A 57,671-nucleotide genomic window follows, 5' to 3' on the forward strand; every position below is an offset into this window, starting at 1 on the left:
AGTCTTTTAATTCGGTTTTTATATACTCAATGCTCTCATGATCGGGTTCCATATTAAAATCACCTGTTAATATTACAGGGTAATTATTTAAATTTAGTTCATTAATTTTTTTAATTATTAATGTGGCACTATTAGTTCTGGCTTCCGTGCCAACATGATCAAAATGTGTATTAAACACCCAAAACGTCTTTCCAGAATTTTTATCTTCTAATAAAACATAAGTACATACTCTATTACAAACAGCATCCCAACCCATACTTACTTTATCTGGAGTTTGGGATAACCAAAATGTTCCTGAATTGATAACGTTAAATTTATCTGATTTGTAGAAAATTGCAGAAAATTCACCTTCATTTTTACCATCATCTCTACCAACACCAACATAGCTATAGTTTATCAATAAACTATCTATAGCTTTCATTTGGTTGGGCATGGCTTCTTGTACACCCATAACATCAGGTTCGTAGAATTTAATTTGGTTGATAAAAAAAGGTTTTCTGTTTTCCCAGCTGTTTTCCCCAACTTTAGGGTAATCTAATTTAATGTTATAAGACATTACAGAAAAATCTTGAGCAAACCCAAGACTTGAAATGGCCAAAACGATGATAATTAAATATTTCACGGTTTTTTATTTTTAAAAGAGTCTCTAGATTGTAAAATACAATAGAAAGACAAGCTTTACAATTACTTTAAAATGAAAAATAAGTCTCTTACATTTGAAGTGGATCATTACACAACACCTGTTGTGCTTATATCTCAAAAATCTAACAGAAGAATAACAATCAAATAAAGAGACTTATTTCATAATGTGTGACTATTGTGGAGATATTTTCATTGCATTTATATAATAAAATTTATTCCCATTAGTATTGGCATCACCTGCAGAAACTTTTAAAGTAATTTTTCCATCAGCATCAGCTTGTACATTAGAAATACAAACAGTATTGGTGGCATTATTTGCAGCATCTAAACTTGCCGTTTGCGTGGTAGCACCAACAAGCGTATAATCTGTATCTCTATTATCACTTACGCCATTTCTTGAACCAAAGAAACAAAACTCATAAGTACCATTAGATTGAAAACCTGTGAACTCTATTATACTTTCTTCTAATGGAGGGTTTGAGCCCCAAGCCAGTGCATGAGAATAATAGTTAGAACGCGACACTTCATCAGACATATTTAAATCTGTTGTTGTAGAACTTGCTCCTGAGGTATTATTTACGCCTCTAAAACGACTTGTTGTAGTAGCAGCAATACCTGTGAAATCTCCATTTGGATACAGAATATTTGCGATACCAACACCTTCTAAGTGGCTTGAATATGCATTCCATCCTACCGGATTGTTTGAGCTAGCAAAATTGATAAATACAGGTTCTGAAATAATACCGTTTCCTCCTGAGGTTTCGTAGTCTGTTAAAACGGTTATTTCATTTGGGTTTAATACGGCTTCATGGGCAGCCTGTTGTGCTAATTCTCTATAATAAAGTGAAATTCCTTCTGCTTCGTAAGAATTACCTATTACAGACTCACCAAATAACATTTCGAACCAGGTACAAGATGCCACGTATTGACCTAAATCATTTAAGTGATATCCATCACGTGTAAAACCGTCACCTAAAAAACTAGTTCTTCCATTTTGTATAGCAGTACCTGCAGGTATGACCATATTTGTAGGCATTAAATTTACAGCTTGGTTGTAAGCCGAAGTAATACCATCAAACATTGTCATTTGGTCATTGTTATAGTTTGCGAATCCAGAATGGGTTGAGTTTTGCGCATAAGCCCAAGTTTTATGTAATATATACTGAGTACATGGATTTGGGTCATAACCTTTTACAGCGTTATACACAGTCGGTAATGGGTTAATATAGGTGTCAAAAAGACCAGAATCATAACTCGCTTGTTGGAAACTAATAAAGTCCCAGTTTTCGTCGTTTACGGCATCAGATATTGAAAAGTTAGATGTCACAGTTCGGGTTCCGTCTAAAGCAATTTTTCTATAGCTATAGCTGTTTGAATTGCTCGTTGCATTTGATGCGTGCGTATCTAAATTAGCAGAACCTATATACATGTTCCCAACGATTACTTGCTTTCCTGCGGCATTAGCGATACCCCAAAAATAAGCTTCTAAGGCATCTTCTGAAAAACTATTTCCTATGGCTAAAACCTTTAGAATTCCATCATTTTCATCATCAATAATTATTTCCACAGAAGATGAAACCTCACCATCATCGGATTCTAAACTCATAGTAACAGTCCCTTCTGAAAGGGTTTGAATATCAACCGCAAATGTTAAAGGATCTACCGAGAACTCTACCATACCAGCTGGTTGTGCTGTCCAAGTATAGCTTCTCGCCGGAAAAATAACACTATTAAATTCTGGCACAATAGTATATTGGCAACTTGTCATTAAGGTTATGCTTTCTGGTATTATAGCTTCTGTTTCAACATTTAAAGTTTGCTGACTTCCTAATGGTGTAATGTCGTCTTCTTTGGTACACGAATTAAGATTGATCAATAAAATTACGCCAATACAAAATCGCGTCAATTTCATTAAATTGTTGGTTGTTAGATTTTTCATAATTATATTTATTTAGTTAATATTTATTTTTAAATCCAAGTTTAAAAACATCGTTATAAATAGAGTTATAAAATGTTTCATGTTTATTTTACAAATATCACATCACTTGGTTTAGAAATTCCGTTTTCATTATAGGCCTCAATGTTAAAATAATATGGTGTATCACGATCTAAACACCTCATAAAATGAGTATTAGTATCGTAAACTTGCCATGATTGGTACAACTTATTTGGTGCAATGCCCCAACGTATATTATAGCCTTGTGCATCTTTTACTGCGTCCCAAGAAAAGGAGGCATCTCTACGATCTTTTTCTCGGGTTATTTTAAAATTCGTTACCTGTTTTGGTGGATCTCCCAAGCCTAGTCCAAACACTCTTATTTCGGACATAGCAAGGTTATTTCCAGGGACTTTAATATTATGGTATCTTACATATTTGGCTTTCACGGGTTGGTCTAATACGATGTAAGCATTTGGCGTATCTTTAAGACTTTTACGGTTATCTACAACTGTTTGCCAAGTATTTCCATCTTCTGAAACCTCTATAGTAAATTGATGTTTTAACCCTTCTACACGTGTGTAAATGCCAGAATTATGATCGTGGAAATTTAATTGAAGCGCATTTATGTTTCCTGTATTTTGCATTTCAATGATTATCCATTGTTTATCGTTATTAGCTTCTGCAACCCAAAAGGTTTTTGGATTTTCATCGGTTAGTACTTTAGATTTAATATTGCCATGTATATCTTTTTCTGTTGGCAATTCTGTGACTTTTACCTCCTCGTCATTAGATGTAAATTTTTCAACTTGTTTTAAGGAAGAAGACACCGTTACGATGCCTTTATAAGACAATAGCATCCATCCGTTATGTTGCCCAGCTTTTGTAGGATGGTTTGGTCCATAGCGTGGATAATCACCATATTCTGTAATAGAGTACATTAGACCATCGTCATCAAAATAGGTAGGAAACATGCACAATCGACGTTCCCATTGCGCATTAGAAGCTAATGCCATGGTGGCAAAATGCCAATATTGACCGTTGGTTTGTTTTACCGTAATTCCATGACCTGCACCATTAGTAAATCCTCCAGGTTTAAAACTCATAGGATTACTTTTCATATATTCATAGGGACCAAGAGGTGAATCGCCAATATACACGCCATCTGCGTAAACATTAAATTGTGTGCCAGGTGCTGCATACTGAAGGTAATATTTTCCGTTGTGCTTGGTCATAGAAGCACCTTCCATATAACCTTCTTTAAGCGTAGGATGAAAGTTGTTTTCGCCAAAACGTTCCCAACCGTGTTCTTCTTCATTTAGATTTATTAATTCTTTTCTGGTACCAGTTTCTAAAAAACGATCATCTTTATTTAGCATTTTTACATGGAGTGGATGCACATTAGAAGAGCCCCAAAATAAATAGCTTTTTCCATCATCATCAATAAATAATTCTGAATCTTGAATATTGTTTGAAATTGAAGCTGTAGGTGTCCACATTCCTTTTTTAGGATCATCTGTATATAAAATACTACCATAGCCTGCAGGATTGCCAGCAAAGTAAACTAAAGAGTCCTTGTAATTAAAAGCTGTTGGTGCATTGCTGCCTTCAAAAAACCATTGTTTAGGTTTAATAAAATCCCAATGTATCAAATCGGTAGAATGCCAATACCCAAATGATCGAGTAACGAACATATAATACGCTCCTTTAAATTCTATAACTGCAGGATCTGCTCCAGAACGGTAAGATTGATTTCTGCTAGAATTGTAAACCATATATGTATAATCTATATCTAATGGATTGATATAGGTTTCAAATCCCTTTTTTAGTGCTGCTTTTTCTTCCGCATTTAAGGACTGATCTATAGTCTGCTTTTTATCGTTGTTACACGAAAAAAGTAGCGTTATAGTAAAAAGAAAAAGTAATTTTTTCATGATTTATAGTTTAATATCTTTATCTGTAATTGGGTCATAAGAGGTTCCTGTATGGCCTCTTAAACGTTCAAATTGCTTATAAGATCCTTTAATTTTTTCGGTTGAAGAATGTTCAAAATCTGTAGGTGTTACCTCGTATTTTTTTTGAAGTTCTGCAAGTTTTGAAATTAATTTTGATTTAATATCTTCATACTTCGGATTATCAATTTGATTATTAATTTCGTTAGGATCTTCCTCTAAATCATACAATTCCCATGTATCAATATCATCATAAAAATGCATCAATTTATACCGTTTGGTCCGAACACCATAATGCTTTTTAACCATATGAAATGCTGGGTAATCATAGTAGTGGTAATACACAGCATCTCTAAAATGATCACCTTTATAGGTGTTTTCTAATAAGGGACGTAAGGATTTACCTTGCATATCTGAGGGAATATCAACTTGAGCATAATCTAGAAAGGTCTCGGCAAAATCGAGGTTTTGGGTTAATGCATCAATTACTGTACCTGCTTTTATAGCATTAGGGTATGTTACCAATAATGGCATTGCTAAGGATTCTTCATACATATAGCGTTTATCAAACCAACCTTTTTCTCCTAAATAAAAGCCTTGATCTGTCGTATATATTACTATTGTGTTTTCTGTTAAGCCATTCGCTTCGAGAAAATCGAGTACTTGGCCAACACCTTCATCTACAGAAGCAATTGTAGCTAAATAGTCTTGTAAGTAGCGTTGTCCTTTGTAGGTAGCGAGTGCCTTACCTTTAAGATTAGCATTATGAAAAGCATCATTTTTTGCCTGATAAGCATTGTCCCATGCTGTACGTTGTTGGGCAGACATACGGTTAAAATCTGTTTTCCAAGGGTTCCATGCTAATTCAGGACGCCCTTTTGCTTTGGTCAATTTTAAATCATGACCTTCATACATATCTTTATATATCGTTTGTTGTTGTGTTTTAGAACCCAACGAGCCTTCATGAGCTGTAAAATAAGTGTCTGGTAATGGAAATACCACATCGTCATATATGTTGGCATGACGTAAAGCAGGCATCCAATTTCTGTGTGGTGCTTTATGTTGTAACATGACCATAAAAGGTTGGTTGCTGTTTTTTACAGATTCTAAATAAGCTAAGCCATCTTGTGTAATAATATCTGTAGCGTATCCATGAATCCGCGTTGTATCTACAACTTTGGTATTTTTATTGACCGAAATAAAATCGGGATTATAGTAATTGCCTTGATCTGTTAGAATATTCCAATAATCAAAGCCTTGTGGCAAACCATGAAGATGCCATTTTCCTATCACAGCAGTTGTATAACCTGCAGCTTGAAGTAATTTTGGAAACGTTTGTTGTTTACCATTAAATTGATCTCCATTCATCCTAAATCCATTAACTTGACTGAATTTTCCGGTAAGGACAACAGCTCGGCTTGGACCACATATAGAATTGGTACAAAAGTTATTTTTAAAAAGTGCACCTTCATTAGCGATTCTATCTATATTTGGTGTAGGCGCAAGTTTACTAATAGGATGACCATAGGCGCTAATGGCTTGTTCGGCATGGTCATCTGCCATAATGAATACGATATTTGGACGTTGTTTAAGTTCGGGTGCTTCTTCTTTCTTCAGATCCGCTTTACAGGATTGAAAAACTAAAAAACAACACAACAACACAACTAAATATCTCATTACTTTTTTGTTTTTATAATTTTAGTTTGAACCAACTCATTGTTGATTATAGCGCAATCAAAAAAATGAAATACTTTATCTAGTTCTTCGTAAGGTATTCTAGATATTTCGTGTCGTGCTTCTTTTACAATATTGAAATAAAACGACGTGTCAAATTCAACTAGTTTTTTGGCGATAACGTTAGAACCGTCTAATATAATATAACCATCTTTTGAAGGGTCACAGTAATGATGAGGTGCATTATCAAAAGGGACTAATTGATCTTTTGTTCCATGATATAAAACCGATGGCACAGCATTTTCTTTGGTAATATAGTTTGCATCAACGACGGCACCTGCGCATGAAAACATTCCTGCAAATTTTACATGCTTATATTTTTCTTTATCCGTTACAAAATAGTCTCTCATAAATACAGCATTGAGACTACCTTCTGCACCAGCACTGCTACCTCCTGCTATAATTTTAGAGGTGTCTATATGGAGTTCTTTAGCGTGTTCTACAATATATTTTGCCGCATCTAAAAAATCTATTGCGGCTTGTTTAAAGGTTTCTAACTTGTCATCTTTAGGACAATCACAGCCAAATCCTGTTGAGGTACCTTTTCTTAATAGACGATACGAAATAGAAATGCCTATATAATTTTGTTCTTTAGCGGCATATTGTACTAAACGTTCATCATCAATAAAATCTCTACTACCTACAGCAAAACCACCACCATGCATCCATAGTAACACGGGAAGTGAATCTGTTTTTTTTATGTTTTTAGGTGTATAAACATCTAATTTTAAAGTGTCTTTTCCTTTTATGGAATAGGTATACGTAGACTTTGTTTGCCCTGTTAGTTGCAGAGACACAAATGCTAATACTAGTATAAATAGCTTTTTCATTTAGTTTAATTTTTCAATTATCATTCCGCTAATTACGGGTTCACCTTCTATTGGCTTTAGCGTAATTGTTAATCCTTTTTCATCTTTTACGAGAATACTTGTCTCTAACGTAATGCCATATTTATCATTATAATGTTGAGACATATCAAAATGTTTTTCAACTAATGTTTCATTTATATAAATATTAAAAATGCGATGTTCGTTGTCCTTAGTATCTTCAATATCATATTTAAGGTTAAAAATAATTTGCTCCTTACGTTTTAATGTTGGCTCAACAAATAAAAGAGTCACTTTATACTTTCCATGAGGTACATCAACTTTATACGTGCCACAATCTGATAAAATGGTTTGAAAAACGCCTTCTAGATGTGAGTTTTTGATGTTATTTGAAATTAATTGTCGTTTACATTTTCCTGAGTTTTTGTCGTAGCCAAATAAGTTTTCTTTGTAAGGTCTGTCTGCTAAAAATGTTAAACCACTAGCGTCGTCATAAAAATTAATATGCGTACCAAGATTAATGGCCAGCGATTCTATTTGATTAGATTTTAAGTTGGTTATTTTCTTTACATTAAAATTAGCAGTGTCCGCAGTATTCTGGGACTCAATTCTTAAAGTTTGCAGTCCTTCGTTTAATGGTATTTTTATTTTTGCCACGCCAGAATTAAAGTTTACCATTTCAACGATTGTGTCATTTAAGAAAACGTTACCTGTTTTTTGATTTGAAAAAATGGTAAATTCATAAGGTGATTTATTAAATAAGGTGAGTTCTTTTTGATAGTTTGCAATATGAAGAATAGGCGTCTCTTGTTGTAAAACAGATTGATACCAATAATATATTTCTTTTGGTTTTCTATTGTATTGTACTAATCCTTTTTGATTTATATGAGGTTGAGATTCACCTCTAAATTCTGAACCAAAATCGGCAAAATTCCAAGCAGTCATTCCTGCAACAAAAGGGCGTTCTTTTACCTGTTCATAATAGCTTTTATGTAATTTTAATTGGTACTCTTCCGAATAATCATAGGTCATTGGTGTTTGTGTTGAAATTCTAACATCTGCGCCAGGACCGTATTCTGAAATCATAATAGAACGATTGGGAAATCGACGATGTTGGTCGTCTAGAAATTTTCCTAAGTCTTCAATTGTATCATAGTACCAACCAAAATAGAGATTCCAACCAATTAACATTGGTATATTGGCAATTTTAGTTTCGTTATAGATTTCATTAAAATGCAATGCCATAACCGTTATATGGTTTGGAGCAAGTTCTCTTGTGAGTGCTTCTAATTTTTCGGTAAGTCTGTAAGTGTCTTTTTTTAATTTTTCGCGATCTTCAGGTGCCATTTTTTTATCAAATTGTAAGCGTAAAAAGATCTCATTCATATAACCAAACATAACCACGGAAGGGTAATTATAATATTGCTTTAGATGCTCTTCTTGCATTGTTAATGCTGTTTCGAAAAACGCTTCAGAGTTAGTGACTAAATTTACAATTGGCACTTCACTCCATACTAAAATTCCAAGTTCATCACATAATTTATATAATTCTTTTGCGTGAGGATAATGCGCAAACCGAATGACATTTGAACCCATTGCTTTAATGAGCTGAATGTCTTTTTTTTGTAGTGCCATTGGTACGGCATTACCAAAACCTTCATAATCTTGGTGTCTATTCACACCAATTAATTTTAATGGTTTTCCGTTTAAAAAGAATCCTTTTTCTGGATCGACAGAGACCCAACGGAAGCCAAGATTTGAGAATTTTGAATCTAATATATGGCCGTTTTCATCAGTTAAAACAAGTTCTAATTGATATAGATAAGGGTTATCTGGTGACCAAAGTTTTGGGTTTTTAATTTCAGGAAATGTAACATCAATGGTTTTTGAGCTGTGTTTATCTATCTGAAACCGTTGATGTTCTTTTAAGACCAAATTACCTTGTGCATCTAAAATTTTGAGATACACATGATTTTTAGATTTAAGAGTAGCAAAATTATCTATTTGCATGTTTACTTTAACACCAGCCTTTTCTTCTGTTACATTGTAATAATTAACAAAGTAGCCATCTGAGGCAAAATCCTTTAAACTAAAATGTTGTTTTTTTACAGTGATTAATTCTACATCGCGATATATACCACCATAAAAAGTAAAGTCTGCATCTAATGGCGGAATATCTTTATTAAATGAATTATCTACAGTGACCTCAATAAGATTATTAGCGTCTAGTTTTACGAATGAGGTAATATTAAAACTAAAAGCCGTATAACCACCTTTATGCAGTCCTACCTTTTTACCATTAACATAAACAGTTGCGGTTTGGTTAACAGCATTAAATTTTAAGTATAGTATACTGTCACTTTCTTCTTTTGCTATGAAAATTTGTTTTTTGTAATAACCCAATCCACGACGATAACCTGCGGCATCATCAAAAGCATCATCACTGTTCCAGGTATGCGGAATATTAATAGTTTCCCAAGAAATTTTATCTTCAGAAAATTGCCAACTAGAATTTAAACCTTTAGTCTGTGCTGATATAGAAAATAAAGAAGCTATACCTAACGTTAGGGATAAGAAAAAAATTCTATATGGTGTTAAGTATAGCATATCTTGACAATCTAAACTATTATTTTAAGGTCTTCTAACGATTAAAAAACCGTGTTCTTTATGGTTGTTTTTAATTGAATTTTTAGTGTTAAATTTATTTTGTTAGTTCAAATTCTTTCATCAATTTAGTATTAGAATTAGTACCTACAAATACTTGAAATAGTCCTGGTTCTGCAACAAAATCTAATTGCGAATTATAGAATTTTAAATCTTCAACCGTAATGTTGAAAGTTACGTTTTTAGTGTCTCCTTTTTTGAGGTCTACCTTTTGAAAACCTTTTAATTCTTTTACTGGTCTGGTTACTGATCCTACGACATCCCTTAGGTACAGTTGTACAACTTCTTGGCCATCATAATCTCCAGAATTGGTTACATCTACAGAAACCTCAATCACACCATCCACACTCATGGAAGAGTTGCTAATAGTATAGTTAGAATATGTAAATGTTGTATAACTTAAGCCATATCCAAAAGGGTATAAAGGTTCGTTACGGATGTCTATATAATTACTTTTAAATTTTTCAAATTTTCCGTCTTCATTGCCTAATGGTCTACCTGTATTTTTATGATTGTAAAATATAGGAACTTGGCCAACATGTCTTGGGAAGGTTGCGGTTAATTTTCCTGATGGATTAACAGTTCCAAATAAAACATCAGAAATTGCTAAACCAGCTTCGCTTCCAGGAAACCAAGCATTAAGTATTGCAGGAACATTTTCATTTTCTTCGACTAATACGAGAGGGCGACCTGTAAATAAAACTAAGACTACGGGTTTACCTGTTTTTAACAAGGCGTTTAATAAATCTTTCTGTACTTGAGGAATACCCAAATCAGTTCTACTGCTACTTTCGCCACTAAATTCTGCAGATTCACCTAAGGTTGCAATAATGACGTCAGATTTTGCTGCGACTTTAAGGGCCTCATCTAACAATTGTTTATCGGTACGATGATCTCTAGGAATTGTTTTCCCAAACATTGTTGCCCGTGTTTCTAATTCTAAATTGTAATCAATATTACTGCCTTTAGCATATAATAAGGTTGCTTTATTGCCGATAACTTCTGTTAACCCATCAAAGACAGAATTTGATGCGTCTTGTTTTGTAGCAACACTCCAAGTTCCGGCCATATTATTACTAGCCTTAGCTAAAGGTCCTATTAAGCCAATAGTTCCGGTTTTTTTAATAGGCAGTAATTGAGCTTCGTTTTTAAGTAATACCATGGATTCTGAAGCAACTTTGCGTGCAAAAGCTTTGTTTTCTGGAGTAAAGATTTCCGTTTTAGATCTGTTTATATCACAATATTTGTAGGGATCATCAAATAGTCCTAATTGAAATTTTGCCGTTAACATTCTTCTTACGGCATTATCTATGTCTTGTATTGAGACTTTACCGTTTTCATAAGATGCCTTCAAGGTTTTTATAAACGCTGCAGGAATTGATGGTGAATCACCAGCCATATCCATATCTACGCCTGCTTTTAAAGCCTGCTCAGACACCTGGTATTTATCACCAACGCCATGTTGAGTCATTTCATAAATTCCGGTATAATCCGTTACCACAAAACCATTAAAACCCCAATCATCTCTTAACAAATTCGTGAGTAACCATTTGTTTCCGGTTGCAGGTATACCATCTATTTCGTTAAAAGAAGCCATTACAGAACCAACGCCTGCATCAACTGCTGCTTTATATGGTTCTAGATATTCGTTATACATTCTAATTTTACTCATATCTACCGTGTTGTAATCTCTGCCAGCTTCAGAGGCGCCATATAATGCAAAATGTTTAACACAAGCCATTAAGGTGTTATTTTTACTTAAATCATCTTGCTGATACCCTTTAACCATGGCTTCGGCAATTCTACTACCTAAAAAAGGGTCTTCACCATTACCTTCTGATACACGTCCCCAACGAGGATCTCTAGAGACATCAACCATCGGAGAAAAGGTCCAGTTAATACCTGCTGCACTTGCTTCGTTTGCTGCCACACGTGCTGTTTTTTCTATCATTTCCATATCCCAAGAGCTAGATAAACCTAAAGGAATTGGAAATGTGGTTTCGTAACCATGTATCACATCCATTCCAAATATTAAAGGAATACCTAATCTGCTTTTTTCTACGGCTATTTTTTGTACTTCATAAATCTTCTCAATGGTTTTTATATTAAATAAACCACCTACTTTTCCTTCTTCAATTCGTTTCCCAACATCAGAGCCTTTTGCAGAACCTGTAGTTATATCACCCGAAGTAGGTAAGTTAAGTTGTCCTATTTTTTCATCAAGCGTCATTAATTCTAAAATAGAGTCAACTTTTGAAGCAAAAGGGTTATCCGTATCTAGGTTAGCTGTATTTGCTTGGTTATTATTGGTGTTACAACTTGTAAGACATAATATAATAACAGCAATTGTAATCGTTTGAGTGTTAATTAATCTTATCATTATAATTATTTAGAATTTGAGAAAAGCCATTTTAAAAGGTCTGGTTCTGCAAACGCAGGATCCCAACTGTTGTGATTTGCAAAATCGTATAGTGTAAGTTTAGGAAATCCTCCTGCACTTATAAGCGCTGATGCCATATTTAAAGATAATTTTGGGTCTACCACATCATCTTTTGCACCATGAATTATCCATAGCGGAATTGTTTTGGCGTACGCCGTGACAGACTCCGGATTACCACCACCGCAAATAGGAATTGCGGCAGCAAATGTGTTTGGTTTTCTATAAATAATTTCAAAAGTACCCATGCCTCCCATTGATAAACCCATTACATAAATTTGATTAGTATTGGTAAAAGGCTTAGCCGTCATTTCATCTATTAAATCCATAACTAACGACATTGCTGTAGTTGGTTCTTCTTTGTATTTGTAATTAAATGTTGTTGGTTTTGTGGTACGATCTGCCTCTATTTTAGACCAGAAATCATTTCTTGGACATTGCGGAAAAATAACTATTGCAGGAAAAGAATCTCTTGTTGTTTCGTTTAGAAATAAATTACTTCCATGAGCAAGTTGCCTTTTATTATCACGGCCACGTTCTCCTGCTCCATGAAGCATTAGTATCAGTGGATACGTTTTAGATGCATCAAAATTCTTTGGTAAAAGCATTCTATAGTTTAGTGTATCTTGTTCTACTATATGTTGCTCATAGGTAAATAAGTCTTTTGAAGCTTGTGATTGTTGTGCTTTTAAAACACATGAGCTAAAAGACATAATGGCAATAACTAAAATTAAATACTGATGTTTCATGTTATATTATTTAATCTATTAATATGTAAATCCTAAAGTGTTTAAGCCGTTTTGAATGTCTTCATTTTGCATAAAATAATTCCATAAAAGGCCTGTTCTATAATTTTCTATCATAATTATTTCTGGTCCTTGGTCTATTGCCAAATAACGCTGAGTAACCCAATCATTATATTGAGGACTAAAGGCGTCATAAAAACCTGCTGGTCCTAACAAAGTAGATTTCTTACTGTAGAAATAATGCATAGCAGCGAGAGATTTTTCTGGTGTATAGGGTATAGAACTAATCGCTGCTGTAGGCGAAATGATTCCTAAATCATTATTGGGTTGATGCGCAGAATACCCTGTAGACCCATCTGAATTTCTACTATAACTCGCTGTTAATCCCCAACAATTTTCGCCATAGTCTATATAATTATTAGGGTTACTAATACAGTGTTGGTAATTGATGTTGGTATGGTTGAGATTTAAATCCCAATAATTAGCATACTGATCTGAGAGTCCTGTAGGATTTAATCCTAAAAACGAGTAATGTGCCCAAAATAATGGGCCGGTTCCTGAACCTGCGTGGTCTAGAATATGCGGAATATTATATTCGCTAGTTGTCGTTGTTATGCTTCCGTTACTTGCCCAACTCTCATGATAAACTTCTGGAGTTATGGAATAATTAGGAGATGATGCCCCTAAAATAAATGCTATTAACGTTTCGTTATAGCCTTTTAATTCTAGGTTAATTGCGAAACCATTATCTGGACTCCAATGCCAGTATAAGCTATTCTGATTTTGGGTGTACCAATTCCATTCCACACCTTTCCAAAGGGCATCGGCTTGAGTAGCCAAAGCAACTTCTTCTTCAGTTCCATTTTTAAAATATTCTTTAACGCATATTAATCCTTGAGCAAACAGTGCGGTTTCTACTAAGTCGCCACCATTGTCTTGATCGCTAAACGGAATAACATTTCCGTTTGTACCATCTATCCAATGCGGCCATGCACCATGAAAACGGTCTGCGGCTTCAAAAAAGTTTAAAATCTGACTTAATCTATCAAACCCTTGAACTCTAGAAATATAGCCTCTTTCTATACCAACTAGAATTGCCATTAGCCCAAAACCACTACCTCCCGTAGTTACTACGTTTTGACTATTGTTTGGATCATTTGGGTGATATCGTTCTCTAGCGGCACCTGAGTTTGATTCTGCATAATCCCAAAAGTATTTAAATGTTTCACGCTGTACTATGTTTAATAGTGCTTCGTCTGTTATGGTATCTACGATAACGGGATCATCATCAGTTGGATCTGGTTCAATATACCCTTGATAACTAGAACTATTGTCATCTTTACCACAGCTAAAACAAAAAATCACGAATATAAATAGGCTATAAAATCTCATATTTTTAACTCTTTTTATATTTAAAATTTAACTTATCTAATCCTGATTTTACATCTTTGTTTTTCATGAACAAATTCCATAATAAACCTGTTCTATAATTTTCTATCATTACCGGAATTGGTCCTTGATCAATCGCTAAATAACGCGGTTTATACCAATTAGATTCAAAACTAAAAGCATCATAAGGTCCGTATTGACCTATTAAACTGTCATGGTTTTTATAAATATTTTCAAGAACCTTCATACTTTCTTTGGGTGTGTATGGAAATGAAGATAATGCGGCTGTTGGTGCTATTACACCTATATCACTCTCTGGTCTATGTCCATGGTAACCATTAATTGAATAACTAGATGTTAATCCCCAAAGATTATCACCATATCCTTTAAATTGTTTAGGATTATCTACGGCGTATTTGTAATGTATTTTCGCTTGATTCTGAGTTAATTTCCAATAATCAGCATACTGATCAGATAATCCATTAGGGTTTAACCCTAAGTAAGAATAGTGTGCCCAAAATAAGGGACCAACAGGATGGGTATCATGCTCGTAGTAATTAAGCACTAAGGCTTCATCATAATATTTTTTATCTGAAACAATTTTACCATTTTTAGCCCAACCGAGATCATAAACGGATTTATCAATAGGGTAAGTAGGAGATGCAGCCGCTAGAACATACATAATTAAACACTCATTATAGCCGCCTACAGGGAAATTCATATCCCAACCATAGTTTGGTGACCAATGCCAATACAAAACGTTTTCACCACCTTTGGTATACCAATCCCACTCTACAGTTCTCCATAGTTGATCTATCTTATTAACTAATTGCTTTTCTTTATCGGTATTACCATTAAAATACTCAGCTACCGTCAATAAACCTTGAATTAAAAATGCGGTTTCAACAAGATCTCCTCCATCATCTTTTTTTCCAAAAGCAACAACTTTTCCAGTTTCTCCATTTAACCAGTGTGGCCACGCACCATGAAAACGATCGGCATTTTCAAGGAATTCAATATTTTTTAAAAAGCGATCTAAGGCTTCCTCTTTATTTATAAATCCGCGCTCTATACCAACCAATATGGCCATAACACCAAAACCACTTCCGCCAATTGTTATTGTGTTTTTTGGTGAAGAAGGATAGACATCATCTAAATGTAAACGCTCTCTTGCAAGACCAGAATTTGGCTCGGCTCCTTCCCAAAAATAGTTGATGGTTTGGTACTGTATAGTATCTAACAGGCTGTCTTCATGAAGCTCAACTTGAGGTAATGAGGCCATGTTAGCAGCGAGCTTTTCCTCTTGTTTACAGGAAAAGACCATGAAGCCCATGACTAAAATGGCTATATTAAATAGGGAAAATTTCATTTGTTATTTTTAAAATTTAACTGCATCTAATGCATTCTAGATGCAGTTAAATTGAGACTAATTCAAATAATAACGTGTTTTATCGTTTTGTTTTTGAATGTTAATAATTACCAATTAGGGTTTTGTACCATTTCTGGTGTTTGGTTTAATTGTAGTGCCGGAATAGGAAATAACTCGTGTTTGCCTATCTCAAAAGTTTTGCCATCAGAAGACATAGCACTTTGTGCTTGGCCAGTTCTAATAATATCAAACCATCGATCATGTTCAAAAGCCAATTCTAAGCGTCTTTCATTCCAGATATCTTGAAAAGTTGGAGACGTAATAGAAGCAAGGTTAACTCTATTTCTTACTCTATTTAATGGTGTAGATGCATCTGCGCCAATATGAAGAGCGGCTTCTGATTGAATTAATAATATTTCTGCAAAACGAAGAATTCTTACATTTTTATCACCATCGCTAGCACCTGCATTAGCACTAGAGTACGCTTTTTCATTGTACATAGGGTTTTCTGTTGATGCACTTACTTCTCTTCCATCCCACAATGTTTCTCCTGCGAAAATTATAGTTGCATCTCTTCTAACCGCATCACCTGCTGCGTTAAAAGCATTTAAAAGATTTTGAGAAGGAATGTTAAATCCCCATCCCCAACCACTGGTACCTCTGGCACCTTGAACTTGAGAATATTGTTGAACACCATGTGCAATAGATTCTCCTCTTCCTTGTACTTCAAAAAGAGATTCTATGCCGTTTTCTTGTGAAGCCCTCCATAGTTCTTCATAGTTAGGGTGTAAGTCATAGCCACCACCAGTAACCACTGCTGTTGCCATATCATAAGCATCTTGCCATTTTTCTTCATACAAGTAAACTTTTGAAAGTAAGGCTTGGGCTGCTCCTTGGGTTGCTCTTCCTAAGTCTACACTAGCATATTCACTTTTTGTTGGTAATAAATCAATGGCATCTATTAAATCTTGTTCTATAAAGGCATAAACATCTGCTTTAGGTTGACGTATAACGTAATCAATATGTTGCAACGGAACATCACCAAAAGAACGAACTAACCAAAAATAGTTTAGTGCTCTTAAAAATTTAGCTTCGCCAATAAGCCTATCTCTGTAGTTTTGATCTGATAAACCATAATCTGATGTGTAAGTTATTGCTATACTGGCTCTACCTATACTTTTATACCAGTGCTCCCACATGGCTAAGATTGATGGTCCTGTTGTAGTGTGCTCTAATGCATCTAATAAGTGCTTGTCTGCACCTGTATCTGAAGCAGAACTACCTTTATCCGCATTATCAGAAATGATTTCTGTAACTCCTAAATAAGAGAATGAATAGTCCCAATCTGTAAGCATACCATAGATACCATTGACCATTTCCTCTGGCTCTACAACGACACCACTATCAGCAGCATCAATTTCTGCTCTACTGTCTACATCTAAATAATCATCGCTGCAATTTGCTACTAAAAGCAAAGTGAAAAGCGAAATTCCGAATTTTATTGTTTTAAGTTTCATGTTCAATTTTTTTAAAGTTCAATATTTACACCGAATAAAAACGTTTTAAGCGTAGGGTACGCAGATAGTTCTATACCACCTGTACCTGCTGAAGTTCCAATGATTTCTGGAGTAAACCCAGAATATTTAGTAAACATAAATGGGTTTTGCGCTGTTGCGTATAGACGTATAGAATTAACGCCTTTGATGACATCTTTTAATGTATAACCTAATGTTATGTTGTTGATTCTAAAATAATCACCATCCTCTAAGTAATAATTAGAAGCATACGAATCTCTATTAGCGCCTGGATTTGTATTAGTAGATCCTTCACCAGTCCATCTGTAATTAAAGACGTCTGCTGTTACATTTTCACCACCATTAATTCGAGTTCCTTTTAAGCCATTATAGATTTTATTACCTCCTGCGCCATAGCCTTCTATAATTAAATCTAAATTTTTATAATTAAATCCTATAGAAAGTCCGTAAGAGAACGTAGGTAAATAATTACCAAAAAACTTTTTGTCTTTATCATCTATAACACCATCATCATTTAAATCTGAATATTTTAAATGTCCAGGAAGTGCTCCCGAAATACTTGCGTTGTTATCTATTTCATCTTGATTTTGCCAAACACCCTCAACTTCATACATCCACCAAGAATACAAAGGTTGCCCTTCTTCTAATCGTTTTGTAATTTGACCATTGCTTAAACTTCCGCCTACTTGTCCATCATATGCTGATTTTACATTTTCAACATTATTTTTGTTAGTAGAGAAAATAGCACCAACGTTATAAGATAATTCATCAGTGATGTTATCTCTCCATTTTAAATCTATTTCAATTCCTTTGTTTGTAACTTCTGCACCATGGTCGTAAAAACTACCCGAACCTTCCGTAGTATAAATAGGTGTAACTAATAAAATAGCATTTTTTGTATTTCTATCGTAGTAGTTAAATTCAGCACTAAGTCTATTATTAAGAGCTGTTAAGTTAAAACCAGCATTTAGTTCTTCTGTAATTTCCCATGATATAGGAAGGATTTCTGCACCATATGCTGCACCAAACACTAAATCTTGATTTGCACCAAACACATAGTTTACGCTACTACTGCCTGTGGCCGTTGTAATAGTTGTTTGATTAAATGGAACTCTTGAATTACCTACTCGTCCCCAACCAGCTTTTAACTTAAGAAAATCAATAAATGAAACATCAAAAAAGTCTTCATTGGAGATGGTCCATCCTGCACTTATAGCCGGAAAGTTGTCAAAATAATCTTCGCTATTATCATTTTTAAAATTACTTGAACCATCTCTTCTGATGTTTGCTTGTAAGAAATATTTACCGTCATAATTATACATTAGTCGACCAAAGTAAGATTGCTCTCTTGTTGGTGTAGAGTAAAATTGCGAAACTACTTTTTCATAACCGTCATCTGCAAAATTGATACTCCAGTAATTTTCTTGCGAAGGCACGCCGTAACCTAAGGCAAACATTGTAAATACGTCATTTCTTTGCCCTCTCGAAAAACCTGCGACCGCATTTAAATTATGGACGTCTTTAAATGTTTTTTCAAAAGTTAAAAACCCTTCTATATTGTATCTATAGCTTTCTGAGCTTGTATAAGATAAACTGTTGTTTGCATATGTCGTAACTTCGGGATTGTTGTCTTGATTGGTTTGAAATTCTTCATCCGTACGTGTTGGGTCACTTATTAACCAAAGTGCTCTAGTGTCATTAAAACTTCTATTTTGAAAATGAGTTTTTGTAGCGGTATATCTTGTCGAAGCTTTTAGGTAGTCAGTGATTTTAAAATCAGCTTGAATACTACCTTGTAAATCAGTGGTGTTATTTTCTTGGTTGGTGTACGCAACTGCAGCAACCGGGTTACCTACAGAGTTTAAAGACCCAATAACATCTGTGTCAGAGCCTAAATATGTAGCAATACCAGTGGTTTGGTTCCAAAAAGATTGACCATATTGACCGCTCTCATAAAATACAGGAATCACAGGCGCTTGTCTATAGGCTGAATTAAACGCATTAAAAGGTTTTGGTAAAGCTTTAATAAAAGAACCACTTAAGTTAGTGCTAAGTGTGATACGATCATTAAATAAATCTACACTATTATTAGCTCTAATTGTATTTCTGTTGTAATCATGATCCTCTAATACACCATCTTCACTATAATTATTAAAACTAAAAAAATACTTAATATCATCACTTGCTCCAGAGATCGCTATGTTGTTAGAATTACTAAATCCAATATCTGTTAACTCATCATACCAATCTGTGTCATATGGTTGTTCTGTAGATAAAAAGGTAGATGATCCACTCATAAATTGGTTTTCATTAAAATACCTTACGTATTGACTAGAGTTTGCCATTTCTACCGCATTTAAAATAGATTTGGCACTATAGTATGAAGATAATTGAACCTTCATTTTTCCTTTTTTACCACTTTTCGTCGTCACAATAACAACACCATTTGCGGCATTCATACCATAAATACTTGCAGATGAAGCATCTTTAAGAACATCAAAAGTTTCAATATCTTCTGGATTAATATTGGTAATACTGTTCACTTGTACACCATCAACAATATAAAGAATATCACTACCAGCAGATGCTGTACCGATACCTCTAATTATAATATTTGGCTCGCTTCCTGGCGCATTAGTATTAACAATATTTACACCTGTCATTTTACCCTGAATAGACTGTAGAGCGTTTACTGCAGGTTGTTTGGTTATTTCTGCTCCTGATACACTAGCAATGGCACCAGTTACTTCTTTTCGTTTTTGAGTACCATATCCGATGACCACCACTTCGCTTAGACTTTCTATATCATCAGCAAGTGAGACGTCAATTTTTGATTCGTCTTTTACGGTTACAATGGTTGTCTCAAAACCTATATAGCTGTATTCTATTTGATCTCCTTTATTTACTAATAAGGAGTAGTTGCCTTCAAAATCCGAGGTTGTACCAGTATTTGTCCCTTTAATTAAAATACTTACTCCTGGTAAAGGCATTCCATCACTTTTACTTGTTACAACACCATTAATTTCAATTTGCTGGGCAATGGCACAAATTGAAAAAAAGAGCATCAACAATAGACTGATTTTTGTTTTCATAAAATTGATTACTATTTAAATTAGACTGTTAGTTTATTTGAATGACTAAGTTATAATCTAATATTAAAACCTATTATCATCTATTTACATTTTAAATACGTCATACCTATTGCGTGGTGGTGAAAAAGTGTTAAGAAAACACTAATTGACGTAATATAAAACTATAAAAAAAAGGATTTCGATGGCGCGTGAATAGTAAAATGACGTATAAATGACGTAGTAAAAGTTACGAATTAGGCAATTATTTATTATCCATTTTTAATATTTAATAAATAATCTGCCAAAGAAATATCATTTTCTAAATTTAATTTCTTTTTTAATCGATATCGATGAGTTTCAATACCTCTTACTGAGATATTCATAAGTGGAGCAATTTCTTTAGATGAAAGATTCATTTTGATGTAGGCACAAATCTTTAAATCTTTGGACGTAAGTTTGGAATGTTTGGCTTTTAATGTTTCGAAAAACTCATCGTGAACTTGACTAAAATTATTTTCAAAAACTTCCCATTCATCTTTTAATACAATTGAATTATCTAATTTTTTCACAATCCTTTTAAAAGAATAGTAGTTATTAAATCCTTCTTTGTTGGCCATTAAGTCTTTTTTGATGTCTTGAAGTGTTTCATTTTTCTTAACTAAGGCCATGGCATTATTAGCGAGCTGTTTGCTTTTTAATTTAATTTCATTTTGCAAGGACTCGTTTTTTAGCTGTACGATACGTTTTTCATTCTCTAAAGTTTGTTCTCGAAGCAATTTTTGTTGTTCTTTCTGATATTTTATCTTAATAAGACGTTGCTCTTTGGCTATTTTTCTATTGTGTAGCGAGTAGAATATAATGATCACTAATACTGCTAATAGCACATATAATAAATAGCCAATTGTATCTCTATACCAAGGCGGATAAACTTCAATGGCTATAGATTCAATTGCTGATGCATTACCTGTATTATCACGCGTTCTTAACAGCATATTGTAGTTGCCATCTGTTAGGTTGGTTAGTTCTATTTTATTTCCATCTATGTTATACCACAAACTGTCCGTAATATGTTCGTTTTCGGGTGACACTATATATTCAAAATGGTGATTTAAAGATTGTGAAGATGATAATTCTAGGGTTAAACGTTCTTTAAAATTGAATCCCAATCCTTGAGTTATTGCATCTCGTGTAACGGCCGGATTCCCACTAATATGTATAGACTCTAATTTGGGTTTATATAATTTAATGTCGGTGCTTAATGTTCTATTTATCACCATAAAACCGTTATCAAGATTTAAGGCATAGATGGAATCGCTAAGTTTAGATATATTTTCATAGCCAACTATAAATCTGTTTTTAAGAAAAACATCGTTTAAAAAAAAGTCTTTATGTGAATCATTAAAAGATGTAAATTTTATAAATCCATCTTTATATTTTAGGGCAATGAGATTAGTGTCATCTCCAGAAATAATATAACTATTCTTACCGAGTCTTTGATTTAACAAATCATACGGAATTATAGAATCTAAAATAGGTTCATAGCGTTGCCATCCTTCGTTAGTTTTAAAACTGATATTATTACGTATATTATAAACACGTACATTGTAATTAGAACTGAGACCTTTATTTTGGTACGTTTTAACTGAGGTTATAGAACCAAAATTCTCATCAAAAGTAATTTTAGATACACCTTTTGTTGCATGAGCAACCCAAGCGGTTGTCGGGTTTTCAAAAACTAAAAAACGAGCAGGTATTGTAGTTTCTCCAAGATGTTTAACCTTCCAAGTACCTTCAATTTTTTCAAACTTTACTAAACCAGAATATGTACCTTGTATATAGGTGTGTTTTTTTTCTGGTAATTTTTTAATAGTCCATCCTCCTGTATAACTAGAAATTAACGTTAATTTATCCTCATCAACAATAAAGGTACCTTCATTATGACCACAGAAAAGTTGATCTTCAATTATTTTTAAGTCCCAAACCTGTCCTTGTGAACCTTCTATAAAATGTAGTTTGTCATTTTCATTTATTCTAAAAAGTCCAGTATTACTACCTATGTAAATTTGGTCTTTATATTTTACAACATCATACACAGCTCCAAGTTTACCTGTTTGGTCATTGAAAAAATAATGTTGGCTGTCTAGGTTTATTTTAGATATTCCGTTATCTAATCCCAACCATAAATTATTAGATTTATCTATATATTGCCCTAAAACGGTATTATTAAGTAGTCCGTTTTCTTTACTAACATGAAATTTTTTGTTGCCTTGGTGGTCTGTTAAAAACAAGCCATCTTTTATGGTTCCAAAAACCATATCGCCATTTAATAATTGCGAAAACTTGTTAAGTTGATGGTGTTTTATTTCTTCATCTATTTTAAACCCTGTAGGTTTTAGCTCATTATTCTTTAGAAAATAACTGCCCTTTAGTGAGGTCAATAAAAGTAAGTTGTCTTTGTAATTTGTAAGTGAAACTATTTTTGTGTCACGAAGTACTGAATCAAAAAAAAAGGGTTTTAAAGCATTATTTTCTAACGAAAATATTCCTTTATTTAAGGTGCAGATGTAGAGTTTGTTGTCAATAACATTACTAGAGATAATAGCACTTTTAGGACTTAATTGAAGGACACTATTAAAATCATAGATATAGATGTTTAAAAATGAACGAAACACAATTTTATCTTGAAATTTCACAATTTGCCAGATCTCTTCGTTTGGTGAAATTTGAGATTTTATTTTTTCGCTTAGAGAATTGTATATTAAATTACCAAAGTCGTCTTTTTTCCAATAACCAAACTCTTCATAAGAGCCTGTAAATACAATACCTTGATCTGTAAAAACAGAACGTATTGTTGTTTTATTTGGTAATTGATAAAACTTCCAATAGATACCATCATAAGCCAATAAGCCATTGTGATTTGCCACAAAAACATTACCGTCATCTGCTCTTATTATATCCCAATTTTGATTTCCAGCTTTGTATTCGGCTATGGTATAATTATGCGCATTTGGTGAGAATTGACCATAAGCTTGCGTTAAAAACAATATAAAAAAGGATAATATGTATACTGTTTTTCTCAATTTTTAGGGAAATCAATGTTATTAATATAGTGTTTTAATTAGGCCATGAACGAAAGCAACAATTAAGGCGACTCATTATTTATACTATTACTTTAGGTAAAAAATAGTCTTTAAAATTAACAATTTAAAACCATCTATTAAATTATAGTCCTTAGTTATTTTTTAATTTTTAAAAGACATAAATTGAATGCCATCAAAGACATGGTTGCAGTAATTCTTGTTAGAATTCTTAAAATATTGGAAATGAAATTATAATAATATAAAATTTACAGCTTCAATTTCATTTCTAAATAAAAATCAAAGTAGAAGTTTTTAAAACGGATTGCCTTCGTTATATTTGATTAGATATAACGCTCGCATTAGCATGATTTCAGTTCAACAAGCATTAGATATAATTGATAGTTTTCCGAATACTTTTTCTTTTGAAGAAGTGCAGCTTCAAGATGCATTAAATTTGGTTTTGTTTGAAGATGTGTTTTCGCCTATAAACATGCCACCATTTAGACAATCTGCTATGGATGGTTACGCTATTCAATATTCAGAAGCAGAAACATATACGGTTGTGGACGAATCTAAAGCAGGCGATTCTAAAAATTATACACTAAAACCAACGGAAGCAGTTCGGATTTTTACAGGTGCCTTAGTGCCAGACCATGCAGATACGGTTATTATGCAAGAACATGTGGAGCGTGTAGATACATCTATACAAATTCAAAAAATGCCTTCGCAATTTGCTAATATTCGTAAGACTGGCGAGCAAATTAAAACAGGAGATTTAGCTTTAAAAAAAGGCACAAAACTTAATGAAGCAGCTATAGGTTTTTTAGCCTGTTTAGGTATAACCACTGTTTCGGTTTATAAAACACCAAGCGTCGCAATTTTAGTGACTGGTAACGAATTACAACAACCAGGAACAGATTTAGAAATCGGAAAAATATACGAAAGCAATTCCGTAATGCTAAAATCAGCCTTACAACAAGCCGGAATAAAAACGATTGAAATCATCGCTGTAAAAGACGATTACCAAGCAACTAAAACAAGTATAAAAAATGCTTTAGAAGAAAATGACATCCTTTTAGTTTCTGGTGGAATTTCAGTTGGAGATTACGATTTTGTAAAAGAAGCCTTATTAGAAAACGACGTTGAAGAATTATTTTACAAAATCAACCAAAAACCAGGCAAACCATTGTGGTTTGGTAAAAAACAAGACACTTATGTATTTGCATTACCAGGAAATCCGGCTTCTGCGTTGACCTGTTACTATATCTATGCGCTTCCATTACTAAGAAAAATGTGTGGTTATAAGTATAATCACTTACAAAAGGTAATAGCAAAAAGTAAGTCAGCGATAAAAAATCCATCTCAAAAAACGCTGTTTCTCAAAGCTTATCTAGAAGGCGAATGTGTTGAGATACTTCAAGGTCAGAGTTCAGCGATGTTATACACTTATGCAATGAGCAATGTGTTGATTTGTGTCGATTCTGAAACAGCTGAAATTAACTTAGGAGATGAGGTTACCTGTATAAAACTAGACGTATAATGGAAATAAAATCGAGACTTTGGATAGAGAAAGAAGGCAAACCCTTTATTGGTTTTGGGCGTATAAATTTATTGAAGCAAGTTGATAAAACTGCCTCAATAAGTGCAGCAGCAAAAACTTTAAAAATGTCTTATAAAAAAGCATGGAATCTACTCAATGAGATTGAAACTCTAGCAGAACAACCCGTTTTAGTAAAAAATATTGGAGGTAAAAATGGAGGCGGAACTCAGGTTACAGACTATGGAAAATCGTTAATTCTTCAATTTGAAACCTTAAACCAAAACTGTATTAATTTTTTAGAAGCTGAATACAAGAAATTAGAATTATGAACATAATGCCTACAGAAATATGGGTCATTTTCTCTATTGCTTTAATTGGCATAGCATTTCTATACGCAAGTGTTGGCCATGGAGGTGCAAGTGGTTATATCGCTTTAATGGCAGCGTTTTCGTTTCCTGTAGATTATATAAAACCGACTGCTTTAATCTTAAATATTTTTATTTCCGGAATCTCATTTTGGTACTTTAAAAAGCACAATCATTTTAAGTGGAAACTATTTTATCCTTTTGCAGCTGCATCTATTCCTGCTGCATTTTTAGGAGGTTATATTACAATTGATGCGCAAGTGTATAAAATAATCTTAGCTGTTTTTTTATTAGTTGCTATCTTCAGAATTGTGTTTGCGTCTGAAGAAAGTAGAACCATTAAAGTTGAATTTAAAATCCCTTTCGCCTTAGGAATTGGTTTTTTTATTGGCTTATTTTCAGGAATGATAGGTATAGGAGGCGGCATTATTTTAAGTCCAATTATCATCCTTTTAGGTTGGGGAAACATGAAAGAGGCTGCAGCAGTTTCGGCACTCTTTATTTTTGTGAATTCCGTTGCAGGCATTTCTGGTTATGCGTTTAATCATTCCATTTCAGTAGCATCCTTCAAATTAATTCCAATTGCACTTATTGGAGGGTTTTTAGGTGCTGTTTATGGTAGTCATAAAATCCCAAATACAGTTTTAAGAAACATACTTGCCGTTGTATTATTAATCGCTTGTTTTAAACTGACATTGATATAAATGAGTACTAAAAATAACATATCAGTTTATATTTTATGTGGTGGATTAAGCTCACGTATGCAAGAAGAAAAGGGACTTGTTTTGTATAAAAACAAACCATTTGTAGCACATATTATAGAAGCTGTTCTTTCTATTAGTGAAAGTATAGTTCTAGTCACAAAAAACGAAGAATATAAACAATTTGGATATCCTTTAGTTGCAGATATTTACGAAAACAAAGGACCTGTTGGAGGCATTTATTCGGCATTAAACCATTCAGCAAACGAATTCAATCTGATTTTAAGTTGTGATATCCCAAACATAAAAACGGCTGTTTTAAATACGTATTTGCTACAAAATTTTCGAAGCCATTCCATTTCCTATTTAAAAGATGATGAAAGCCATTATCCATTAATCGGAATGTATTCAAAACAAATAACGTCACTTTTTAAGGCGGCAATTTTAGAAAATAAACTAAAGCTTTTAGACCTTATAAAAACGACGGATTATAAAACTATTCAGATTAAACCTGAAGCTAAATTAGCCGTAAAAAACATAAATACAAAAGAAGAATTAACAGCTTTAAGCCAATTAAAATAATGACAGAACACACACAAAAAAGACCTAAGGTTGTATTGGTTGGCGCTGGACCAGGAGACCCAGAATTGCTAACACTAAAAGCCGTTAAAGCGCTCAACAAAGCTAAAGCTGTTTTGTACGATGCTTTGGTAAACGAAACTATTTTAGAGCATGCACCAAATGCGGTTAAATTGTTTGTTGGCAAACGTAAAGGTGCACATGCTTATTCGCAAGATGAAATCAATGATTTGTTAGTAGAATACGCTGAAAAATACGAATACATTGTTCGGTTAAAAGGTGGCGACCCATTTGTCTTTGGCAGAGGAAAAGAAGAAACCGATTACTTAGAAACCTTTGGTATAAGAACCGCAATTATTCCAGGAATCACGTCTGCAATTGCTGTTCCTGCTGCCATTGGTATTCCTGTAACACAACGAACGGTTACCGAAAGTTTTTGGGTTATTACAGGCACTACATCTAGTAGAAAACTGTCTGAAGACGTAAAATTTGCCGCTAAATCTTCGGCTACTGTAGTTATTTTAATGGGAATGGGAAAACTAGCTGAGATTGTTTCCATTTATAAGCAAAACAATCGCGAGAATTTACCCATTGCAGTCATTCAAGATGGTACAAAAACAGACGAAAATTCTGGTGTTGGTACCATAAATACTATTGAGGCTATTGTAGAAGAGAGGCAATTAACAAGTCCTGCAATTATTATCATTGGCAATGTGGTTAATGGTCATAAAAGTGCATTAACTTATTTTAAAGAATCGTTTATGGACGACGATTTTATCTATCAAAATTTAAATATAAATCCATAATATGGAACGTAACGAGTTATACCCAATATTTGTAAAAGTACACGAGCTAAATGTCTTAATTGTAGGTGGCGGAAATGTAGGTTTAGAGAAATTATCTTTTCTTTTAAAATCGAGCCCAAATGCCAACGTAGAAGTCATTTCTATAGCGTTTTTAAAGGAGCTGGTTGACCTTGCTGAGAAGCATCCAACTGTAAAATTAACGCAAAAAGCTTATGACATTTCAGATTTAGAAAAACGTCATATGGTTATTGGTTGTACCGATAATCTCGATGTGAATTTGCAAATAAACAGAGAAGCTAAAGCCAAATATTTATTGGTAAATATTGCAGATACACCAGAACAATGTGATTATTACTTAGGAGGCATTGTCACTAAAGGACACGTAAAAATTGCGATTTCAACCAACGGAAAATCGCCAACTACGGCAAAACGAATTCGACAATTTTTAGAAGATGTCATTCCAGAAGATGTTAATGAAATGGTTCTTAATCTTAACGAATTTAGAAAAACCATTAAAGGCAATTTTGAAGAAAAAGTAGAAAAAATGAATCAGGTAACGAGAGCCTTGGTTAATAAAAAGAAATAATATGGCTGTAATAAAATATTTTGGAGCAATTGCAGAGGTAACAAATTGTAATGAAGAGCAAATTGCGGTTTCAGATTTAAAAGTTTCAGATTGTTTGGCGCTTTTAAATGAAAAATACAACCTCAATCAGTTTGATGTTTCTGTAGCATTAAATCAGAATTTAGTAGATAGAGATAGTACAATTAAATTGAGTGATAACGATGAAATTGCATTGTTGCCACCATTTGCAGGAGGATAATTTTGGAACGCTACAATAGACAAATACAATTACCACAAGTTGGTAAAACAGGTCAGCAAAAACTAAAAGATACTAAAATTTTAGTGGTTGGTGCTGGTGGTTTGGGTTGCGCTATTTTGCCGTATTTAGCCGCTTCTGGTATTGAAAACATCGGAATTATCGATGGAGACAGCATTGAAGAAACCAATTTACAACGTCAAATATTATATACAGAAACGTCTCTTAATCAGCAAAAAGTTGTTGTTGCAAAACAACAATTAGAAGCTTTAAATTCTAATGTCAATATTAAAATTTATAATTACTATTTATCTGGAGACAATGCCTTAGAGCTTTTTAAAAACTACGATATTATAATCGATGCCACAGACAGCATACACACGCGCTATTTAATTAATGATGCGTGTATAATTACCAATAAACCCTTTGTTTACGGTTCTATTTATAGGTTTGAAGGTCAGGTTTCGGTCTTCAATTATAAAAATGGACCAACTTATCGTTGTCTTTTTAAAAACGATAAAGCTAAAGTAACCAATTGCGAAACTGCTGGTGTTTTAGGAACAACTGTTGGTTTAATTGGTATGCTTCAAGCGAATGAAGTCATCAAAATGATTTTAGAAACAGGTGACGTTTTATCTGGAAAATTATTGGTGTATAACACCTTAAATAATACTCAGAATAGTATCAATTTCAAAAAATCTGAAACCATAAATATTGATGAAGCCTTTTTTAATTCAGAATATAAAACACATAAAATAGAAGCGGTTTGTATTAATGAAGCCATTTCTCAGAACCTTATTTTTATAGATGTTAGAGAATTGCACGAAACACCAAAATTAGAACTGCCAAATGGTGTGCAAATGCCTTTATCAACTCTAGAAACGAAGATTAAAAATCTAAATAAAAACGAAAACTATGCAGTTTACTGCCAAAGCGGAAAACGCAGTTTAGAAGCCATTAAATTATTGAAAAAGCATCAATTTCAAAATGTAAAAAATATTGAAGGTGGTGTAATTTCAATGCAACAAAACATCAACAATGAAAAAAGTATTTATTAACGGACCAATTACACCAGAATTCATAGCTAATTCTATAGAAAAACATCAAACTAAACACAGCATTGGTGCACACAATATTTTTTTAGGACAAGTGCGAGCAGACGTCATAAATGATAAAACCGTTGCAGGAATAGACTTTACGTGTTACGAAGAGATGGCGCATCCTATTTTAGATGATATTAGAGAAAAAGCGTTTAAGACATTCAACTTAACATGCATGCATATTTACCATAGTTTGGGAGAAATTAAAGCTGGCGAAGTCTGTTTTTTCGTTTTCGTTTCGGCAAAACACAGTAAAGAAGTGTATGCAGCTACAGAGTATTTAGTCAATATTGTAAAAAAGAAAGTGCCCATATTTGGAAAGGAAATTTTTGAAGATGAATCGCACCAATGGAAGGTTAATAAAGTTTAAAGAAGTAGAGTTATGGTAGATATTACGCACAAAATCAAAACACTTCGTGTGGCAACAGCAGAAGCCACTGTAAAAGTGAGCAAGCAAGAAACTATTGATGCGCTTCAAAATAATACAGTACCAAAAGGCAATGTGTTTGAGATGGCAAAAACAGCTGGTTTATTTGCTGTAAAAACCACGCACAATGTGATTCCAGATTGTCATCCGTTACCGATTGAATACACGGCAATTACCTATAAAATTGAAGGTTTAGAAGTAAAAATCAACTTAACCATAAAAACCATTTATAAAACTGGTGTGGAAGTAGAAGCCATGCATGGTGCTTCTGTTGTGGCCTTAACCATGTACGATATGTTGAAGCCTATTGACAAACAGATTGAAATAGGAAACATACGATTAGTTGAAAAACGCGGTGGAAAAAGTAGTTTTAAAACCAAGCATCGTTCACAATTAATAGCGAGTGTTATTGTGTGTTCGGATTCTATTTCCGAGGGTAAAAAAGAAGATTTTGCAGGAAAAGCTATCATTGAAAAATTGAAGCAAAGTGACATTGAAATTAGTAATTATGATATCATTCCAGATGAAATAGAAGCCATTAGAAACAAAGCCATGTTGTATTCTGAAACTTCTAATTTAGTCATCTTTACAGGTGGAACGGGCTTATCATTCAGAGACGTTACGCCTGAAGCTTTAGAGCCAATTTTAGAACGACGAATTCCTGGTGTAGAAGAAGCCATTAGAAGTTACGGACAAGACCGAATGCCTTATGCCATGTTGTCTAGAAGTGTTTGCGGTACTATTGGAGACAGTTTAATATTGGCATTACCAGGTTCAACAAATGGCGCCAAAGAATCTATGGATGCTGTGTTTCCACATTTAACACATGTTTTTAAAATACTAAAAGGTCAGCAACATTAATAATGCAAAAACCAAACACCATTTTAACAGATACTTTAGGTAGAACACACAACTACCTTAGAATCTCATTGACCGAAAAATGCAATTTGCGTTGCACGTATTGTATGCCATCTGAAGGTGTGCAATTGACACCAAGACAGCATTTAATGAATGCAGATGAGGTTTATGAAATCGCGAAAGTTTTTGTGGCAAATGGTGTAGATAAGATTCGACTAACAGGAGGCGAACCTTTAGTGAGGAAAGATTTTAAAGCTATTTTGAAACGTTTGTCATCACTAAAAACAACCCTTTCCATTACTACAAACGGAATTTTAGTTGACCGATTTATTGACGATTTTAAAACCTATGGCTTAAAAAACATCAATGTAAGTTTAGATACTTTAGATGCTGAAAAATTTAATCATATCACAAGACGAAATCAATTTGCTAAAGCCTACGATAATATTCATTTGTTAATTGAAAATGGTTTTAAAGTAAAGCTAAATATTGTTTTAATTAAAGGTTTTAATGATAATGAAATTATTGATTTTATTGCTTTGACGAAAGCGTTACCAATTTCAATCCGGTTTATAGAATTTATGCCTTTTGATGGTAATAACTGGAATAAATCAAAACTGGTTACACAACAAGATATCTTAGAACAAACCACAAATCATTTTGGAGCTGAGAATTTAATAAAGCTTGAAAATGAAAACAACTTTACATCTAGAGATTATAAAATTTCTGGTCATAAAGGCGAATTCGGAATCATTAGTTCTGTGAGTAATCCTTTTTGTGATGGTTGCAATAGAATTCGTTTAACAGCCAATGGTAAAGTTAAAAATTGCCTATTTTCTAATAATGAAACGGATATTTTAACGGCTTTAAGAAACCAAGAATCTATTGAAGATTATATCGCAAAAGCCATTTATAAAAAGCTTCCAAAACGAGGCGGAATGAACAGTTTTGAGCAACTAAACGACCCAAAACAACACTCTAATAATAGAAGTATGATTACTATTGGAGGATAGTTATTTAACTAAGCTTTTTGGTAAAGGTTTTCTTTTCAAAATTAGATTTAGGCGCCTCACAAAGTGAACACACATAGTTGTCGCTTAAATCTTCAAAAGTAGTGTTGGGTTCAATGTTTTGGGTAATGTCGCCATACGATTGGTTATATACCGTTAAACAATCTTTACATTGGTAAACTTCGTATTCAATTTCTTCTTCTTCCACTTCAAGCGGTTCTAGTGCGTTGCTTTCGGAGCCTAATTGTTCAAAATACAAACGACTGAGTTCTAAAAGTAAACTTGGCAATTCTGCTTTATCAACCTCTTGTACATGCACAATATATTCTCTTGTGTTTGGGTCGAAATTTTTAGCGTATAATAAGTTATACGTGTCTCTAATTTTAAAATCTTTTAAACCCGTAGGAGGAGCATTTTTTTCAATAACAATAGAGGTAAAATAATATGCTTTTTTTGCGTATTCGGTTATACCAAAAGTTAATCCATAAGTACTAATATCATTAGTGTCAAAATAATTAACAAGGTACTTTTTTAGTTCTAATGCGCTTTCGTTGGCTACAGGTAAATGCCAGTTTAACTCTAGCATAGAATGCCTAACATTGATACCGTGTTTACCAAGAAATTTTTCCCAATGCAATTTGGCGGTTCTTGGAATGTCTTTTACAATAAAGGATTTCCAAGGTGTGATAGATATTTTACCAATTTTACAATCTGAACACAAATCGCACATGGCTTTTAAAAATTTTAAATCGTATCGATTATTGCGCCAATATAGTCCAAGCCAGTATTTATCACTTCCTATTCTGTTCATACCTTCATAATAAGGAAACGGATGAAACGGTATATGCAAAGGTTTGTCTATTGTAATGTTATTGGTTTGTATGGCGTCGTTGACCAAATCAAAAATCATATCTACAGTTTCTGGCTCTTCTTTTATCAGATTTTCTATAACGGTTGCTACTTTAGCCATATCCCAACTATAGATTAAAACAGGATAGACTTCCATTTTTTTCCAAAAAGGCAATCTAATATAAAGGTACCAATAGTCTTCTTGCTCTGATGCAATAAAATTGAGATGACCAGTAAATAAAGGAACCAAACGTTGTTTTGGGTCTGTAATGTTTATTTTTAAATTATGGGTTTCTCTAAATTGTTCTAAAACGTAAAGGTATCGATCGCCTGTAAGCCAAGAGGTGTTAGGAAATATATCTGCAGAGACGTATGAAGACATAATGTTTTCTGAAAGATCTCTTGACGGATTTACCATTTGAAAATCTTCTATGGTTTTTGTTTTTTCATCATTTAAAGCATCTGGAAATAAAATGTCTTGTCTAGAGCCAAATGAAATAACATCAGAGCCTAAATCTTCTGCGGATTGGCAAATTAGTTTTAATTCTGCTGGTGATAACACACCGCCTTTTATTATTAATCGATTTAATCTATTAATCATGCTAATTCCTTTTGCGCATTAAGAATTTCTCTAACTTCTGTTTTACAGCTGCCACAACCTAAACCAGCACCTGTTTGTTTACATAAATCTGTAAAATTAGTACAGCCATTTGTTATAGCTTCTGCTAAGTTACCATCACCTACTTGACTACATGAGCATATAAGTTTACCTAAAACGGGTTTGTCATTAGAAGCACCTCTCAATAAAGTGTCTCTTTTATTTGAGAGTTCAACCTTACTTTCAATTAATCCCTTAAATTCTGCAAATTCATTTTTATCACCGACCAAAACAGCACCAACCAGTAAGTCGTCTTTAACGATACATTTTTTGTAATAGCGTTTGCTCATATCTGTAAAAATGATTTCCTCATAGCTAGGATCGTTTTCTGGTACAGATATGTTGCCTATACTACACAGGTCTAAATCGCTAAATTTTAATATATTCATAGCCACAGAGCCTTTATAGATGCTACTAATATCCCCTAAAATAAAATTGGCTAAAATGGCAGCTTGTTCTTCTGCGGCTGATGTTATACCTAATAAGGTTTTATTGAATTCGGCTATTTCTCCTATCGCAAAAATATTAGGATCTGAAGATTGTAAATGTTGGTTTACCTTTATGCCTCGACCACAAGCAATACCAGAAGATTTTGCGATTTCTATATTTGGTCTTGTGCCAATAGCATATACTATAGCATTAGATTTAAATGCTTTTCCACTTTTTAAAGTTACGCCTAATTCATCTGTGTCTTCATCGTTAAAAACAGTGCTAACTTCGTTAGAAAAATAAACTTGTATACCTAGTTCTTGCACATGCATCGCAAGTAATTTACTAGAAAGTTGATCAAGCTGTCTTTCCATTAATCTTGATCCTCTTTGAATGATTGTAATGTTAATGTTTTTATGCTTTAAAGCTGCAGCAAGTTCTAGCCCTAAAAGTCCTCCTCCAACAATTGTTACGTGTTGTTCGTTAACGGGTAGTTGCGTTGCATTTAAGTATGATTTAAATCGGTCGGCATCTGTTTTACTTCTAAGTGTAAACCTACCAGGTAAATCTAATTGTACATCGTTGGGTACAAATGCGCGACTTCCAGTTGCTAATATTAGCTTGTCATAAGTGTGTTTATTACCTTTATTATCAATGGCAATTTTATTTTCCTTATCAATGTCTACAATAAATGTGTTGCCAAATAAATCTATCTTTAGTTTTTCTAGCTCTAGGTCTTTTATTTTTTGAAGTTGCTCCCAAGTTAATTCTTCAGTAACATATTCTGGTAGTAAAACACGGTTGTAAAAAGGATTGTCTTCTTTTGAGAATACACTAATTTTATCGTCTTCATTGTGGTCGCGATAGTTTTGTACAAATCTAAAAGCTGCAGCTCCAGCACCAACCACAATAATTTTTTCTTCTTGCTTTTTGTATTTTGAAACGGAAACGCGTGTGTATTTAAAGTCTGGTTCTTTAGATATAGGATCTATAAGGGTGTTCGTTAAATTGTTTGCTCGATTTAGGTCGCTTTGTAATTGTTTTCCCCAATGCATAGGTAAAAACACTACGCCAAGCCTAACATTATTAGTAAGTTTAGCGCGTACTCTAACAACGCCATTTTCGCTTTTTACCTCAACAACATCACCATCTTTTATTTTATTGACATAGGCATCTGCATTGTTGATTTCTAAAACAGGACTAGAGTAGTGGGTTTTTAATCTTGAAACCTTACCCGTTTTTGTCATGGTATGCCACTGGTCTCTAATTCTTCCTGTTGTTAGTATCAGCGGAAATTCTACATTGGGATAATCTGAAGTGTTTTTTGTGGTTGCCGGAATATTAAAAATGGCTTTTTGAGAAGGCGTATAGAATTTTTTATCCTCAAAAAGTCGTGGTGTACCTTTGTGTCCAGATGTTGGTACTGGCCATTGAAAGGTACCTTCATTTTTTAATCGCGAATAATTAAGATGAGAAATATCAATATTTGAACCTTTTGTCATTGCACAATATTCTTGATAAATCTCGCTTGTAGAATTATAATTAAAGCCCCTAAAATCCATTCTATTAGCAAAATCACATAAGATTTCAACATCTGGTCTTGCTTCTCCTGGCGCTTCAAGTGCTTTTGGTAAGTATGAAATGCGACGTTCAGAATTGGTCATGGTGCCTTCTTTTTCTAACCATGCGGCAGCTGGTAAAACTAAATCAGCGTAATCTACAGTATCTGCATTTTTAGAAATATCTTGTACAACAACAAATTTTGCGTTTTTTAGCGCTTTTTCTATGCGATGAGAATTGGGCATACTAACCATTGGATTAGTGCATATGATCCAAATAGCTTTCATTTTTCCGCTTTCTAAGGCGTCAAACATTTCGGTTGCGGTTAATCCTGGATTTGGCGAAATTTTGTCTACATTCCAAAAATCAGCAACATCATTTCTATCTTTTTCGTTAAGTAAATCTTTATGTACTGCTAATAAATTTGCCATACCTCCAACTTCTCTTCCACCCATAGCATTAGGCTGACCAGTTAAAGAGAATGGGCCAGAACCTGGCTTTCCTATTTGGCCAGTGATCAGTGATAAGTTTATTAATGAAAAATTCTTATACGTACCAATTGCACTTTGATTAAGTCCCATGGTCCACATGCTAATAAAACCTGTGGCATTACCTATCATTGAGGCGGCTTTTTTTATTTCATCTACAGTTATTCCGCAAATATGTGCTGCTTTTTTTAGCGATGTAGATTGCACATGTTTTTTGTATTTTTCAAAATCTTCAGTATGATTTTTAATGAAATTTTTATCAATTTTTTTTCTTTCTATAAGACGTCTTCCTATGGCATTGTTCAATACAATGTCAGTTCCAGGAATAATTTGAAGGTGTAAGTCAGCAGAGTTAGCCGTATCTGTTTTTCTGGGATCTACAACGATAATTTTAACATCAGGATTGTTTTCCTTATGCATTTCTAAGCGTCTAAAAAGAATAGGGTGACAATATGCAGGGTTTGCTCCTGTGATGAAAAAGCAATCTGCCAATTCAATATCTTCGTAAGAAATAGGTACGGAGTCTTCTCCGAATGCTTTTTTATATCCAACAACTGCAGAACTCATACACAATCTAGAGTTAGTGTCAATGTTATTGGTGCCTAAGAATCCTTTGGTTAGTTTGTTAGCAATATAGTATTCTTCTGTAAGGCATTGACCAGATACGTAAAAACCTACACTATCGGGTCCGTATTTGTTAATGATAGATTTAAAAACTCCAGCAGCTCTATTAAGTGCGCTGTCCCAAGATACACGCTCGTAAGGATGTGAGCGACTCCATCGCATTTGTGGGTATAATAGTCTATCTGAAGTATCTTTTGCAACGTAGTGAAGGTTCATGCCTTTAGAGCATAACATCCCTTTGTTTACTGGATGTTCTTTGTCACCTTCTACAGTGATGTTGTCGTTAATATCTTTTTTAACAATGATTCCACAACCAACTCCACAATATGAACACGTGGTTTTTATTTGTTTTTGCTGCACGAGACTTAATTTTTAATGAGAACTTATCTATTAAATGCGTTCTGTTGATAAAATTCAATAGTGACACGTATTATCGTAGTTGTAAGTGGTGTCTTAATTGAGTTTATATTTATAAAAATACGTATTTATACGTAATTTTTTATTAAAAACTAGGTATTTTAAATCGAATTATTAATATGTTAATGAGGACATGATTTTTTAGGGATACAATAAAAAAAGTGCTTATTAATTTATTAAATGAAGACTTTGGGCTTATTCGAAATTAAATTCTGCCGCTTTATTAGAGAGTTCAATGAGGTTCTTTACTTTTAATTTTTTCATGAGGTTAAACCGATGCACTTCTGCAGTTCGTTTACTTACATCTAGTTCCGAAGCAATGTCTTTATTACTGTTTCCTTTTAATACAAGTTTAAGAATTTGTTTTTCTCTTTTGGTTAATTGGTAAGGATTCTCATCTAGCTTCGTTTTAGAAGCTTCAGATTTGATGGTTTTATTGGTAAGATTGTTAATGATAATTGCAGAGATGTCACCAGTAAAATATTTACCGCCAGAAGCGATGTTGTGCAAAGCTTTTAAAAATTCTTCTTTACTTGCTCCTTTTAATAAATAGCCGTCTGCTCCTGCTTCAATAGCATTGAGAACATATTCTTCGGAGTCGTGCATGGAAAGGACCAGAGTTTTTATATCTGGATAATTCTTTTTGACTTCTTTTACAACTTCAATACCATTCATTAACGGCATTCGTATATCAACAATAAGTAAATTAGGTTTTTGTTTTTTTAAGATATCTAAAGCTTCGAGTCCATTGGAAGCTTCATCTATGACCGTAACGCCTTTTTCTTCTTCTAAAAGGGCCTTAATTCCATCTCTTACAAGGACATGATCATCAACAAGAACTATATTTAGGCTATTCATTACTACGTAGTATTTTGAATATCAAAAATAGAATTTTTAAGTAATTTTACCTAATTTTTATATGGGTATGTTTAAGGTAATCCGTGTGCCGTTTTCTGGAGACGAGTCTACAAAAAACCGTCCATTAATATAGGATATACGTTCTTTCATAAACATCATTCCCATACCACCAGATTCTTTCGATTTATTTTTATTGTTGTTAATATCAAACCCAACACCATTGTCATCTATGGTAATGCTTAGTATATTTTGGCTATGTGATAACGTTACAATGATATGACTGGATTGTGCGTATTTAATAGCGTTATTAATAGCTTCTTGGGTTATTCTGTAAATATTTATTTCTACTAATGAGTCTAAGCGTTGATCAAAGTCGGTTTTGTTGTAGAATTCAATTTTTTTATTTGTAAACTTATTGAGTTCTTGTGTTAGTTTGGTTAACGCAGGTATTATTCCGTAGTCACCCAATTCTGGTGGAGCAAGGTTAAATGTAGCTGTTCTAACACCTTGGATAATGTTAGATGATAATTCTTTAAGATATTCAACTTTTACATTTGTTTTTTCTACTTCTTTAGGGTTAATGCTCTCTAAGTTAAACTTTAAGCCTGTGAGCATTTGCCCTATACCATCATGTATATCTTTAGCAATTCTATTTTGTTCTTTTTCTTGGTTTTCAATTATCTTACTAGCGATTATTTTTTGTTGGTTCATTTTCTCCTCGTAACGTTCATTAGAAAGTTTTTCGACTTCTAACTGTGCACTTTTTCTTTTAGTAATATCTGAGGAAATTATTAAAAATTCGGATTTTTCATTAATTCCATAAAACGGAATAATATACATTTCTAACCAAATACTAGTGTTGTCTTTTTTGGTTGCTTTTACTTCACCTTGCCATCCTAGTTTACTGTGTTGCGCTAGAAGATTGTCAATAACTTCTTGTTCGCGTTGGTGTATGGATAGTACTTCAGAAAATTTTAAGCCCTCTTTAAAATGTGGTATTTTAAAAAGTTTAGAAAATTTATCTCCAATATGTATAATGGAACCATTAGAATTTATTCTAGCAAATAAAAGAGTTTGGTCCATGACCTCGTTTAATTTACGAAGTTCTTTAACTGAATTCTCATTTTTCTCTCGTAGAATATCAGCATCACGAGCAATTTTTAGAGCAGCTGTTTCGGATTTTAATAGACGTTTTATTGTAGTTTTTACAAACTTAGCAGAAGGCCAAAAAATAAAAATAAATTCTGCTAACAAAACGGTTAGTGATATGAGCATTAATAATAGTTCTAAATTGCGTAAGCGTTCTACTTTTGCATTAGCTTCAATATTATATTGGTTGACAATTTTATCCATTAGTTGAAGAAATTTACCTTCGTTTTCTTCAACTATTTTAGTTTGATTTTTTAATAAATTGGAAGCGGTTTTCGGATGGGATTCTATGCTTTTAATTACTGTGTTTGCTGCGGTAAGAATAGATTGATAATATGGTGAAATGGTCTTAAACATTAATACGATGGTTTCGCTATTTTCACCAGGAAGTTTTATGCTATCATTACCATTTTGAAGGCCAATATGTGATGTTTTCCATAAATTTAGGGTAACTTTTAATTGGTTTTTTAAGTCAATTTTATGTTGCGTATTACTTTGAGTAGAGATTAATAGCATCTCTTTGGTAATTTTTTGACTTAACATGCGTTGTCTACCAGCAACATTGATTACGGTAGAATCACTTTGTTGGTCATCTAAATAAATTCTTACAAAAAGCTGACTAATGATGACAGAAATTGCTATTGCGCTGAGGGCAAAAATGTATAATCGTTTAAGTTTATTAAACGTACGGTTGTCTAATGAGCTTACATTAGCTGTCATTGTTGTGTTTTTATTCTAAAGCCTTTGTTACAAGTGCTAATGCACGAGGTGATAATTGTAACTTTAAGGCTGTTTCTTGACCTTTAGGAGACATTTTTTTCCATGTTTTTTGAAGAATGTCTATAATTTTTTCGTCAGTGTGTTTTGCTATAAAATCATCTAGATAATAATCCAAAAAAACAACACAAGCAACGTCTTCTAAAGTTTGGGTATCTGCATCTTTTTTTAAGCGTTTTTTTGTAATTAAAAATGACACACGATCGATGAATTCTTTTGAATAACCAACCTCTTCTAAAATCTTTTCTGTAACGTCTGCATGCATTTTTTTAAGATCGTTTCTCCAATTAAAATACCCTATTTTATCCATTGGATAAGCTTTTCGTTGAATAGCCCAACGACATATGTGTTGTGCTCTTACGGCAATTTTAAGTTCTTCAGACGCATTTGGCTTTAAGTCCAAAAGCTTAGTTGTCATTCGTTGAGAATATAGGAGTTCTTTGGGAAATTCAGTAGTTTCAAATACTACGGTATTTGGATCTTCAGAATTTTTTTGGTCTATAATTGCAATGGCTTGGTTAAATTTGGTTTTCAAAATTAAAGTGTTTAAAAGTATTTTCTAAATCTATTCAGAAAATCCAATATACACAATGTTATTTTCAATTTTCACAGGGTAAGTTGCTATAGCTTCTAAATTACCATTAAGGTTTTCTCCTGTTTTTAAAGAGAATGTTTTTTTGTGCATTGGACAAGCTACTTTAGGAATGCCTCCTTGATCTCCTATCATTCCGCGAGACAATACCATTTCTAATTTATGAGGACAAAGGTTTTGACAGGCGTACCATGTTTGGGTTCTATTAAAGTTAAATACTGCAATTTGCTTGTCTTTGTATTTTACACAAGCTCCTCCATCTACAGGGAAATCACTAACTAAAGCTGCTTTAAACCAAACTTTTACATTGTCTAATTCTGTGGTTGTATATTTATTTAGAATGTCTTCCATAATGTTTTAGGTTTTATTTTTACTTCCAAGGTTCAGGCATTTTTTGATCGCGCATTGGCACAAACACCAGGTTGTCATCTTCCTCCTCACTATTGACAAAGTGGTTAAAACGTTTCATCATTTCTGGGTCATTAACGGCCTGTGTCCATTCGCATTCAAACTTATTGACTAGGGTTTGCATTTCATTTTCTAGATCGTCTACAATACCTAATTTATCTTCAATAATAACGTCTTTTAGGTAGTCTAATCCGCCTTCTAATCGTTCTTGCCAAGCGGCTGTTCTTTGTAGAGGTTTTGCGGTTCTCATGTAGAACATAAGATATCTGTCTAGATATTTTATTACGGTTTCATTGTCTATTTGTTCTGCAAATAATTCTGCGTGTCTTGGCGTTGCTCCTCCATTGCCTCCTAGGTAGAGATTCCAACCTCCTTCAACAGCAATTAGTCCAAAATCTTTTCCGCGTGCTTCTGCACATTCTCTAATACATCCGGAGACACCACCTTTAATTTTGTGTGGCGCACGTATGCCACGATATCGGTTTTCTAGTTCAATACCGAATGAAACACTTTCGTCCATGCCGTAACGACACCAAGTTGATCCAACGCATGTTTTTACGGTACGTAGCGATTTACCATAGGCATGACCACTTTCAAATCCATGACTAATAAGTTCTTTCCATATTAATGGTAATTGTTGTAGTGTTGCTCCAAATAAATCTATTCGTACACCACCAGTGACTTTAGTGTATAAATCATATTTTTTAGCAATTTTTCCTAGAGCAATAAGTTTGTCTGGAGTAATCTCTCCTCCTGGAACTCTAGGTACTACCGAATAGGTTCCGTTACGCTGAATGTTTGCTAAAAACCTATCATTAGAGTCTTGTATAGCATACTCTTTGTTGGCAGTATCTGCATTAATAGAAGCCATTAATGATGCCACTAATGGTTTGCATAGTTCACAACCGTGACCACCATTGCCATGGTTGTCTATCACTTCGTTAAATGTAGTATAGCCTTTTACTTGAATGATTTTGTAAAGGTCTTGCCTGCTTAAATCAAAGTGTTCGCAAACCCCTTCTTTAACTTCAATGCCTAATGCTTTTAAAGTTGCGTTAGTGAGGTCTGTAACCATAGGTTTACAGCCACCACATCCAGTACCAGCTTTTGTGCAACTTATAACACCTGTAACATCTGTGGCTTCTCCGTTTTCTATGGTACTACATATTTGGCCTTTAGTGACGCTTTCACAAGAACAGACTTGTGCTTCATCTGGCAAATCAGTAACATCGCCAAAGGAGGCTCCACCTTCACTGGCAGGAAGTATGAGCTGCGCTGGGTCTTCAGGAATTGCCATGCCATTTAAGTAAATTTGATGCAGCATATTGTAGTCTGTAGCATCACCAACTAAAATACCACCAAGAAGTGATTTTCCATCAAGACTTACGTTGATGCGTTTGTATAAATGTTGTGTTTTGTTTTCAAATATGATAGAATGTCCTTTTGATGCAGGCATAAAAGGTTCGCCAAAACTAGCAACATCGACACCAATTAGTTTTAGCTTTGTAGACATGTCTATCTCGTCTGACATTAAAGATTCTGTTTGGCCTAAAATCTGATTGGCAGCAACATCTGCCATGTCATATCCAGGTGCCACTAAGCCGTAAATCATATGGTTGTAGAGAGCTACTTCTCCTATAGCGTATATGTTTGGGTCTGAAGTTTGCATTTTGTTATTTACCACGATACCACCTCGTACGCCCATTTCTAAATCGCAAGTTCTACCTAATTCATCTCTAGGTCTAATACCTGCAGATATAATTAACATTTCTACATTTAGTACATCATCTTCGCCAAATTCCATACCTGTGATATAGCCATCGTTTCCTAAAATTTGATTAGTCGCTTTGCTTAAGTGAATATTTAAACCAATAGATTCTAGTTTTAATTGTAGCACCTGGCTGCTTCTAGAGTCTAATTGTCTTGGCATTAATTTTGGGGCAAATTCTACGATATGTGGTTCTAATCCCATATCCATAACGGCTTTTCCAGCTTCTAGGCCTAATAATCCGCCACCAAGCACAGCTGCTCTTGCATTTGGGTTTTTCTTTTTTAGCTGTGAAGCGTAAGCAAGCATACCTTCTAAATCCTCAATGGTTCTATATACAAAAACTCCTTTTTTCTCTACGCCTTTTATTGGCGGAACAAAAGCTGAAGATCCTGTAGCTAAAACTAAGTAATCATAGGAATATACTTTTTCGTCAACACTTGTAATTGTTTTTTGGGTTCTGTGAATATCGGTAATACGTGTATGTGTAATTAATTCAATACCGTTATCTTCATACCATGATTTGGGTGCCATTTCTAAAGCTTTGGCATCCTGGTTTTCAAAAAATTCACTTAAATGAACACGATCGTAAGCAGGTCTTGGTTCTTCACCAAAAACAATAATTTTAAAATCGCTTTGGTTGTTTTTGGCTATAAATTTTTCGCAAAACTTGTAACCAACCATTCCATTTCCAATAACAATTATGGTTTTCATAAAACTTAAATTTATATATTGAACTCAAAAATAAGTATAAATACGTAATAATTTAAATAAAGTACTTAAATAGTCTTGTTTGTGTACGTATTTTTGCGAATAATTAATTTATTCAACTTTTAAATTATAATATGAGAGTAAAAGGGGCTTTAAATTTTCAAAATTCACAGTCTGTGTAATTGAGTTGTGTTAACTCTGATTGTATAAAAATCAGTTTTGCTCTTTATTTAAAAGGGTTTCGCTATTTGATTGATTGTTGGTTTTAAAAAAATATCGTTGAGAAAAAGCAAAATGTGATACCAATAAAATTAAGTGCGCTTTATTGAATTATTGTGATTTAAGTGGTGGTCTTTTAGTCAATCACATAAAAACCAATCATAATACTTAGTTTTGTGATTATAAAATTGCGTATAAATACGTAGATTCATAAATTTGGTTGTTCAAAAGAAGAAATTATGAATAATCTACAAAATGAAAAGGCTGAAAAATTAGCATTGTTTCAACTCAGTAATGTTTCGATTAAAACCTTTTGGATTACTTCGATTGCATTTTTCTTATGCTTTTTTTCCTGGTTTGGTATTGTGCCATTCATGCCAGATGTCGTTAAAGACTTAAGTTTAACGCCTGGGCAGAAGTGGAATTCCATTATTTTGGCTGTGTCTGGAACTGTGTTTGCGCGTTTACTTATTGGTAAACTGTGTGATAAGTTTGGTCCAAGGTTGTGTTATACGTGGTTGTTGATTTTAGGTGCAATTCCTGTTATACTAATAGGATTTGTTCAGACGCCATTACAGTTTTTAATTTGTAGGCTCTTTATTGGTTTTATAGGGGCTTCATTTGTTATTACTCAAGTGCATACAACCCTTATGTTTTCTTCAAATATTGTAGGAACAGCGAATGCAACGTCTGCAGGTTGGGGAAATTTAGGTGGTGGCGCAAATCGTTTGGGTATGCCAATTATTGCGGCTGCTGTGGTAAGTTTTGGTATTGCAACTGAGGCAAATGCTTGGCGGTATTCTATGATTATTGCTGGGGTCATTTGTTTTATCATGGGAATTGTTTATTACGTCTTCACTAAAGATACACCTAACGGAAATTTTAAGGAGCTCAAAGCGCAAGGGATCATGCTTCAAACCAAAAAGGATCAAGTTGGTTTTGCAGAAGTTTTAAAAGATTATAGAGTTTGGATTCTTTTTTTAGTTTACGCTGCAAGTTTTGGAATTGAATTAACAGTCTACGGAACAATGGATGATTATTTACAGAATACGTTTCAATTAAATAGAGCGACAGCTGGTAATATTGTTTTGTCGTTTGCATTAATGAATATTTTTGCCCGAACCTTGGGTGGAGCACTAGGCGATAAATTTGGAAAATTAAAAGGATTGCGCGGAAGAGTGCTGTTCTTGGTGTTGATCCTTTTTATTGAAGGTGTTGTGTTGTGTACTTTTTCTAGTATAACCTATTTGCCATTGGCTATTGTGTTTTTAATAGCTTTTAGTCTAAGTGTTCAAATGGCTGAAGGTGCAACGTTTTCTGTAGTGCCATTTATTAATAAGAAGGCGATAGGTTCTATATCTGGTATTGTTGGAGCTGGCGGAAATGTAGGCGCGTTTTTAGCTGCAATATTGCTTAAGTCAAAATCTTCTTTAGCTGAGGAACTTGCGATTTCGTCTAATATTGGACAGGCACAATCAGTTGTAGAAGCAGCTCAGGCGTCAGCATCTTCAGCGGCAGTGGCTGGTGGTTTTTTTGTGATTGGAATCGTTATTATTTGTACTGCGTTGTTGGCGTTAACGATTAAATTTTCTCACGAAGCAGAAAAGAATGTGGCCGCAGATGTTAATATAATACCTGTTTCAAATTAAATAGTTTAATGGTTTTGTCTACTGCAAATTGTCATACGTGTGCTAATCAAAATTGTTTGATTAAGAAAAACCTATCTTCTAAAGTTATGTCTAACTTTAAGGAAGATAGAAATGTTATTGCATGTAAAAAAGGACAGCAGTTTGTAATGGAAGGTGCACCTACTAACGGCTTATTTTTTATGTATAACGGAAAAGCAAAGGTGTTAAAAACGGGTATTTATGGCAAAGAGCAAATATTACGTTTTGTGACTAATGGAGAAATAATTGGCCACCGAGGATTTGGGGTAAGAGAAAAATACTCTATTAGTGCTGTTGCGCTAGAAAATAGTGTTTTATGCAATTTTACGGATGAAACATTAAAAAAAATGCTTACTGAAATCCCTAAATTAACGTATGATTTAATGTTGTTTTATGCTTACGAATTAAATATTACTGAATCTAAAGTTAAAGCGATTGCCCAGATGACCGTAAGAGAAAAAGTAATAGACACTTTGCTGTATGTGAATAGAAAATTTGGATCTAATTATAAAGGAATGCTAGATTTGGTATTGAGCAGAAAAGAAATAGCGGCTTTTGCTGGGACAACGGATGAGCAAGTGACTAGAACTTTATCTGCTTTAAAGAAAGAAGACTTAATCTTTACTCAAGGAAAAAGAATTGGAATTGTAGATGTTGGTCAACTTCAAAAAGAAATATCAGAACACAATTATTTTTTAAATAGCTAAACAATAAATAAACTAGTAATGTAAATACTTAGGCGAAGCGATTTGTCTAAGTATTTTTTTTGCGTTTATAAGATGTATTTAATCAGTGTTTTATGGTTTTTTTATGTTTTTTAGCAGCTTTATTAATGTAGTAAAAATGGATATTGTTCATGTATATATCACATCTTATTTAAAATAGCCCTTATATATTTGTTAAAAATAAGTATTAGTACTTAGTTTAATTAAAAAACAAACTTAACATGAAAACATTATTATCAAAATCTACGCTTATTTTATCGATGGCAATTTTATTATTTGCTTGTGGAGGAAATGATAAAAAGGAAACGGTAGAAAAAGAAGCAGAAACGACTTCTAAAACAAAAAGTTTAGAAATTGAAAAACCACAATTAACGTTTGGTTTTATAAAATTAACAGATATGGCACCTTTAGCCATTGCAAAAGAAAAGGGATTTTTTGAAGACGAAGGCTTGTTTGTTTCTGTTGAGGCACAATCCAACTGGAAAAATGTATTAGATCGTGTCATTGATGGTCAATTAGATGGTTCTCATATGTTGGCTGGCCAACCAATTGCAGCAGGTGCAGGTTTTGGTCGTCAAGCCAAATTAGTAACAACATTTTCAATGGATTTAAACGGAAACGGAATTACGGTTTCTAATGATGTATGGTCTAAAATGAAACCTAATGTTCCTAAAGATTCTGATGGTAAGCCCATTCACCCTATAAAAGCAGAAGCTTTAAAACCAGTTATTGATCAATATAAAACAGATGGAAAAGCATTTAAAATGGGTATGGTTTTTCCTGTATCTACGCATAATTATGAAATTAGATATTGGTTAGCAGCGGCAGGTATTCATCCAGGAATGTATACAGCTGATAATGTGCAAGGGCAAATCGATGCTGAGGTATTATTATCCGTAACGCCACCACCACAAATGCCAGCAACGTTAGAAGCAGGTACTATTTTTGGTTATTGTGTAGGAGAACCTTGGAATCAGCAAGCCGTATTTAAAGGTATTGGAGTACCTGTAGTTACCAATTATGATATCTGGAAAAATAATCCTGAAAAAGTATTTGTAATGACAGAGAAGTTTGTTGAAGAAAACCCTAATACAGCCATAGCAGTTACAAAAGCATTAATTAGAGCCGGAAAATGGTTAGATGAGCCAAGTAATAGAGCAGAAGCGGTAAAGATTTTATCAATGTCTCAGTATGTTGGAGCAGATGAAGCGGTTTTAGCGAATTCAATGACAGGGACTTTTGAGTTCGAAAAAGGAGATAAAAGAGATATGCCAGATTTCAATGTATTTTACAAATACAATGCGACATATCCATTCTATTCTGATGGTATTTGGTTTTTAACTCAAATGAGACGATGGGGACAAATTCCGGAGTCTAAACCAGCAGATTGGTATGCTAATACTATAAAAGATATTTATAGACCAGATATATGGAAACAAGCGGCAGCACTTTTAGTTGAAGAAGGCAATATACCAGCAACAGATGTTCCAGAAACAGATGGTTATAAGCCAGCCACGACAGATTTTATAGATGGAACTATATATGATGCAAAGGATCCTATTTCATATATAAATAGTTTTAAAATAGGAAATAAAGATAAAGTAGCGCAATAAGCTTTTATTGAATCATTAAACCGTTAGACATGAGGCAAAGTGTAACATTAAGTAAGGTAACTAAATTTATGGGATTAGGTATGTTTGGTACATTAAAGGATTTATTTACAGGAAAATTAGGAAAAGAAGACTTTAAGAGTTTTCTTAGAAAAACAATTGTTCCAATAGCTTCTATTCTATTGTTCATTGGTTTATGGCATATGGGTGCAAAAGCACTCTATGAAAAGGAGGCAAATTTTAAAATTCAAAAAGCGTTAACAGATCAAGGTCAATCAGCTGCTGATGCAATGAAAGCTTGTATTGCTTCTGGTGACATTAGTTGTAAGCCAAATACATTGCCTTCACCTGCTCAAGTTTGGGATTCCTATAAATCGTTATTAAAAGATCATAATATTATTGCGGCTGATAAAGCAGCTTTTAAAGAAAAAACGGCTGCTCTTAATGAAAAACGTATTGAAGATGGATTAGAAGCCATCACGTATACAGGCAGACCTTCATTTGTTGATCAAATTTTTAGAAGTTTAAAAACTGTTTTTGCAGGATTTTTATTGGCTTTAATAATCGCGGTTCCATTAGGTATATTTATAGGACTTAGTCCAACTTTAAAAAGTTCGTTTAATTGGTTTATACAGATTTTTAAACCTGTTTCTCCAGTAGTTTGGTATTTGCTAGTATTTATGATTGTAAAAACTTTATTAATAGACTCTAATGAAGATAGTTCTTTTACAATATCGTTTATAAGTGTTGGTTTATGTTCTATGTGGGCTACACTTGTTAATACGGCAATGGGAGTTTCTTCTGTGGATAAAGATTATATAAATGTCGCTAAAGTATTAAAATTAGGATCTTTTCAGAAAATATTTAAAGTGGTTTTACCATCTTCTTTACCGCTAATTTTTACCGGTTTAAAAATCACATTGTCTGTGGCATGGATGGTTTTAATTGCTATTGAATTATTGGCTCAAAGTCCTGGTTTAGGGTTGTTTGTTTGGGAAGAATTTCAAAATGGCGCAAATGATTCTAACGCTAAAATAATAGTAGCCATGTTTGTTATTGGTATAATAGGATTTTTGCTAGATCGATTAATGCTTACCATACAAAATTGGGTGTCTTTTGATAAAACAGAAGCTATATAAACAGTTGTAATAGCGCATAAGTATAATAGAAATTTAGAATTCAACACCAGATAAAATGGCATATTTAGAACTAAATAATATATATAAATCGTACGGTCATGGCGATAATGAAACGGAAGTTTTATCTAATATTAACTTATCTATTGAAGAAGGTGAATTTGTAGCCATTGTAGGTTTTACTGGGAGTGGAAAAACAACGTTGGTAAATCTAATTAATGGATTAATTACGCCAACAAAAGGAGAGGTATTATTTAAAGGAGCACCTGTTTTAGGAACAAGTCATGAGCGTGGTGTAATTTTTCAGAATTATTCTTTATTACCATGGTTAACGGTTGGGCAAAATGTACTGATGGCGGTAAAGGAAGCTTTTCCAAAAAAAAGTAAAAAAGAGCTTCAAGAGATCGTTGCAGATTACGTTGAAATGGTAAGTCTAACGCCTGCTATAAACAAACGACCAAAAGAATTGTCTGGTGGTATGAGACAAAGAGTAGCAGTTGCAAGAGCCTTAGCTATGAAGCCAGAAATGATAATTATGGACGAGCCTTTAGGTGCTTTAGATGCGCTTACACGTGGAAATCTTCAGGATGAAATTTTAAATATTTGGGGAAAAGATAAGCGTACAGCGTTGTTAATTACAAATGACGTTGATGAAGGGATTTATATGGCAGATCGTATTATTCCTTTACGTCCAGGTCCAAACGCAACTTTAGGACCAGAATTTAAAATAGATATTGAACGTCCAAGGGATAAAACTGAGTTAAACGATAATGCTAATTTTAAGAAGACGAGAAACGCCATTATTGAGTACTTGATGGATATAGGTGAAGAACGAAAATCGGAATCTAATGAAAAAATAATTTTACCAGATTTAAGCCCAAAAGATTTTGTTAATCAGTTTAAATACAAATTTCTATGAGTATTACGAGCACATCAAATCAATCTAATATTATGACTGACAATGGACTTTTTCCATCAAATGAAGTCATGTTAGATTTAAAAAATTTAAAAAAAGTCTATCCAACTCCAAAGGGTGATTATATCGTATTAGAAGATTTAAATCTTCAAATTAAAAAGGAAGAGTTTGTAACCATTATTGGTCATTCGGGTTGCGGTAAAACCACAATGCTATCTATGATTGCGGGCTTAAACCCAATTTCTGGAGGTCATATTTCGGTGTTAGGAAAACAGATAAAAGGACCAGGTCCTGATCGCGGAGTTATATTTCAGGCACCGAGTTTAATGCCATGGATGACGGCCTTACAAAATGTATTATTGGGTGTAAACCAGGTTTTTCCTCATGCAACAAAGGCACAACGAAATGATATTGCTAAATATTATTTACAAAAAGTAGGTTTAGAAGATGCTTTTAATAAAAGAGCTTCAGATTTATCTCAAGGAATGCAACAACGTGTTGGAATCGCAAGGGCTTTTGCTATTAAACCGAAGGTATTATTATTAGATGAACCTTTTGGTATGTTAGATTCGCTTACACGTGGAGAGTTGCAAGATATTTTAATTGAAATCTGGAATAAGGAAAAAATTACAGCCGTAATGATTACGCACGATGTTGATGAAGCTATCTTTTTAGCAGACAGAGTGGTGATGATGACCAGCGGACCAAAAGCAAAAATAGGTGATATTTTAGATATTGATTTTGAAAGACCTAGAACGAGAAAAACCGTTTTAGAGCATAATGATTATTACAAATACAGAAAGCACTTAATTGACTTTTTAGAGCACTAAAAAGAGAAAAATAAACAAGAATTTATAGTGGTTGAAATAGGCTTAAAAAAAGAAATTTTTTATAAGCCCAGGACAACTACAACCTAAAACAACCAACAAATGATATTTAAAAACTCAAAAAATAATTCAAACTTAAAAACAAGAATCATGAAAAAACAATATGTTTTAATAGGCTTTATGGCTTTGTTTGCACAATTTGCTCAAGCACAATTTAGTCTAGACGGAGAATTTAGACCACGTACAGAATATAGAAATGGCTTTGGTAGTATTATTGCCGATGATGCAGATGCTGGATTTGGCATTTCAACTAGAGCTAGGTTAAATGCAGGATTTAAAACTGACGCTTATAGCTTTTACTTAAGTTTACAAGATGTACTTGTTTGGGGAGAAAACAGACAGATTTTACCTTACGATCAAAATAATTCGTTTGCTGTATTTCAAGCTTGGGCAGATATTAAATTAGGAGAAGGCTTTTCTACTAAAATTGGTCGTCAAATTTTGTCATATGATGATCAACGTATTTTAGGTGGATTAGATTGGGCGCAACAAGGACGTAATCATGATGCCGCATTGTTAAAGTATAAAAAGGATAGTTTTAAGTTAGATTTTGCTTTGGCTTTTAATCAAGATTATAGCAATCCGGCAGGTTTTGTTTCTGTGGGAACTTCATATGATACTACAGGATTTTTCTCTTATAAAACGATGCAGATGTTACATTTAAGTAAAAAATGGTCTAAGTTTTCAGGAAGCTTATTATTAATGAATAATGGATTTCAGGAATATGAAGATGATGGTGTAACTGCTGATGGTACAAGTGGATTGCAAACTATAGGAACACATTTAAAATACAATAGTGGTAAATTTGGTGTAGCAGCAAATGCCTATTTACAAACGGGTCAAAGACAAGGGGAAGTCGATGTAAAAGGTGCTCATTTATTAAGTTTAGATTTAAGCTATAAATCTTCTGATAAAGTTACATTTGGAGCAGGTGTCGAAGTGATTAGTGGCAATGATGGCGATGCTGGTGAAACTGGAGCTTTCTTCCCATTGTACGGAACAAATCATAAGTTTAATGGTTTTATGGACTATTTCTATGTTGGTAATCATGCAAATTCTATTGGTTTGGTTGATATACATGCTAGTGCAAATTTTAAATTAGGAGAAAAGTCTAGTTTATTAGTCAAAGCGTTGAATTTTAGTGGAGAACAAGAATTATCAAGTGGAGAAAAGTCTTTAGGTACTGAGGTAGATTTGGTTTTTAAACAAAAATTTAAAGGTTACGCATTGGTTTTAGGCTACTCTCAAATGTTTGCTAGTGATGGAATGTATGAACTAAAAGGAATTACGGAAGATGCGGCTGCAGGTAGCCAGAATTGGGCTTGGGCTATGCTAGTTATTAAACCAAAATTTCTTTAGATCAGAATACATCTTGGACGCCTGGTTTTGGAAAATTCCACATGGTATTTTAATTTAAAACTTATTTTAACCATATAATAGTTCTTAGTGTTGTTCTAATTGATGTTTTAAATGTAATCCAAGATTTAAGTTGAACCTTTCAAGAAATTGAAAGGTTTTTCTATTGGTAATGTGATGAATTGTAACGAATACAGTAGATTAGCGTCATACAATAAAACGTTATTATGGCTATTATACCAATTTCAATTTCTCCAGAAGACAAAATTTTACTATCCAATGCTAAATCTAGTATGCATAATTTAAGTTGGGCAATTAGAAACATTAATAAAGTAGGAAATACAGTGGAGACAGGTGTAAAGTTTGTGCCAAAGAAAGTACTGTTAAAAGTGCAAAAAATAACAGAATCTGTATTGTTAAAGATTATTCAAGCTAATTTACTTACCATTCAAAAAAATAAAAAATTTAGTAAACCCTCTAAAAAGACTTATAAAGGTATTGTTACTAGTACAGGTGCTATTAGTGGTTTTTTTGGTGCTTCTACAGGTTTCGGTACCGCTATTTTTGCTTCAGAAGTAACGCTTACAACAAAATTTTTAATGAGAACAATTATGGATATTGCACGTAGTGAAGGCGAGGATATATATACGTTAGAAGGGCAAATGGCATGTCTTCAGGTTTTTGCGCTAGGCGGCGAATCTAACAATGATGATGATTTAGACGCGAGTTATTATACTACAAGGCTTACTTTAAATTCAGCAATAAACAATGTGTCTGCGTCTGGTATTAAAGTTACATTAGATAATTTAGCAAAAGGCGCAGGAGTTTTAGGGTCTAATGCAATAGGAAGTTTTTTGTCTAATATAGCATCAAGATTAAGTTTATTTATTAGTGAAAAGTTTGTGGCGCAGGCCGTTCCATTAATCGGAGCACTAGGTGGAGGCGGATTAAACTATGTGTTTGTGGATCATTTTCAAAAAATGGCTACAGCACATTTTACGATTAGACGTTTAGAAAGAAAATATGGAGAAAATAATATAAAACAGATTTATAACACTATAGAAATATAAAGTGTAGTTGTTTAGACTTTTTTTGAAGTGCCTAAAATAAATTACGAATATTACAGTTTTAGTATAAAATAATTAGTGAGAAAGGAATTATTCTAAAGTATTTACTAGGAGTAATGATTTGGGTTAAAAAATAATATTATATTTGCGTTCAGTACTGTGAAATTGTAAGTATCTTCCCTAAAACCATGCAATTTTTAAGTATTTCGTCGATAAATTTTACCGTTCAAAGATGTTTTTTGGTTGAATTAATTTTGTAAACTGATTTTTTTTAATACATTTACACCCATAATCAATAGAATGCAAAACAAAAATATGTTAGCCTCAGTCTTAGTTTTTTTTCTAGGTTTCGCATCTATAGCGCAAGGTACTGCGCCTCCGCCTCCAATTCCACCACCACCTCCTGGATTGCCTATTGATGGAGGAATACTAGTATTGTTTATAGTAGCATTGGTATATGGTACGTATAAAATGGTAATTGCTTCAAAAAAGAAAGCTTAACCTCTTAAGTCATTAAGACGTTTCACGTATTTCCCAATAACATCAAATTCTAAATTCACTCGGTCTCCTATAGATAAAGATTTAAACGTTGTGTTTTGATATGTATAAGGTATTATAGCAACTGAAAATTCTTTTATTTTAGAGTTTAATACGGTTAAACTAACACCATTTACGGTAATAGAACCTTTTTCTATGGTTACATTATTTAGGGTTGGATCGTACTCAAAGGTAAAAACCCAACTTCCATCCTTTTCTGTAATATTTTTGCAAATGGCAGTTTGATCTACGTGGCCTTGTACAATATGACCATCTAACCGATCACCAAGTTTCATAGCGCGTTCAATATTTACTTCTTCACCTTTTAAAAGAGATCCTAGATTAGTTTTATTTAAAGTTTCTTCGATGGCAGTTACAGTATAGAGCTCACCTTCAATATTGATAACGGTTAAACAAACACCATTATGAGCAACGCTTTGATCTATTTGTAATTCTTGAGAAATAGAAGATTTGACTGTAATGTGAAGATTTCCTCCTTCTTCTTTTAGTTGACTTATAATGCCTAAATTTTCAATAATTCCTGTAAACATAAATTGTACTTTATTTAGTTTAAATTTGCAACGACAAAGTTAAAGCCATTTTATGAGAAAACTTTGTATATAACAGAAAACCCAATTTAAGATTAACAATACGTCAGTTTTAATATTAGTTAGTAAATTTTATGAAGCAAATTGAATCGGTAAAAGTAGGTATTTCAATAGGTGACCTTAATGGTATTGGCCCAGAAATTATTCTTAAAACATATGAAGACCCAAGGACTTTAGAGCTTACAACACCTGTGATATTCGCTTCAGGCAAAGTAATGCAGTTTTTTAAAAATCATTTTAAAAGTAAGATTAATTTCTTTACTATAGATGCTCCGGAAAAAGCTGTAATCGGAAAATTTAATGTTGTAAATGTTTGGGACGAGCCTGTGAAGATTGAGTTTGGGAAAGAGAGTACAGTAATTGGAGAATATGCAATTAAATCCTTAGAGGCGGCCACAAATGCATTAAAGGAAAATGTAATAGATGTGCTTGTTACAGCGCCAATAAATAAGCATAATATTCAATCAGAATCGTTTAATTTCCCAGGTCACACCGACTATTTAGCAAAAGCGCTTAATGGAAAGAGTTTAATGTTTATGGTTTCTAACACACTTAGAGTTGGTCTATTAACGGATCATGTACCTCTTAAAGATGCGAGTAAAACCATTACTAAAGAACTCATAAAGGAAAAAATTAATACCGTTACAAAATCGCTTATTCAAGATTTTGGAATCCGTAAGCCAAAAATAGCGGTCTTGGCAATAAACCCTCATGCAGGAGATCATGGTGTTATCGGTGATGAAGATGATACCATTTTAAAACCAACATTAGAATTAATAAAATCCGAAGGAAAGTTAGTTTACGGTCCATATTCTGCAGATAGTTTTTTTGGCTCAAATACGTTTAAAAGTTTTGATGCCATTATAGCATCTTATCATGATCAAGGTCTAATTCCGTTTAAAACCATTGCTTTTGGTAAGGGTGTAAATTATACGGCAGGTTTAGATAAAGTAAGAACTTCACCAGACCATGGCACAGCATATGAAATAGCAGGAAAAGGAATAGCAGACGAAAGTTCATTTAAACACGCTGTAGAAACAGCAAAACAAATTTTTAGAAGTAGAAAAGACTTTAAACATTTTAGTAAAAACCCGTTAAAAAAGCAGTCGAGATAGTTATAAACAAAATTTGTTGATATCTAGGCTTTAAATAATTAAAATTTTATATATTTGCAGGCTCAAATTGAGAGTGATGATGAAGGCATTAAAATCTTATACAATACCTTTTGTAGGTTTAAAAATAGGAGAGCATCATTTTGATTATCAAATTGATAACACGTTCTTTGAGCATTTTGAATACGACGAATTCAACGCTGTTGATGTTAAAATTGACCTTAAATTCGAAAAAAAATCAACCTTATTGGAGTTGTATTTTTCGGCGGAAGGGGTAATTAATCTTAATTGCGATGTAACAAACGAACCTTATAATCAGGCTATTGACGACCATTTTAAACTCGTTGTTAAGTTTGGAAATGAGTACAATAATGATAATGAAGACATATTAATTGTACCACATGGAGAATACGAAATAAATGTGGCTCAGTATATCTATGAACTTATTATTTTGGCGGTTCCTATAAAGCGAATTCATCCAGGTATAGAAGATGGCACATTGCAGTCAGATATACTTTCAAAATTAGAAGAATTAAGTCCACAAGAGGACAACAAAACAAAATCATCAGAGGATATTGATCCTCGTTGGAATAATTTAAAAAAACTATTAACGGATAAATAACATTTAAAATGGCACATCCAAAGCGTAAAATATCGAAAACAAGAAGAGATAAAAGAAGAACTCATTATAAAGCTTCTGTACCTCAAATAGCAACTTGCCCAACAACTGGTGAGCCACACTTATACCATAGAGCACACTGGCACGAAGGTAAATTATATTACAGAGGTCAAATTTTAATAGACAAATCTGTAGAAGAAGAAAACGTAGCATAATTACTATGCACGCATACAAGAAAACGCTCCATTGTGAGCGTTTTTTTTGTTATTATTTTTTGAATAGCGTAAAAACAACTTACTTTGCGCTATTATTTGCCAAAAATTGATAATAATTGAGTAAAACATATCAATATTTGTCAATTTTCTATATTTTTAATTTTCTAAATCCTAACTATGAGTAAAATCACAGCGGCAATTACAGCAGTCGGAGGCTATGTACCAGACTTTGTTTTAACAAATAAAGAACTTGAGACCATGGTAGAAACTAATGACGAATGGATTACTACAAGAACTGGTATTAAAGAACGTAGAATTCTTAAAGAAGAAGGAAAAGGAACTTCCTTTTTAGCTATTAAGGCAGCTGAAGATCTAATACAAAAAAAAGGATTAGATCCTAAAGAAATAGATTTGGTAATTGTATGTACTGCTACACCAGATATGAAAGCAGCAGCAACAGCATCATATACGGCTACTCAAATAGGTGCCACTAATGCTTTTGCTTACGATTTAGAAGCGGCGTGTTCTAGTTTTTTATTCGGCATGTCAACAGCTTCTGCTTATATAGAGTCTGGGAGGTATAAAAAAATTCTTTTAATAGGTGCAGACAAAAACTCCTCATTTATTAACTATAAAGACAGAGCAACTTGTATAATTTTCGGTGATGGTGCAGGCGCAGTGTTGTTTGAGCCAAACGAAGAAGGTTTAGGGTTGCAAGATGAACTACTAAGAAGTAATGGCGAAGGAAGAGATTTTCTACAAGCCACATATGGAGGTTCTTCATACCCAATAAACGAGAATACATTCAACGAAGGAAAGCATTATATTTTTCAAGACGGTAAAACAGTTTTTAAAAATGCAGTTTTTAATATGGCTGATGTTGCTGAGCGCATAATGAAAAGAAATGATCTTAAAAATGATGATATTCAATGGTTAGCAGCACATCAAGCCAATAAAAGAATAATAGACGCTACTGCTAATAGAATAAACTTAGAAGACGATAAGGTAATGATGAATATTCAGAAGTATGGGAATACAACATCTGCTACATTACCCTTATTACTTTTTGATTATGAATCACAATTAAAAAAAGGTGACACTCTTATATTTGCTGCTTTTGGTGGCGGATTCACTTGGGGCTCAATTTATTTTAAATGGGCTTATAATTCCTAAATAATTAACTAACTAAAAATATCTAAAAATTATGGATATAAAAGAAATACAAAACTTAATTAGATTTGTAGCCAAATCAGGTGCAAGTGAAGTTAAGTTAGAAATGGATGATGTTAAAATTACGATTAGAACAGGTTCAGATGATACTACCATTGTACAACAAGTTCCTATGCAAGCTGCTCCTGTGTTACAACAACAACATATTCCGGTTCAACAAGCTGCTCCAGTTCAGGAGGTAGCCAAAACACCAACAGAAGCTTCATCTACAGCTGATGATTCTAAATATATAACGATAAAATCACCAATTATTGGTACTTTCTATCGTAAACCATCGCCAGACAAACCAGTCTTTGTAGAAGTTGGTACTGAGATAAAGGAAGGAGATGTTCTTTGTGTTATCGAGGCTATGAAATTATTCAACGAGATAGAGTCAGAAGTTTCTGGGAAAATTGTAAAAGTTTTGGTTGATGATTCATCTCCAGTAGAATTTGATCAACCTTTATTTTTAGTTGATCCTTCATAAACTTTAGGTTTAGAAGTTTAAGTTAAAAGTTTAAATTATAAATATTTAAACATAAACAACTAAACAATAAACTCTTAAACTATAAAGACATGTTTAAAAAAATACTAATTGCCAATAGAGGAGAAATAGCTCTTAGAGTTATTAGAACTTGTAAAGAAATGGGTATCCGTACTGTTGCGGTATATTCTACAGCAGACGCAGAAAGTCTTCATGTTAAGTTTGCTGATGAAGCCGTATGTATTGGACCACCTTCAAGTAGTGATTCTTATTTAAAAATATCTAATATAATTGCTGCTGCAGAAATTACCAATGCAGATGCTATTCATCCAGGTTATGGATTTTTATCAGAAAACGCAAAATTTTCAAAAATTTGTGAAGAGCATGGCATTAAATTCATTGGTGCTTCTGAGGATATGATTGATAA

47 protein-coding genes (2 of these 47 running past the window's edge) are annotated in these 57,671 nt (G+C 33.4%); 26 read left to right on the top strand and 21 right to left on the bottom strand.

Features of this window, described 5'->3' with window-relative positions; all coding sequences use genetic code 11:
• The 13 genes from HNV08_RS01105 to HNV08_RS01165 all read right to left on the bottom strand — a co-directional run.
• On the bottom strand, window positions 1-622 hold the 5' portion of the coding sequence (locus HNV08_RS01105; protein WP_317170183.1) for an endonuclease/exonuclease/phosphatase family protein. Its footprint begins 200 nt before the window's first position; only the first 622 of its 822 coding nucleotides appear in the window; its start codon is at window positions 620-622; its stop codon lies beyond the left edge, outside the window.
• A 192-nt stretch (window positions 623-814) separates the two neighbouring features.
• A complete protein-coding gene (locus HNV08_RS01110; protein WP_173279269.1) occupies window positions 815-2,581 on the bottom strand; it encodes a DUF4886 domain-containing protein in 1,767 nt (588 codons plus the stop codon).
• 83 nt (window positions 2,582-2,664) lie between these two features.
• Window positions 2,665-4,512 (bottom strand): family 43 glycosylhydrolase, encoded by a 1,848-nt coding sequence (locus HNV08_RS01115; RefSeq protein WP_173279270.1) that lies wholly within the window; start codon window positions 4,510-4,512, stop codon window positions 2,665-2,667.
• A gap of 3 nt (window positions 4,513-4,515) precedes the next feature.
• On the bottom strand, window positions 4,516-6,207 hold the full coding sequence (locus tag HNV08_RS01120; protein WP_173279271.1) for a sulfatase family protein: 1,692 nt from the start codon (window positions 6,205-6,207) through the stop codon (window positions 4,516-4,518).
• Entirely contained in the window at window positions 6,207-7,094 is an 888-nt protein-coding gene (locus tag HNV08_RS01125; RefSeq protein ID WP_173279272.1) for an alpha/beta hydrolase, read from the bottom strand. Before HNV08_RS01125 ends, HNV08_RS01120 begins: the two co-directional genes overlap by 1 nt.
• The gene (locus tag HNV08_RS01130; protein ID WP_173279273.1) at window positions 7,095-9,698 is read right to left on the bottom strand and encodes a glycoside hydrolase family 2 TIM barrel-domain containing protein; all 2,604 of its coding nucleotides are present in this window, start codon (window positions 9,696-9,698) and stop codon (window positions 7,095-7,097) included.
• Between the two features lie 94 nt (window positions 9,699-9,792).
• A complete protein-coding gene (gene bglX, locus HNV08_RS01135; protein WP_173279274.1) occupies window positions 9,793-12,135 on the bottom strand; it encodes a beta-glucosidase BglX in 2,343 nt (780 codons plus the stop codon).
• 5 nt (window positions 12,136-12,140) lie between these two features.
• Complete coding sequence (locus tag HNV08_RS01140) at window positions 12,141-12,941, bottom strand: carboxylesterase family protein (protein ID WP_173279275.1); 801 nt, start codon at window positions 12,939-12,941, stop codon at window positions 12,141-12,143.
• Between the two features lie 18 nt (window positions 12,942-12,959).
• Entirely contained in the window at window positions 12,960-14,330 is a 1,371-nt protein-coding gene (locus HNV08_RS01145; RefSeq protein WP_173279276.1) for a glucoamylase family protein, read from the bottom strand.
• A gap of 4 nt (window positions 14,331-14,334) precedes the next feature.
• Window positions 14,335-15,696 carry a glucoamylase family protein gene (locus tag HNV08_RS01150; protein ID WP_173279277.1) on the bottom strand — a complete coding sequence of 454 codons (1,362 nt, stop codon included), beginning with the start codon at window positions 15,694-15,696 and terminating at the stop codon, window positions 14,335-14,337.
• A 107-nt stretch (window positions 15,697-15,803) separates the two neighbouring features.
• Entirely contained in the window at window positions 15,804-17,213 is a 1,410-nt protein-coding gene (locus HNV08_RS01155) for a RagB/SusD family nutrient uptake outer membrane protein (RefSeq protein WP_173279278.1), read from the bottom strand.
• Window positions 17,214-17,224: 11 nt separating this feature from the next.
• Entirely contained in the window at window positions 17,225-20,323 is a 3,099-nt protein-coding gene (locus tag HNV08_RS01160) for a SusC/RagA family TonB-linked outer membrane protein (RefSeq protein WP_173279279.1), read from the bottom strand.
• A 248-nt stretch (window positions 20,324-20,571) separates the two neighbouring features.
• Window positions 20,572-23,382: a helix-turn-helix and ligand-binding sensor domain-containing protein gene (locus tag HNV08_RS01165; RefSeq protein ID WP_173279280.1), complete on the bottom strand. Its 2,811-nt coding sequence runs from the start codon at window positions 23,380-23,382 to the stop codon at window positions 20,572-20,574.
• A gap of 364 nt (window positions 23,383-23,746) precedes the next feature.
• Here HNV08_RS01165 and HNV08_RS01170 point away from each other — a divergent pair, with 364 nt between their 5' ends.
• From HNV08_RS01170 to moaA, 11 genes are read left to right on the top strand one after another with little or no spacing between them, the layout of a single operon-like run.
• A complete protein-coding gene (locus HNV08_RS01170) occupies window positions 23,747-24,922 on the top strand; it encodes a molybdopterin molybdotransferase MoeA (protein WP_173279281.1) in 1,176 nt (391 codons plus the stop codon).
• Window positions 24,922-25,251, top strand: coding sequence for a winged helix-turn-helix domain-containing protein (locus tag HNV08_RS01175; protein ID WP_194241957.1), 330 nt, complete (start codon window positions 24,922-24,924; stop codon window positions 25,249-25,251). Before HNV08_RS01170 ends, HNV08_RS01175 begins: the two co-directional genes overlap by 1 nt.
• A complete protein-coding gene (locus tag HNV08_RS01180; protein WP_173279282.1) occupies window positions 25,248-25,991 on the top strand; it encodes a sulfite exporter TauE/SafE family protein in 744 nt (247 codons plus the stop codon). The genes HNV08_RS01175 and HNV08_RS01180 overlap by 4 nt, the downstream gene beginning before the upstream one ends.
• The gene (locus tag HNV08_RS01185) at window positions 25,992-26,570 is read left to right on the top strand and encodes a molybdenum cofactor guanylyltransferase (protein WP_173279283.1); all 579 of its coding nucleotides are present in this window, start codon (window positions 25,992-25,994) and stop codon (window positions 26,568-26,570) included.
• A complete protein-coding gene (cobA, locus tag HNV08_RS01190; protein ID WP_173279284.1) occupies window positions 26,570-27,373 on the top strand; it encodes a uroporphyrinogen-III C-methyltransferase in 804 nt (267 codons plus the stop codon). Before HNV08_RS01185 ends, cobA begins: the two co-directional genes overlap by 1 nt.
• A gap of 1 nt (window position 27,374) precedes the next feature.
• Window positions 27,375-27,959, top strand: a complete 585-nt coding sequence (locus tag HNV08_RS01195) for a precorrin-2 dehydrogenase/sirohydrochlorin ferrochelatase family protein (RefSeq protein ID WP_173279285.1) — start codon at window positions 27,375-27,377, stop codon at window positions 27,957-27,959.
• 1 nt (window position 27,960) lies between these two features.
• The gene (locus HNV08_RS01200) at window positions 27,961-28,197 is read left to right on the top strand and encodes a MoaD/ThiS family protein (protein ID WP_173279286.1); all 237 of its coding nucleotides are present in this window, start codon (window positions 27,961-27,963) and stop codon (window positions 28,195-28,197) included.
• Between the two features lie 2 nt (window positions 28,198-28,199).
• Entirely contained in the window at window positions 28,200-29,252 is a 1,053-nt protein-coding gene (locus tag HNV08_RS01205) for a HesA/MoeB/ThiF family protein (RefSeq protein WP_173279287.1), read from the top strand.
• Window positions 29,233-29,664, top strand: a complete 432-nt coding sequence (locus HNV08_RS01210) for a molybdenum cofactor biosynthesis protein MoaE (protein ID WP_173279288.1) — start codon at window positions 29,233-29,235, stop codon at window positions 29,662-29,664. The genes HNV08_RS01205 and HNV08_RS01210 overlap by 20 nt, the downstream gene beginning before the upstream one ends.
• A gap of 12 nt (window positions 29,665-29,676) precedes the next feature.
• The gene (gene moaCB, locus HNV08_RS01215; protein ID WP_173279289.1) at window positions 29,677-30,582 is read left to right on the top strand and encodes a bifunctional molybdenum cofactor biosynthesis protein MoaC/MoaB; all 906 of its coding nucleotides are present in this window, start codon (window positions 29,677-29,679) and stop codon (window positions 30,580-30,582) included.
• 2 nt (window positions 30,583-30,584) lie between these two features.
• The gene (gene moaA / locus HNV08_RS01220) at window positions 30,585-31,592 is read left to right on the top strand and encodes a GTP 3',8-cyclase MoaA (RefSeq protein WP_173279290.1); all 1,008 of its coding nucleotides are present in this window, start codon (window positions 30,585-30,587) and stop codon (window positions 31,590-31,592) included.
• Between the two features lie 4 nt (window positions 31,593-31,596).
• Here moaA and HNV08_RS01225 read toward each other — a convergent pair whose 3' ends face one another.
• From HNV08_RS01225 to nirB, 7 genes are all read right to left on the bottom strand, one after another.
• Complete coding sequence (locus tag HNV08_RS01225) at window positions 31,597-33,039, bottom strand: rubredoxin (RefSeq protein WP_173279291.1); 1,443 nt, start codon at window positions 33,037-33,039, stop codon at window positions 31,597-31,599.
• Complete coding sequence (locus HNV08_RS01230) at window positions 33,036-36,557, bottom strand: molybdopterin-dependent oxidoreductase (protein WP_173279292.1); 3,522 nt, start codon at window positions 36,555-36,557, stop codon at window positions 33,036-33,038. The genes HNV08_RS01225 and HNV08_RS01230 overlap by 4 nt, the downstream gene beginning before the upstream one ends.
• Window positions 36,558-36,809: 252 nt before the next feature.
• Complete coding sequence (locus tag HNV08_RS01235; protein WP_173279293.1) at window positions 36,810-37,472, bottom strand: response regulator; 663 nt, start codon at window positions 37,470-37,472, stop codon at window positions 36,810-36,812.
• Between the two features lie 57 nt (window positions 37,473-37,529).
• Window positions 37,530-39,341, bottom strand: a complete 1,812-nt coding sequence (locus HNV08_RS01240) for a sensor histidine kinase (protein ID WP_173279294.1) — start codon at window positions 39,339-39,341, stop codon at window positions 37,530-37,532.
• 10 nt (window positions 39,342-39,351) lie between these two features.
• The gene (locus HNV08_RS01245; RefSeq protein WP_194241958.1) at window positions 39,352-39,933 is read right to left on the bottom strand and encodes a DUF4202 domain-containing protein; all 582 of its coding nucleotides are present in this window, start codon (window positions 39,931-39,933) and stop codon (window positions 39,352-39,354) included.
• Window positions 39,934-39,963: 30 nt separating this feature from the next.
• The gene (nirD, locus tag HNV08_RS01250; RefSeq protein WP_173279295.1) at window positions 39,964-40,341 is read right to left on the bottom strand and encodes a nitrite reductase small subunit NirD; all 378 of its coding nucleotides are present in this window, start codon (window positions 40,339-40,341) and stop codon (window positions 39,964-39,966) included.
• Window positions 40,342-40,360: 19 nt separating this feature from the next.
• Window positions 40,361-42,880 (bottom strand): nitrite reductase large subunit NirB, encoded by a 2,520-nt coding sequence (gene nirB, locus HNV08_RS01255; RefSeq protein ID WP_173279296.1) that lies wholly within the window; start codon window positions 42,878-42,880, stop codon window positions 40,361-40,363.
• 455 nt (window positions 42,881-43,335) lie between these two features.
• Between nirB and HNV08_RS01260 the strand changes: the two genes are divergently transcribed.
• The 9 genes from HNV08_RS01260 (at window position 43,336) to HNV08_RS01300 (ending at window position 52,961) form a co-directional block, all read left to right on the top strand.
• Entirely contained in the window at window positions 43,336-44,745 is a 1,410-nt protein-coding gene (locus HNV08_RS01260; protein ID WP_173279297.1) for an MFS transporter, read from the top strand.
• Between the two features lie 86 nt (window positions 44,746-44,831).
• Window positions 44,832-45,470, top strand: a complete 639-nt coding sequence (locus tag HNV08_RS01265; protein ID WP_241697154.1) for a Crp/Fnr family transcriptional regulator — start codon at window positions 44,832-44,834, stop codon at window positions 45,468-45,470.
• 239 nt (window positions 45,471-45,709) lie between these two features.
• A complete protein-coding gene (locus tag HNV08_RS01270; protein ID WP_173279299.1) occupies window positions 45,710-47,101 on the top strand; it encodes a CmpA/NrtA family ABC transporter substrate-binding protein in 1,392 nt (463 codons plus the stop codon).
• A gap of 29 nt (window positions 47,102-47,130) precedes the next feature.
• Window positions 47,131-48,237: an ABC transporter permease gene (locus tag HNV08_RS01275; protein ID WP_173279300.1), complete on the top strand. Its 1,107-nt coding sequence runs from the start codon at window positions 47,131-47,133 to the stop codon at window positions 48,235-48,237.
• A gap of 55 nt (window positions 48,238-48,292) precedes the next feature.
• Complete coding sequence (locus HNV08_RS01280; protein WP_173279301.1) at window positions 48,293-49,153, top strand: ABC transporter ATP-binding protein; 861 nt, start codon at window positions 48,293-48,295, stop codon at window positions 49,151-49,153.
• The gene (locus tag HNV08_RS01285) at window positions 49,150-49,980 is read left to right on the top strand and encodes an ABC transporter ATP-binding protein (protein WP_206677678.1); all 831 of its coding nucleotides are present in this window, start codon (window positions 49,150-49,152) and stop codon (window positions 49,978-49,980) included. The genes HNV08_RS01280 and HNV08_RS01285 overlap by 4 nt, the downstream gene beginning before the upstream one ends.
• A gap of 147 nt (window positions 49,981-50,127) precedes the next feature.
• On the top strand, window positions 50,128-51,396 hold the full coding sequence (locus HNV08_RS01290) for an alginate export family protein (protein WP_173279302.1): 1,269 nt from the start codon (window positions 50,128-50,130) through the stop codon (window positions 51,394-51,396).
• Window positions 51,397-51,620: 224 nt separating this feature from the next.
• On the top strand, window positions 51,621-52,463 hold the full coding sequence (locus HNV08_RS01295; RefSeq protein WP_173279303.1) for an EcsC family protein: 843 nt from the start codon (window positions 51,621-51,623) through the stop codon (window positions 52,461-52,463).
• 297 nt (window positions 52,464-52,760) lie between these two features.
• Window positions 52,761-52,961, top strand: coding sequence for a PID-CTERM protein-sorting domain-containing protein (locus HNV08_RS01300; RefSeq protein WP_241697155.1), 201 nt, complete (start codon window positions 52,761-52,763; stop codon window positions 52,959-52,961).
• Here the strand turns inward: HNV08_RS01300 and HNV08_RS01305 are convergent.
• On the bottom strand, window positions 52,958-53,548 hold the full coding sequence (locus HNV08_RS01305; protein ID WP_173279304.1) for a riboflavin synthase: 591 nt from the start codon (window positions 53,546-53,548) through the stop codon (window positions 52,958-52,960). The two genes, HNV08_RS01300 and HNV08_RS01305, sit on opposite strands and share 4 nt — an antisense overlap.
• 131 nt (window positions 53,549-53,679) lie before the next feature.
• Here HNV08_RS01305 and pdxA point away from each other — a divergent pair, with 131 nt between their 5' ends.
• The 6 genes from pdxA to accC all read left to right on the top strand — a co-directional run.
• Window positions 53,680-54,720 (top strand): 4-hydroxythreonine-4-phosphate dehydrogenase PdxA, encoded by a 1,041-nt coding sequence (pdxA, locus tag HNV08_RS01310; protein WP_173279305.1) that lies wholly within the window; start codon window positions 53,680-53,682, stop codon window positions 54,718-54,720.
• Window positions 54,721-54,799: 79 nt separating this feature from the next.
• Window positions 54,800-55,339 carry a YceD family protein gene (locus HNV08_RS01315; protein WP_173279632.1) on the top strand — a complete coding sequence of 180 codons (540 nt, stop codon included), beginning with the start codon at window positions 54,800-54,802 and terminating at the stop codon, window positions 55,337-55,339.
• 8 nt (window positions 55,340-55,347) lie between these two features.
• Window positions 55,348-55,551, top strand: coding sequence for a 50S ribosomal protein L32 (gene rpmF, locus HNV08_RS01320; RefSeq protein WP_157364235.1), 204 nt, complete (start codon window positions 55,348-55,350; stop codon window positions 55,549-55,551).
• A 177-nt stretch (window positions 55,552-55,728) separates the two neighbouring features.
• Window positions 55,729-56,724 (top strand): beta-ketoacyl-ACP synthase III, encoded by a 996-nt coding sequence (locus HNV08_RS01325; protein WP_173279306.1) that lies wholly within the window; start codon window positions 55,729-55,731, stop codon window positions 56,722-56,724.
• A gap of 31 nt (window positions 56,725-56,755) precedes the next feature.
• Complete coding sequence (gene accB / locus HNV08_RS01330; RefSeq protein WP_173279307.1) at window positions 56,756-57,247, top strand: acetyl-CoA carboxylase biotin carboxyl carrier protein; 492 nt, start codon at window positions 56,756-56,758, stop codon at window positions 57,245-57,247.
• Window positions 57,248-57,336: 89 nt separating this feature from the next.
• Window positions 57,337-57,671 carry the 5' portion of an acetyl-CoA carboxylase biotin carboxylase subunit gene (gene accC / locus HNV08_RS01335; protein WP_173279308.1) on the top strand. The gene runs 1,018 nt beyond the window's last position, so 335 of the gene's 1,353 nt are visible here — the first part of the coding sequence; it begins with the start codon at window positions 57,337-57,339; its stop codon lies off the right edge, out of view.

It is taken from the genome of Winogradskyella eckloniae, assembly GCF_013249045.1.
Taxonomy (GTDB): domain Bacteria; phylum Bacteroidota; class Bacteroidia; order Flavobacteriales; family Flavobacteriaceae; genus Winogradskyella; species Winogradskyella eckloniae.

Coding starts and splice junctions, on each gene's coding strand:
- HNV08_RS01110 (WP_173279269.1), bottom strand. CDS start 2,581: ATGAAAAATCTAACAACCAACAATTTAATGAAATTGACGCGATTTTGT.
- HNV08_RS01115 (WP_173279270.1), bottom strand. CDS start 4,512: ATGAAAAAATTACTTTTTCTTTTTACTATAACGCTACTTTTTTCGTGT.
- HNV08_RS01120 (WP_173279271.1), bottom strand. CDS start 6,207: ATGAGATATTTAGTTGTGTTGTTGTGTTGTTTTTTAGTTTTTCAATCC.
- HNV08_RS01125 (WP_173279272.1), bottom strand. CDS start 7,094: ATGAAAAAGCTATTTATACTAGTATTAGCATTTGTGTCTCTGCAACTA.
- HNV08_RS01130 (WP_173279273.1), bottom strand. CDS start 9,698: ATGCTATACTTAACACCATATAGAATTTTTTTCTTATCCCTAACGTTA.
- bglX (WP_173279274.1), bottom strand. CDS start 12,135: ATGATAAGATTAATTAACACTCAAACGATTACAATTGCTGTTATTATA.
- HNV08_RS01140 (WP_173279275.1), bottom strand. CDS start 12,941: ATGAAACATCAGTATTTAATTTTAGTTATTGCCATTATGTCTTTTAGC.
- HNV08_RS01145 (WP_173279276.1), bottom strand. CDS start 14,330: ATGAGATTTTATAGCCTATTTATATTCGTGATTTTTTGTTTTAGCTGT.
- HNV08_RS01150 (WP_173279277.1), bottom strand. CDS start 15,696: ATGAAATTTTCCCTATTTAATATAGCCATTTTAGTCATGGGCTTCATG.
- HNV08_RS01155 (WP_173279278.1), bottom strand. CDS start 17,213: ATGAAACTTAAAACAATAAAATTCGGAATTTCGCTTTTCACTTTGCTT.
- HNV08_RS01160 (WP_173279279.1), bottom strand. CDS start 20,323: ATGAAAACAAAAATCAGTCTATTGTTGATGCTCTTTTTTTCAATTTGT.
- HNV08_RS01170 (WP_173279281.1), top strand. CDS start 23,747: ATGATTTCAGTTCAACAAGCATTAGATATAATTGATAGTTTTCCGAAT.
- HNV08_RS01175 (WP_194241957.1), top strand. CDS start 24,922: ATGGAAATAAAATCGAGACTTTGGATAGAGAAAGAAGGCAAACCCTTT.
- HNV08_RS01180 (WP_173279282.1), top strand. CDS start 25,248: ATGAACATAATGCCTACAGAAATATGGGTCATTTTCTCTATTGCTTTA.
- HNV08_RS01185 (WP_173279283.1), top strand. CDS start 25,992: ATGAGTACTAAAAATAACATATCAGTTTATATTTTATGTGGTGGATTA.
- cobA (WP_173279284.1), top strand. CDS start 26,570: ATGACAGAACACACACAAAAAAGACCTAAGGTTGTATTGGTTGGCGCT.
- HNV08_RS01195 (WP_173279285.1), top strand. CDS start 27,375: ATGGAACGTAACGAGTTATACCCAATATTTGTAAAAGTACACGAGCTA.
- HNV08_RS01200 (WP_173279286.1), top strand. CDS start 27,961: ATGGCTGTAATAAAATATTTTGGAGCAATTGCAGAGGTAACAAATTGT.
- HNV08_RS01210 (WP_173279288.1), top strand. CDS start 29,233: ATGAAAAAAGTATTTATTAACGGACCAATTACACCAGAATTCATAGCT.
- moaCB (WP_173279289.1), top strand. CDS start 29,677: ATGGTAGATATTACGCACAAAATCAAAACACTTCGTGTGGCAACAGCA.
- moaA (WP_173279290.1), top strand. CDS start 30,585: ATGCAAAAACCAAACACCATTTTAACAGATACTTTAGGTAGAACACAC.
- HNV08_RS01225 (WP_173279291.1), bottom strand. CDS start 33,039: ATGATTAATAGATTAAATCGATTAATAATAAAAGGCGGTGTGTTATCA.
- HNV08_RS01235 (WP_173279293.1), bottom strand. CDS start 37,472: ATGAATAGCCTAAATATAGTTCTTGTTGATGATCATGTCCTTGTAAGA.
- HNV08_RS01240 (WP_173279294.1), bottom strand. CDS start 39,341: ATGACAGCTAATGTAAGCTCATTAGACAACCGTACGTTTAATAAACTT.
- nirD (WP_173279295.1), bottom strand. CDS start 40,341: ATGGAAGACATTCTAAATAAATATACAACCACAGAATTAGACAATGTA.
- nirB (WP_173279296.1), bottom strand. CDS start 42,880: ATGAAAACCATAATTGTTATTGGAAATGGAATGGTTGGTTACAAGTTT.
- HNV08_RS01260 (WP_173279297.1), top strand. CDS start 43,336: ATGAATAATCTACAAAATGAAAAGGCTGAAAAATTAGCATTGTTTCAA.
- HNV08_RS01265 (WP_241697154.1), top strand. CDS start 44,832: ATGTCTAACTTTAAGGAAGATAGAAATGTTATTGCATGTAAAAAAGGA.
- HNV08_RS01270 (WP_173279299.1), top strand. CDS start 45,710: ATGAAAACATTATTATCAAAATCTACGCTTATTTTATCGATGGCAATT.
- HNV08_RS01275 (WP_173279300.1), top strand. CDS start 47,131: ATGAGGCAAAGTGTAACATTAAGTAAGGTAACTAAATTTATGGGATTA.
- HNV08_RS01280 (WP_173279301.1), top strand. CDS start 48,293: ATGGCATATTTAGAACTAAATAATATATATAAATCGTACGGTCATGGC.
- HNV08_RS01285 (WP_206677678.1), top strand. CDS start 49,150: ATGAGTATTACGAGCACATCAAATCAATCTAATATTATGACTGACAAT.
- HNV08_RS01290 (WP_173279302.1), top strand. CDS start 50,128: ATGAAAAAACAATATGTTTTAATAGGCTTTATGGCTTTGTTTGCACAA.
- HNV08_RS01295 (WP_173279303.1), top strand. CDS start 51,621: ATGGCTATTATACCAATTTCAATTTCTCCAGAAGACAAAATTTTACTA.
- HNV08_RS01300 (WP_241697155.1), top strand. CDS start 52,761: ATGCAAAACAAAAATATGTTAGCCTCAGTCTTAGTTTTTTTTCTAGGT.
- HNV08_RS01305 (WP_173279304.1), bottom strand. CDS start 53,548: ATGTTTACAGGAATTATTGAAAATTTAGGCATTATAAGTCAACTAAAA.
- pdxA (WP_173279305.1), top strand. CDS start 53,680: ATGAAGCAAATTGAATCGGTAAAAGTAGGTATTTCAATAGGTGACCTT.
- HNV08_RS01315 (WP_173279632.1), top strand. CDS start 54,800: ATGAAGGCATTAAAATCTTATACAATACCTTTTGTAGGTTTAAAAATA.
- rpmF (WP_157364235.1), top strand. CDS start 55,348: ATGGCACATCCAAAGCGTAAAATATCGAAAACAAGAAGAGATAAAAGA.
- HNV08_RS01325 (WP_173279306.1), top strand. CDS start 55,729: ATGAGTAAAATCACAGCGGCAATTACAGCAGTCGGAGGCTATGTACCA.
- accB (WP_173279307.1), top strand. CDS start 56,756: ATGGATATAAAAGAAATACAAAACTTAATTAGATTTGTAGCCAAATCA.